General features: G+C 65.0%; 42 protein-coding genes and 1 other RNA gene. 16 read left to right on the top strand and 27 right to left on the bottom strand.

The features are described 5' to 3' along the window. Positions 1–314 precede the first annotated feature (314 nt). Positions 315–947: an acetate uptake transporter gene (locus QMB55_RS14130; RefSeq protein ID WP_497589365.1), complete on the bottom strand. Its 633-nt coding sequence runs from the start codon at positions 945–947 to the stop codon at positions 315–317. 332 nt (positions 948–1,279) lie between these two features. Between QMB55_RS14130 and QMB55_RS14125 the strand changes: the two genes are divergently transcribed. Further along, positions 1,280–1,645 carry a hypothetical protein gene (locus tag QMB55_RS14125; protein ID WP_497589364.1) on the top strand — a complete coding sequence of 122 codons (366 nt, stop codon included), beginning with the start codon at positions 1,280–1,282 and terminating at the stop codon, positions 1,643–1,645. An 84-nt stretch (positions 1,646–1,729) separates the two neighbouring features. Here the strand turns inward: QMB55_RS14125 and purM are convergent, their stop codons facing one another. Beyond that, complete coding sequence (purM, locus tag QMB55_RS14120) at positions 1,730–2,767, bottom strand: phosphoribosylformylglycinamidine cyclo-ligase (protein ID WP_497589363.1); 1,038 nt, start codon at positions 2,765–2,767, stop codon at positions 1,730–1,732. A gap of 136 nt (positions 2,768–2,903) precedes the next feature. On the opposite strand from purM, the gene hda reads away from it, so the two are divergent. From hda to QMB55_RS14070, 10 genes are all read left to right on the top strand, one after another. Continuing rightward, complete coding sequence (hda, locus tag QMB55_RS14115; protein WP_497589362.1) at positions 2,904–3,560, top strand: DnaA regulatory inactivator Hda; 657 nt, start codon at positions 2,904–2,906, stop codon at positions 3,558–3,560. Positions 3,561–3,609: 49 nt separating this feature from the next. Then, positions 3,610–4,275: a histidinol-phosphatase gene (locus QMB55_RS14110; RefSeq protein WP_497589360.1), complete on the top strand. Its 666-nt coding sequence runs from the start codon at positions 3,610–3,612 to the stop codon at positions 4,273–4,275. An 88-nt stretch (positions 4,276–4,363) separates the two neighbouring features. Further along, the gene (gene pcnB, locus QMB55_RS14105) at positions 4,364–5,704 is read left to right on the top strand and encodes a polynucleotide adenylyltransferase PcnB (RefSeq protein WP_497589359.1); all 1,341 of its coding nucleotides are present in this window, start codon (positions 4,364–4,366) and stop codon (positions 5,702–5,704) included. Positions 5,705–5,715: 11 nt separating this feature from the next. Then, positions 5,716–6,192 carry a 2-amino-4-hydroxy-6-hydroxymethyldihydropteridine diphosphokinase gene (gene folK, locus QMB55_RS14100; RefSeq protein WP_497589358.1) on the top strand — a complete coding sequence of 159 codons (477 nt, stop codon included), beginning with the start codon at positions 5,716–5,718 and terminating at the stop codon, positions 6,190–6,192. A gap of 49 nt (positions 6,193–6,241) precedes the next feature. Further along, positions 6,242–6,559, top strand: coding sequence for a DMT family protein (locus tag QMB55_RS14095; protein ID WP_497589368.1), 318 nt, complete (start codon positions 6,242–6,244; stop codon positions 6,557–6,559). Between the two features lie 62 nt (positions 6,560–6,621). Next, positions 6,622–7,434, top strand: coding sequence for a 3-methyl-2-oxobutanoate hydroxymethyltransferase (panB, locus tag QMB55_RS14090; RefSeq protein ID WP_497589357.1), 813 nt, complete (start codon positions 6,622–6,624; stop codon positions 7,432–7,434). A gap of 35 nt (positions 7,435–7,469) precedes the next feature. Further along, the gene (panC, locus tag QMB55_RS14085; protein ID WP_497589356.1) at positions 7,470–8,330 is read left to right on the top strand and encodes a pantoate--beta-alanine ligase; all 861 of its coding nucleotides are present in this window, start codon (positions 7,470–7,472) and stop codon (positions 8,328–8,330) included. 67 nt (positions 8,331–8,397) lie between these two features. Beyond that, entirely contained in the window at positions 8,398–8,778 is a 381-nt protein-coding gene (gene panD / locus QMB55_RS14080; RefSeq protein WP_497589355.1) for an aspartate 1-decarboxylase, read from the top strand. A gap of 288 nt (positions 8,779–9,066) precedes the next feature. After that, positions 9,067–10,149: a 3-phosphoserine/phosphohydroxythreonine transaminase gene (gene serC, locus QMB55_RS14075; RefSeq protein WP_497589354.1), complete on the top strand. Its 1,083-nt coding sequence runs from the start codon at positions 9,067–9,069 to the stop codon at positions 10,147–10,149. A gap of 115 nt (positions 10,150–10,264) precedes the next feature. After that, positions 10,265–11,434 carry a phosphoglycerate dehydrogenase gene (locus QMB55_RS14070; protein WP_497589353.1) on the top strand — a complete coding sequence of 390 codons (1,170 nt, stop codon included), beginning with the start codon at positions 10,265–10,267 and terminating at the stop codon, positions 11,432–11,434. A gap of 129 nt (positions 11,435–11,563) precedes the next feature. Here QMB55_RS14070 and QMB55_RS14065 read toward each other — a convergent pair whose 3' ends face one another. Both QMB55_RS14065 and QMB55_RS14060 read right to left on the bottom strand, forming a co-directional pair. Beyond that, positions 11,564–12,922, bottom strand: a complete 1,359-nt coding sequence (locus tag QMB55_RS14065; protein ID WP_497589352.1) for an NYN domain-containing protein — start codon at positions 12,920–12,922, stop codon at positions 11,564–11,566. A 116-nt stretch (positions 12,923–13,038) separates the two neighbouring features. Continuing rightward, the gene (locus tag QMB55_RS14060) at positions 13,039–14,103 is read right to left on the bottom strand and encodes an RNA methyltransferase (RefSeq protein ID WP_497589351.1); all 1,065 of its coding nucleotides are present in this window, start codon (positions 14,101–14,103) and stop codon (positions 13,039–13,041) included. A 175-nt stretch (positions 14,104–14,278) separates the two neighbouring features. Between QMB55_RS14060 and QMB55_RS14055 the strand changes: the two genes are divergently transcribed. From QMB55_RS14055 to QMB55_RS14045, 3 genes are all read left to right on the top strand, one after another. Continuing rightward, on the top strand, positions 14,279–15,325 hold the full coding sequence (locus tag QMB55_RS14055) for a GMP reductase (protein ID WP_497589350.1): 1,047 nt from the start codon (positions 14,279–14,281) through the stop codon (positions 15,323–15,325). A 165-nt stretch (positions 15,326–15,490) separates the two neighbouring features. Next, positions 15,491–16,189, top strand: a complete 699-nt coding sequence (locus QMB55_RS14050) for a Crp/Fnr family transcriptional regulator (protein WP_497589349.1) — start codon at positions 15,491–15,493, stop codon at positions 16,187–16,189. A 37-nt stretch (positions 16,190–16,226) separates the two neighbouring features. Then, positions 16,227–16,784, top strand: coding sequence for a SixA phosphatase family protein (locus tag QMB55_RS14045; protein ID WP_497589348.1), 558 nt, complete (start codon positions 16,227–16,229; stop codon positions 16,782–16,784). Between the two features lie 33 nt (positions 16,785–16,817). On the opposite strand, the gene QMB55_RS14040 is transcribed toward QMB55_RS14045, so the two are convergent. Beyond that, positions 16,818–17,351 carry a pilin gene (locus QMB55_RS14040; RefSeq protein ID WP_497589347.1) on the bottom strand — a complete coding sequence of 178 codons (534 nt, stop codon included), beginning with the start codon at positions 17,349–17,351 and terminating at the stop codon, positions 16,818–16,820. 293 nt (positions 17,352–17,644) lie between these two features. Here QMB55_RS14040 and tfpZ point away from each other — a divergent pair, with 293 nt between their 5' ends. Continuing rightward, positions 17,645–18,400 carry a TfpX/TfpZ family type IV pilin accessory protein gene (gene tfpZ, locus QMB55_RS14035; RefSeq protein WP_497589346.1) on the top strand — a complete coding sequence of 252 codons (756 nt, stop codon included), beginning with the start codon at positions 17,645–17,647 and terminating at the stop codon, positions 18,398–18,400. A gap of 116 nt (positions 18,401–18,516) precedes the next feature. Here the strand turns inward: tfpZ and argJ are convergent, their stop codons facing one another. The 3 genes from argJ to QMB55_RS14020 all read right to left on the bottom strand — a co-directional run bounded on the left by argJ (position 18,517) and on the right by QMB55_RS14020 (position 23,661). Continuing rightward, the gene (gene argJ / locus QMB55_RS14030; protein ID WP_497589345.1) at positions 18,517–19,755 is read right to left on the bottom strand and encodes a bifunctional glutamate N-acetyltransferase/amino-acid acetyltransferase ArgJ; all 1,239 of its coding nucleotides are present in this window, start codon (positions 19,753–19,755) and stop codon (positions 18,517–18,519) included. Positions 19,756–19,879: 124 nt separating this feature from the next. Further along, on the bottom strand, positions 19,880–22,609 hold the full coding sequence (gene secA, locus QMB55_RS14025; RefSeq protein ID WP_497589344.1) for a preprotein translocase subunit SecA: 2,730 nt from the start codon (positions 22,607–22,609) through the stop codon (positions 19,880–19,882). Between the two features lie 113 nt (positions 22,610–22,722). Continuing rightward, the gene (locus tag QMB55_RS14020; RefSeq protein ID WP_497589343.1) at positions 22,723–23,661 is read right to left on the bottom strand and encodes a M23 family metallopeptidase; all 939 of its coding nucleotides are present in this window, start codon (positions 23,659–23,661) and stop codon (positions 22,723–22,725) included. 25 nt (positions 23,662–23,686) lie between these two features. On the opposite strand from QMB55_RS14020, the gene QMB55_RS14015 reads away from it, so the two are divergent. Continuing rightward, positions 23,687–24,121, top strand: coding sequence for a DciA family protein (locus QMB55_RS14015; protein WP_497589342.1), 435 nt, complete (start codon positions 23,687–23,689; stop codon positions 24,119–24,121). Between the two features lie 3 nt (positions 24,122–24,124). Here the strand turns inward: QMB55_RS14015 and QMB55_RS14010 are convergent, their stop codons facing one another. The 19 genes from QMB55_RS14010 to rnpB all read right to left on the bottom strand — a co-directional run. Further along, positions 24,125–24,313 (bottom strand): hypothetical protein, encoded by a 189-nt coding sequence (locus QMB55_RS14010; protein ID WP_497589341.1) that lies wholly within the window; start codon positions 24,311–24,313, stop codon positions 24,125–24,127. 28 nt (positions 24,314–24,341) lie between these two features. Next, a complete protein-coding gene (gene lpxC, locus QMB55_RS14005) occupies positions 24,342–25,289 on the bottom strand; it encodes a UDP-3-O-acyl-N-acetylglucosamine deacetylase (protein WP_497589340.1) in 948 nt (315 codons plus the stop codon). 175 nt (positions 25,290–25,464) lie between these two features. Next, on the bottom strand, positions 25,465–26,655 hold the full coding sequence (gene ftsZ, locus QMB55_RS14000; protein ID WP_497589339.1) for a cell division protein FtsZ: 1,191 nt from the start codon (positions 26,653–26,655) through the stop codon (positions 25,465–25,467). 50 nt (positions 26,656–26,705) lie between these two features. Beyond that, positions 26,706–27,935, bottom strand: a complete 1,230-nt coding sequence (gene ftsA / locus QMB55_RS13995) for a cell division protein FtsA (RefSeq protein WP_497589338.1) — start codon at positions 27,933–27,935, stop codon at positions 26,706–26,708. Next, positions 27,932–28,690: a cell division protein FtsQ/DivIB gene (locus QMB55_RS13990; RefSeq protein WP_497589337.1), complete on the bottom strand. Its 759-nt coding sequence runs from the start codon at positions 28,688–28,690 to the stop codon at positions 27,932–27,934. The genes ftsA and QMB55_RS13990 overlap by 4 nt, the downstream gene beginning before the upstream one ends. Before the next feature lie 3 nt (positions 28,691–28,693). Next, complete coding sequence (locus QMB55_RS13985; RefSeq protein ID WP_497589336.1) at positions 28,694–29,602, bottom strand: D-alanine--D-alanine ligase; 909 nt, start codon at positions 29,600–29,602, stop codon at positions 28,694–28,696. Between the two features lie 15 nt (positions 29,603–29,617). Then, a complete protein-coding gene (gene murC, locus QMB55_RS13980) occupies positions 29,618–31,003 on the bottom strand; it encodes a UDP-N-acetylmuramate--L-alanine ligase (protein WP_497589335.1) in 1,386 nt (461 codons plus the stop codon). After that, complete coding sequence (gene murG, locus QMB55_RS13975) at positions 31,000–32,076, bottom strand: undecaprenyldiphospho-muramoylpentapeptide beta-N-acetylglucosaminyltransferase (RefSeq protein WP_497589334.1); 1,077 nt, start codon at positions 32,074–32,076, stop codon at positions 31,000–31,002. Before murG ends, murC begins: the two co-directional genes overlap by 4 nt. A 228-nt stretch (positions 32,077–32,304) precedes the next feature. Then, complete coding sequence (gene ftsW, locus QMB55_RS13970; RefSeq protein WP_497589333.1) at positions 32,305–33,465, bottom strand: putative lipid II flippase FtsW; 1,161 nt, start codon at positions 33,463–33,465, stop codon at positions 32,305–32,307. After that, positions 33,465–34,826, bottom strand: a complete 1,362-nt coding sequence (gene murD / locus QMB55_RS13965; RefSeq protein WP_497589332.1) for a UDP-N-acetylmuramoyl-L-alanine--D-glutamate ligase — start codon at positions 34,824–34,826, stop codon at positions 33,465–33,467. Before murD ends, ftsW begins: the two co-directional genes overlap by 1 nt. A gap of 2 nt (positions 34,827–34,828) precedes the next feature. After that, a complete protein-coding gene (mraY, locus tag QMB55_RS13960) occupies positions 34,829–35,917 on the bottom strand; it encodes a phospho-N-acetylmuramoyl-pentapeptide-transferase (RefSeq protein WP_497589331.1) in 1,089 nt (362 codons plus the stop codon). Then, on the bottom strand, positions 35,917–37,320 hold the full coding sequence (locus tag QMB55_RS13955) for a UDP-N-acetylmuramoyl-tripeptide--D-alanyl-D-alanine ligase (RefSeq protein WP_497589330.1): 1,404 nt from the start codon (positions 37,318–37,320) through the stop codon (positions 35,917–35,919). Before QMB55_RS13955 ends, mraY begins: the two co-directional genes overlap by 1 nt. After that, entirely contained in the window at positions 37,317–38,816 is a 1,500-nt protein-coding gene (locus tag QMB55_RS13950) for a UDP-N-acetylmuramoyl-L-alanyl-D-glutamate--2,6-diaminopimelate ligase (protein WP_497589329.1), read from the bottom strand. The genes QMB55_RS13955 and QMB55_RS13950 overlap by 4 nt, the downstream gene beginning before the upstream one ends. Beyond that, the gene (locus QMB55_RS13945) at positions 38,813–40,552 is read right to left on the bottom strand and encodes a peptidoglycan D,D-transpeptidase FtsI family protein (RefSeq protein WP_497589367.1); all 1,740 of its coding nucleotides are present in this window, start codon (positions 40,550–40,552) and stop codon (positions 38,813–38,815) included. The genes QMB55_RS13950 and QMB55_RS13945 overlap by 4 nt, the downstream gene beginning before the upstream one ends. Next, a complete protein-coding gene (ftsL, locus tag QMB55_RS13940; protein WP_497589328.1) occupies positions 40,552–40,827 on the bottom strand; it encodes a cell division protein FtsL in 276 nt (91 codons plus the stop codon). Before ftsL ends, QMB55_RS13945 begins: the two co-directional genes overlap by 1 nt. 2 nt (positions 40,828–40,829) lie before the next feature. After that, a complete protein-coding gene (rsmH, locus tag QMB55_RS13935) occupies positions 40,830–41,771 on the bottom strand; it encodes a 16S rRNA (cytosine(1402)-N(4))-methyltransferase RsmH (protein WP_497589327.1) in 942 nt (313 codons plus the stop codon). Beyond that, on the bottom strand, positions 41,768–42,214 hold the full coding sequence (gene mraZ / locus QMB55_RS13930) for a division/cell wall cluster transcriptional repressor MraZ (RefSeq protein WP_497589326.1): 447 nt from the start codon (positions 42,212–42,214) through the stop codon (positions 41,768–41,770). The genes rsmH and mraZ overlap by 4 nt, the downstream gene beginning before the upstream one ends. Before the next feature lie 320 nt (positions 42,215–42,534). After that, on the bottom strand, positions 42,535–44,019 hold the full coding sequence (locus tag QMB55_RS13925) for a DASS family sodium-coupled anion symporter (protein ID WP_497589325.1): 1,485 nt from the start codon (positions 44,017–44,019) through the stop codon (positions 42,535–42,537). 322 nt (positions 44,020–44,341) lie between these two features. Beyond that, an RNA gene (gene rnpB / locus QMB55_RS13920) (RNase P RNA component class A) lies at positions 44,342–44,532 on the bottom strand; the annotation flags it as partial.

Here is a 44,532-nt window from a genome sequence, read left to right as displayed (position 1 = left end):
CTCCCACCACCCCCACCCCACAAACAAAAAGCCCATGCCTTCAAAGACATGGGCTCTTACTGGGATTCAACCTCGGCACACACGGCCTCGGTGTTCGGCTTTTCGCCGTCAGGGTACTACGCGACAGTATTTGTAATGAGGTTGAGACAACGACCCATAAGCTCTCCCAACTGCGCGGCTGGCACCACCACTGCCCACCGGATTCGCCGCGAATCACGGCGCACACTCACTCTAGTCGTCGCATCGCCGAAAAGCCAGACAAAAAAGTGCCGGCGATTCCGCCGGCACTTTTAGGAATACGCGAAGACCACGCCTTACTTCGCGCCTTTGCGGATGAAGCCGAAGGGCGCGCCCAGCGGCAGAACGACACGGCCGAAGAAGCCATTAAGGAAGATCGCCCCCGCCGCATAGAAGCTCAGTAGCGAGATCAGCAACTCGGACAAAGCCGCCAAACCGGAGAAAAACGACGCGTTGATGCCCAGCAGCGAAAACGCCAGGGACGGAAACAGGACGTTGATCAACACCAGGATCACGGCAAAGACCTTATTGGTCTCAAACGAAGCAATCATGATGAAGAACGAGAAGATGCCGTAGCCGATACAGGCAAAGGCGAATTGGCGGGGGTCGGCCGCCGGATCGACCGGACCGAACCAGCCCTGAGCAATGGCCCAGTGGAAGGAAACCCCCATCCAGAACAAACCATAGACTCCCAGAACGATCGAGCCGAAATAGTTGTTCTTCTTGAAGTCGACGGTCGACGCCCAAAGTTGCGCCCCCGCCCCAAGGAAAAACGCCCATGGCAGAACAAAGGTCGTGCCGCTCGTCCATCCCATTTTCTGAGAGGCGGCGACCAGCGTGACGATGGCCAGGCCAAACACGCCGAGCGCCGTCGGGTCGGTCATAACGATCTTCGTTTCATTGGTAGCGGATGCTGGAACTGCAGACATGGGGTTTCCTTTGACTGATAGGCCTCCGCCAAGGCGGAGCAGAAGATGGACGCACGCCGACACCGAAGTACAGTGCGGTTAATTGTTTTACGCGAACGCTCGCAACAGCGGGCCAGGCAGCGCCTCGGCGGAATGATCCTCAGCGGGCACGAGCGCATCGCGGGGGCGCGATTCTAGCACGCCGCCCAAACGCGGCCGATCGCCACACAGCAGAACAAACGACACTTTTCTCGCGGAACAGCGTGACAAATCTCATGCCAAAGGATCAAGAAGCGAAGAATAATGCCGATAAATCAAATGCATCACAAAAACAAAACCGGGGGAGGAACGCCATGCGCATACCATTCGAAGCCCTGACCCAATTTTTGAACGGCCGCCCGCCCGATGCCAAACGAACCGAGCCCGTTGCCGCCTCGGCAGACCTCGGCGAAGCGCCGCAATTCAGCCTGCGCCACTGGACGCCCGGCGAGGAGCACGGCAGCCGCGACGGGCATAGCGCCGAGCGTGGCCCGGGCGAAGCGCCCACACCAAACAGCCCCTCCGCCGAGGCCCCCGCCCGGAAGGATCCCCCACTCGGTTTCGAGGAACGGCGCAAGGCCGACCGCCGCCAACAGAACATTCCGGTGCTGCTCGACACGCGCCTGTCTCCCTGCCGACGCGAAACCGACCGCCAGACGGCGATCAGCCTCAAAGCCTGAACCCCACCCCCACGACGCTCATTACCAATAGAAAAGGCGCCACACAGGCGCCTTTTCCAATTCTAAAACCAGGAACCGGAATGTTTAGATCACGATGGTCTGCGCTTCCCCTGCTGCGCGCGCCTCGATCCGCCCGATCTCAACCGCCGACTCACCGGCCTCCCGGAGCAATTGCAGGGCTTGGGCGGCGTCCGCCTGAGCGACGATGACCGCCATCCCGATGCCGCAGTTGAAGACCCGGTGCATTTCGCCCTCGGCCACTTGCCCTTCGCGCTGCAGCCAGTTGAAAAGTGCCGGACGCGTCCACCGCGATTGCTCGACCACGGCCTTGACGCCCTCAGGCAACACGCGCGGAATGTTCTCGGTCAAACCACCTCCCGTAATATGCGCCATGCCCTTGACCGGCAGCGCGGCCATCAGCGCCAGCAAAGGCTTCACGTAAATGCGGGTCGGCTCCATCAGCGCATCGGCCAGCGTCCGATCGCCGTCGAACGGCGCATCGAGGTCAGGGTTCGAGCGTGCAACGATCTTGCGGATCAGCGAATAGCCGTTCGAGTGCGCGCCCGAGGACGGCAAGCCGAGAACGACGTCGCCGGCCACAATTTCGCGCCCGGTGATGATTTTCGACTTTTCGACCACGCCGACGGCAAAACCCGCCAGATCGTATTCACCGTCCGGGTACATGCCCGGCATCTCGGCCGTCTCGCCGCCAATCAGGGCGCAACCGGCGTACTCACAGCCTTGCGCAATGCCTTTCACGACGTCGGCGGCAACGTCCACGTCGAGCTTGCCGCAGCCGAAATAATCGAGAAAGAACAGCGGCTCGGCGCCCTGCACCAACACGTCGTTGGCGCTCATCGCCACGAGGTCGATGCCGACGGTATCGTGCCGCTTGAGGTCGAACGCCAGCTTGAGCTTGGTGCCGACGCCGTCGGTACCCGAAACCAGAACCGGCTCCTGATAACGCTTGGGCACTTCGAACAAGGCCCCGAAGCCGCCCAGCCCGCTCAGCACGCCCTCGCGCATGGTTTTCTTGGCAAACGGTTTAATCCGTTCGACAAGTTCATCCCCGGCGTCAATATCCACGCCGGCATCACGGTAGGAAAGCGATTGCTGTGTCATCTTGTGTGTCGTCCCAAACGAGGCTTGCAAAAGCGGCTGGTGCTAAAATGCGCACCTTCATCCGCAGAAGAAGCCTGAATTTTAGCCGAAATCGACGTCACGCGTGCCGTCGGCACGGCGCCGAGCACCACTTTACATGCGTCAGCTCATCCTCGAACTCCTGCCCGAAGCCCCGCCCAGCCTCGATAATTTCGTCGCCGGCGGCAACGGCGAAGCATTAACCGCTCTGGCCCACTGGCTGTCTCCGGACAGCGGCGAGCCCTCGTTCGTCCTCTGGGGCGAAGCGGGCGCTGGCAAAAGCCACCTCCTGCGCGCCAGTGGCGCCGCCTACCACGACGCGGAAGCCGACCCGACACTCGCCGACATGGACGAGGAGCCTCTATTTCAAGCCGTCGACAACGTCGAGGCGCTGGCCCCGGAAGGGCAAATCGCCCTCTTCAACCGCTTCAACCGCCTGCGCGCCCGCGGCGGCCGACTGCTCACCGCGGCGGAGGCTCCACCGATGCAACTGGCGCTGCGCGAAGACCTGCGCACCCGCTTGGGCTCCGGCCTTATCTACCGTCTGCAGGCGCTCACCGACGACGAGCAACTGGCTGCGCTGAGCGCTCAGGCCGAAGCCCGCGGCATGGGCTTGCCGAGCGATGCACTGCACTACCTTGTCAGCCGTGCGCCGCGCGACATGCGCAGCCTGAGCGCGCTGCTCGTCGCGCTCGACCGCTATTCGCTCGAACATAAACGCGCGATCACCGTGCCGCTCCTGCGCGAAGTCCTGCTCGCCGGCCCCGAGGCCTGAGCCAGGCCTCGCCCCTCCGGATTCATCTTCACGCGAAAGCCCTACGCCCATGCAACTCGCCCTCTTCGATCTCGACAACACCCTGCTCGCCGGTGACAGCGACTACGAATGGACCCAGCACCTGATCAACAAAGGGGTTCTCGACCGCGACACTTTCGAGCGCCGCAACGCCGAGTTTTTCGAGCAGTACAAAGCCGGCACGCTGAACATCTTCGAATTCCTCGATTTCCAGCTGCAGTCGCTCTCCCGCCACCGGCGCGCTGACCTCGACGCCTGGCACGCCGAGTTCATGGCCGAGCGCATCCGCCCGATGATCGGCCGCAAGGCGCGCGACCTCGTCGCCCGCCACCAGGAGGCCGGCGACCTGTGCGCCCTGGTCACCGCGACCAACAGTTTCGTCACCGGCCCGATCGCCCGCGAATTCGGCATTCCGCACCTGATCGCCACGATTCCCGCACAGGAAGGTGGCGAATTCACCGGCAAGCCGCGCGGTACGCCCTCGTTCCGCGAGGGCAAAATCGAGCGCGTCGAGGCTTGGCTCGAAGCCATGGGCCTGTGGTGGAACGCCTTCGAGCACAGCTGGTTCTACAGCGACTCGCTCAACGACCTGCCCTTGCTCTCCAAAGTCAGCCACCCGATCGCCGTCGACCCGGACGCCACCCTGCGCGCCCACGCCGAGGCCCAGGGCTGGACCGTCCTCAACCTGCATCTTTGACATTCAAGATTAAGCGGCTGATTTACAGAGACATTTCGAGTACAATCTCGCCTTTTTCCGGAAATCCCGGTCGCTTTTTCACCGAAGGATGATTCGCAAACTCATCTCCCGCGTCTTTGGACGCAAACCGGGCCACGCCCGTCCCGCCACGCTCGAGGCCAGCCAGCACGGCATCCGCCGCGAAGACCTTAGCAACGGCAGCCGACGCACCGTCGAAACCCTCCAGCAACACGGCTATCAAGCCTTCGTCGTCGGCGGTGCCGTGCGCGACCTGCTGGCCGGCATTCCGCCCAAGGACTACGACGTCGCCACCAATGCCACGCCCGAGCAAGTGCGCCAGTGCTTCCGCCGCGCGCGCATCATCGGTCGCCGCTTCCAGATCGTGCATGTCATGATGGGAGCTGAGACCATCGAGGTCACCACCTTCCGAGGCCACCACGACCAGCACGACGACGAACGCCGCGCGCAGACCGACCAGAGCGGCCGCGTGTTGCGTGACAACGTCTTCGGCAGCCAGCAGGACGACGCTGCACGCCGCGACTTCACGATCAACGCGCTCTATTACGACCCGAGCAGCGGCCAGGTCATCGACTACCACCACGGGGTGGACGACATCCGCGCCAAGACCCTGCGCATGATCGGTGACCCGGCCAAGCGCTATCGCGAAGATCCGGTGCGCATGCTGCGCGCGGTTCGCCTTGCGGCCAAGCTCGACTATGCGATCGAGCCGGCGACGCGACGCCCGATCCAGGAGCTTGCCGACCTGATCGAAGGCGTCCCGCCCTCGCGTCTGTTCGACGAGATGCTCAAGCTGCTCACTTCCGGCTACGCCGTCGACTGCGTCCGTCGCTTGCGCGACGAAGGCCTGCATCATGGCCTGTTGCCGCTACTCGACGTCATCCTCGAACAGCCGCTCGGCGAGCGCTTCGTGATGCTCTCGCTGGCCAACACCGACAAGCGCATCCGCACCGGCAAACCGGTTTCCCCGGGCTTCCTCTTCGCCACCCTGCTCTGGCACGAAGTGCTCGCCAAGTGGCAGGCGCTCCAGGCCGGCGGCGAGCGCCCGATTCCGGCGCTTTACCTGGCGATGGACGACGTGCTCGAGGTGCAAGGCGAAAAGCTCGCTATCACCCGCCGCATCGCTGGCGACATCAAGGACATTTGGGCGCTGCAGCCGCGCTTCGAACAACGTTCGGGCAAGCGTCCGTACGCCCTGCTCGAACAAGCGCGCTTCCGCGCCGGCTACGACTTCCTGCTCCTGCGCGCCGAGTCGGGCGAAGTCGATCGAGAACTGGCCCAGTGGTGGACCGGCTTCATCGAACACGACGGCGACGCCCGCGCCGCCATGCTCCTGCCACAAAGCAGCGACGGCACCAAGAAACGCCGTCGCCGTCGACGCAAACCGGGTGGCGGCGACAGCGAAGCGTAGCAAACTCCGTCATGCACCTTGCCTACATCGCGCTCGGCGCCAATCTGGACGACCCGCTCGGCCAATTGCGCGCCGCGCTCGACACCCTCGCCGCCCTGCCCGGCAGCCGCCTGCTGCGCGCCTCGTCGTTCTACCGTACCGCGCCGGTTGGCGCTCCGGGCCAGCCCGACTACCTCAACGCCGTCGCCGCGCTGGAGACCACGCTCCCCCCGGAGGCCCTGCTCACCGCGCTGCTCGCCATCGAGCATGACTTCGGACGGCAGCGCGCGTACCGCAATGCGCCGCGTACCCTCGACCTCGACCTGCTGCTCTACGACGACCTCGTCATCGACCGCCCGCAGCTGCAGATTCCGCATCCGCGCCTGCATCTGCGCGCCTTCGTCGTCGTGCCGCTGGCCGAAATCGCGCCCGACCTGCGCCTTCCGGGCCGAGGCAGCCTCGCCGCCTGGCTGCCCGCCACCGCCATGCAACGCATCGTCAAGTTGTGAGCGCACCGTGGTCGCCGAATTAAAAATTCCCGCCCTCTGGCAAACCGTGATGCTGCTGTCGGCGGCGAACGTCTTCATGACGTTCGCCTGGTATTCACACCTCAAGCACCTCAACGACCGCCCATGGTGGATCGCGGCACTGATCGCCTGGGGCATCGCGCTGTTCGAATACCTGTTGCAGGTACCGGCCAACCGCATCGGCCACACCGAGCTCTCGCTCGCCCAGCTCAAGATTCTGCAGGAAGCGATCACCCTGACCGTGTTCGTTCCGTTCGTCGTTTTCTACATGCAGCAGCCACTCAAGCTTGACTATCTATGGGCGGCCCTGTGTATCCTAGGCGCCATCTATTTCGTCTTCCGCTCGTAGCGCGCAGCCCGACCGGGCGCCCCCGAGCACACCGGATTTTCATTCCTCTGCGAGACCCCACCGTGTCCTCCCAAACCCCGCAACGCCGCTTGAGCCTGCTCGACTTGGCCAAGATGCGCGCCGCCGGCGACAAGATCGCCATGCTCACCTGTTATGACGCCAGCTTCGCCGCCCTGTGCGACGCCCAAGGCGTCGACATCCTGCTCGTCGGCGACTCGCTCGGCATGGTCCTGCAAGGCCACGACTCGACGCTCCCCGTCAGCGTCGCCGACATGGCCTACCACACCGCCGCTGTCGCCCGCGGCAGCCAGCACGCCTACGTTGTCGCCGACATGCCCTTCGGCAGTTTTCAGGAAAGCCCGACGCACGCCTTCCGCAACGCCGCCGCGCTGCTCGCAGCCGGCGCCCAGATGGTCAAGCTCGAAGGCGGCGAAGCGATGGCCGAGACCACCCGCTTCCTCGTCCAGCGTGGCATTCCCGTCTGCGCCCACGTCGGCCTCACCCCACAATCAGTGCATCAGCTCGGTGGCTACCGCGTGCAGGGCAAGGACGACAGCGGCGCGGCGCAACTCCTCGCCGACGCCGAAGCCCAGCAGAACGCCGGCGCCAGCCTGATCGTTCTCGAAGCCATCCCCTCGCCGCTGGCCGCCGCGGTTACCGCCCGCCTGCACATTCCGACCATCGGCATTGGCGCCGGTGCCGAATGCTCCGGCCAGGTGCTGGTGCTGCACGACATGCTCGACGTCGCCCCCGGCCGCAAGCCACGCTTCGTCAAGAACTTCATGGCCGGACAAGCCTCGATCGGCGCCGCCATCGCCGCCTATGTCAACGAAGTGAAGGCCGGCACCTTCCCCGCCCCGGAGCACGGCTACTGAGCCGGCATACAGCAAAGAACGCCAGGAAGAACACCATGCTCATCCATTCCCGCATCGCCGACCTGCGTGCCGCCCTCCAGGGCCGCGGCCGGATCGTCTTTGTCCCCACCATGGGCAACCTGCACGCCGGCCACATCAGCCTGATGGAGCAGGCCCGCGCGCACGGCGACACCGTCGTCGCCAGCATCTTCGTCAACCGACTGCAATTCGGCCCCAACGAGGACTTCGACAAGTACCCGCGCACCTTCGCCGACGACTGCGCCAAGCTCGAGGCCGCTGGCGTCGACGTTCTCTTTGCCCCCGACGAACAGGAGTTTTACCCCGAGCCGCAGGCCTACCAGGTCGATCCGCCCGAAATTCAGAACCTGCTCGAAGGCGAGTTCCGCCCTGGTCATTTCCGCGGCGTCGCCACCGTCGTCCTCAAGCTCTTCAACATCGTCCAGCCGCAGGTCGCCGTATTCGGCAAGAAGGATTACCAGCAGCTGATGGTGCTGCGCAACATGACGCGCCAACTGGCGCTACCGATCGAAATCGTCGGCGGCGAGACGGTGCGCGCCGAAGACGGTCTGGCGCTCTCCTCGCGCAACGGCTACTTGACGCCCGAACAGCGCGCCGAGGCGCCGCGCCTCGCCCGTGCCCTGCGCGAACTGCGTACGGCCGTGCTGCTCGGCATCTACGACTTCGAGCGCCTCGAGCGCGTGGCGCGCGAGGAACTCGACGGCCACGGCTGGCAAACTGACTACGTCTCGGTACGCCGCCAGTCGGACCTGATGCCGCCGCAGCGGGGCGACCGCGCCCTCGTCGCCCTCGCCGCCAGCCGCCTGGGCAGCACGCGCCTGATCGACAACATCGAGATCGAGATCAAGACGCCCGGCGAGCGCGGGATTTCGGGTTGACACCCGGGCCTCAACGACTAGAATTTTCACCCTTCCCCGAAAGGGAAATAAGGAACCGAGTACCACCATGCAAAGAACGATGCTGAAATCCAAGCTGCACCGAGTGACGACCACGCACTCGGAGCTGCATTACGAAGGCTCTTGCGCCATCGACCTCGACCTGCTCGAAGCGGCCGACATCGTCGAGCACGAGCAGATCGACATCTGGAACGTCAATAACGGCGAGCGCTTCACGACCTACGCCATCCGCGCCGAACGCGGCTCGGGCATCATTTCCGTGAACGGCTCGGCCGCCCGTCGCGCCGCGCCCGGCGACCTCTTGATCATCGCCAGCTTCGCCCAGTACGACGAAGCCGAGCGCGCCACCTATGCGCCCAAGCTCGTCTACGCCGACGCCCAGAACCGCATCAAGCGCACCGGCGACGGCGTTCCCGAGCAGTCGGCCTAAGCGCGCCCCCTGCGCTCGACGTTCCGCGGCCTCCGCTGCCGCGCCCCAGCTGCGCGGCTCACGCGTTGCCGCTGGCCGCCCGCCTCTCCCGGCCTTCGCGCCGGACGAATTCTCTTCGCCGACACTTTGCGCGCACGCGCGCCGAGGTCGGCGCTCGTCCATAGCCGCCCCCACCCAATTTGGCTAGAATGTTCGTCGCCAGCGGCAGCGACGGCCCGATAACGATACGCCGCCCGACGTTTCCACCCTGCCCGCTTACGTCACGCTTTTCCTCACGAAAGGATCGCCATGGATCGCATCTTCAACTTCAGCGCAGGCCCCGCCACCCTCCCCCTGGAAGTGCTCGAAACCGCCCGCGACGAACTGACCAACTGGCATGGCAGTGGCATGTCGGTGATGGAAATGTCGCACCGCGGCAAGGAATACATGAGCATCCACGCCGAGGCCGAAGCCGACCTGCGCACGCTGCTCGGCATTCCCGCCAACTACAAAGTGCTCTTCCTGCAGGGCGGCGCCACGGCGCAATTCGACATGGTTCCGATGAACCTCCTGCGCGGCAAGGCCGCGGCGGACTACCTCAACACCGGCGAGTGGTCGAAAAAGGCGATCAAGGAGGCCAAGAAATTCGGCCAGGTGAACATCGTCGCCAGCTCCGAAGACAAGAACTTCAGCTACGCACCGGCGTTCTCGACCTGGACGCTCGACCCGAACGCGGCCTACGTGCACATCACCTCGAACGAGACCATCGGCGGCGTCGAGATTTTCGACACCCCGGACACCGGCAACGTGCCGCTCGTCGCCGACATGTCGTCGAACATCCTCTCGCGCCCGATCGACGTTTCCAAGTACGGTCTGATCTACGCCGGCGCGCAGAAGAACATCGGCCCGGCCGGCGTCACCGTGGTCATCGTCCGCGAAGACCTGCTCGGCCAGACCGTGCCCGGCACGCCGACCGTCTTCGACTACAAGGTGCAGGCCGAGGCCGAGTCGATGTACAACACCCCGCCGACCTACGGCATCTACATCGCCGGCCTCGTCTTCAAGCATCTGCTCGCCAAGGGCGGCCTCGTCGCCATGGAAGCGCAGAACCGCGCCAAGGCCAAGCTGATCTATGACCTGCTCGACGCCTCCAGCCTCTACCAGTCGCCGGTGGCGCTGGAAAACCGTTCGCTGATGAACATTCCGTTCACCTTGAAGGACGCCGCGCTCGACGAAGACTTCCTGAAGCAGGCAAAGGCCGCCGGCCTCGTCCAGCTCAAGGGACACAAATCGGTCGGCGGCATGCGCGCCTCGATCTACAACGCCATGCCCATCGAAGGCGTCCAGGCCCTCGTGGCCTTCATGCAGGACTTCGAAAAGTCGCACGCCTAAGACGCCACGCCTCGCTTCACCCGGCGGCGCCCTCGCGCGCCGCCGGTCGCTTTACCTGACTTGCCCGCTGTTGCTGTTTCGCACCGCTTCACCTCACGATTCCCAGGGAACCCGTATGACGCGCACGATCCAGACGCTCAACGCCATCTCGCGCAAAGGCCTCGCCCGCCTGCCCGAGGCGTATTCGGTCAGCAACGACGCCACCGCGCCAGACGCCATCCTCGTCCGCTCGCAGGCGATGCACGAACTGCCCATCCCCGAGAGCGTCCTGGCCATCGGCCGCGCCGGCGCCGGCACCAACAACATTCCAGTCAAGGCGATGAGCGAACGCGGCGTCGTCGTCTTCAACGCGCCCGGCGCCAACGCCAACGCGGTCAAGGAGCTGGTCATCGCCGGCATGCTCGTCGGCACGCGCAACCTCGCCCCGGCGCTGGCCTTCGTCAGCGGCCTGCGCGGCGACGACGAGGCGCTGCACAAACAGGTCGAAGCGGGCAAGAAAAATTACGTCGGGCACGAACTGCGCGGCAGCACGCTGGGCATCGTCGGCCTCGGCGCCATCGGCTCGCAGCTCGCCGAAGCGGCGATCGCGCTGGGCATGCAGGTCGTCGGCTACGACCCGGAAATCACCGTCGAAGCCGCCTGGCGCCTGCCTTCGCAAGTGCGCAAGGCGACCAGCGTCGACGACCTCGTCAAGCGCGCCGACTTCGTCAGCCTGCACGTCCCGCTCCTGCCGACGACCAAGGACCTCATCAATGCCGAGCGCATCGCGCTGATGAAAAAGGGCTGCGTGCTGCTCAACTTCGCACGCGAGGGCATCGTCAATGAGCGCGCCGCACTGGCCGGCCTGAACGACGGCCGCCTGCACGCCTACGTCTGCGACTTCCCCAGCCACCTGCTCAGTCAGCACCCGCGCTTCGTGGCGCTGCCGCACCTCGGCGCCTCGACCGAGGAGGCCGAGGAAAACTGCGCGATCATGGTCGCCGAGCAGGTCGCCGACTATCTTGAGCACGGCAACATCACGAACGCGGTGAACTTCCCCAACATCGCCATGCCGCGCGAATCGGCCTTCCGCCTGGCGATCGCCAACGCCAACGTGCCGAACATGCTGGGCCAGATCTCGACCACGCTGGCCGGCGCCGGGCTCAACATCCACAACATGGTGAACAAGTCGCGCGGCGACTACGCCTTCACTCTGGTCGACGTCGAAAGCGAAGTCCCGCCTGAGCTCATCGCCCGCCTGCAGGCGATCGACGGCGTGCTGCGGGTGCGCTACCTGCCGGCGTAAAAAGTCGCGAGCCGGAGAAAGGCTCAACCACGATAGATTCGCAGGCGCGCAGGAAAAATAATTCCCCGCGCCTGTTTCTCCCCGTCTTCTCCGTCGCGAAGCTTGGCGGTTACCGTCCTCGCCCGGGTTTCAGGACTCAACCGCTGGAGCCGCCTTGCGGGCGCGCGGCTTGCGCGCGGGCGACGTCTTCTCCACGGCGGGGGCGGCATCCGCCGCCGGCGCTGCGGGCTTCTTGGCCGCGGCTTTGCGTGGCGGTCGTGCCGAGACCGGCGCTTCGCTTTCGGCGACGGCCGCGGACGGCTCGATGGCGACCGGAGCGGCGCGTGCGGGGCCCGCACTAGGCTTCTCGGCACCCGCCTCCTTCTTCTCGTTCGCGGCCTTGCCGCGCCCGCGCCGAGCGCTCGGACGTCGTTTTTCGCCCTCGCCGGCCAACACCACGGGCACCTCGCTGGACGCCACCATCGGCGCGCTCTCCAGCGCCGCTGCAGGCCGCACGGGGCTTGGCTCCGGGGCCGGTGCATTCTGCGCCGTGCTCGCTTCGAGCGGCATCGGCGCGTTGTTCTCGCCGTGCGCGCCACGTCCCTTGCCGCGGCCGCCCCGACGATTGCGGCGACCGGCGCCGTTGTCCTCCACCGAGGCCTGGGCTCCGGCTTCGTGGCTGGCGCCCCCTTCGGGCTGCGCCGCAGGCGCCGTGCTGCGGAAGACATAGGCGCCGGATTTTTCGTCGCGGCCGACTTCGAACAGGCCACGCGTCTGCGCCGCGTCGAGCAGGTTGCCAAAGGCGCGGAAGCCGAAGTGGCTTTCGTTGAAATCGGGCCGCCGGCGTTTGATCGCCTCCTTGAGCATCGAGGCCCAGATGCGGCTGCTGTCGCCGCGTTCGACGACCAGCGCGTCGAAGGTCGACGCCGCCAGTTCGACGGCCTCGCTGCGCCTTGCCTCAAGTTCTTCGGAGGAACGCTTGGCGAACGGTGCGTCAGCCTTCGGGTCGCGCCGCACCGCACTGCGCTGGCTCTCGCGCACCAGGTCGTCGTAGAAGATGAACTCGTCGCAGTTGGCGATCAGGAGATCGGAAGTCGACTGCTTGATGCCGACGCCGATCACGTACTTGGCGTTCTCGCGCAGCTTGGAGACGAGCGGTGAGAAATCGGAATCGCCGCTGACGATGACGAAGGTATTGACGTGAGCTTTGGTGTAGCAAAGATCGAGCGCGTCGACGACCATGCGGATGTCGGCGGAATTCTTGCCCGACTGGCGCACGTGCGGAATCTCGATCAACTCGAAATTGGCCTCGTGCATCGCGGCCTTGAAGCCCTTGTAGCGCTCCCAGTCGCAATAGGCTTTCTTGACCACGATGCTGCCCTTGAGCAACAGGCGTTCGAGCACCGGCTTGATGTCGAACTTGTCGTACTTCGCGTCACGCACGCCGAGCGCGACGTTCTCGAAGTCGCAAAACATGGCCATGCTGACGGTATCGGGTGAGGGGGGCATAGGAAACTCCTGATGATGCCGGAAAGAGGGGCGCAGAACGCGCCACGGCTGGCCCGCAGTATATACCGCGGCCCGCGCCCCCGCCGGGAACGGAGGGCGAACCAGATGAATCCGTCTCAGTCCGCGCGCAGCACCCGACGCACCGCTGGCGTGCCATCGAGCGTGCGGGCGCGCAACTGACCGCAGCCGCCGTCGACGGCTTGCCCGGCTGAATCGCGCAGACAGGCGACGATGCCGTGCTGGCGCAAGGCCAGCACCAGCGCGGCCGCGCGCTCGGTGGAAACGCGCGAAAAACCGGCGCCATCAATGCCGCTTTCGGTGCCGCTCTCAATACGATTAAAGGCGATGAAATTCATCATCGCGTACTTGCCGGCGAGCAGCGCAGCGATACGCTCGGCTTCGGCGTCGCTGTCGTTCACCCCTTCGAGCAGCGTCCATTGGTACTGGATCGGATAGCCCGTTGCCCGCGCATAGCTTTCGCCCAGTTCGACAAGCTCGGCGGGCGAAAGGCGCGGCGCGCGCGGCAGCAGGCGGGCACGCAGTTCAGCATCAGTGGTGTGCAGCGAAATCGCCAGCGCCGGCTTGACCGCGCCTTGCGGCAAGCGCTCGAAGACACGCACGTCGCCGACCGTCGAGAAGACGAGGTTCTTGTGCCCGATGCCGCCGAGCGTGCCGAGCAATTCGATCGCCTCGAGCACGTTGTCGAGGTTGTGCGACGGCTCGCCCATGCCCATGAAGACGACCTTGCTCACCGCCCGCCGCGCCCGCGCCAGCACCACCTGAGCGACGATTTCGGCGCTGCCGAGCTGGCGCAAGAGCCCGGACTTCCCGGTCATGCAGAAGGTGCAGCCGACCGCGCAGCCGACCTGGGTCGACACGCAAACGCCTTGCCGCGGCAAAAGCACACTTTCTACGGCTTGGCCGTCGGCAAGGCCGACCAGCAGGCGTTGCGCTTCATGTTCGTCGGCCTGCGCGGTGCGCAGACCCGCCAGTGCAGCGAGCTGCGCGGCAAGTTCGGGCAAGGCCTCGCGCACCCGGCGCGGCAGGCTGTCTTCGGCGCGCAGGCGGCGGGCGCCGGCGTCGAGCGGGCGCGCCTGCAGCCAGGCGCGCAGGATGCGCTCGACGTGCGCCGGCTTTGCGCCCAGCGCGGCAAGCCGTTCTTTGATCTCGGAAATTTGCATAAGGCGCGCATGTTAGCACCGCCCCCGCCCCCTGCGCCGGGCCCGATTGCCTCAGACCGCAAAGGCGCTTCCCACGCCTCCGATTTTGCGCCACAATGAAGAGTTGCCCGCAATTTGCGATTCTGCGTTTTTGCGCGCCGCGTCACCCTACATTTCGGACAGAGAAGGAAGCTGCATGCGTATCGAACAGGAACTCAAGCTCGACTTCAAGGACGTGCTCATCCGCCCCAAGCGCTCGACGCTGACCTCGCGCTCGGAAGTCGACATCTCGCGCGAATTCGTTTTCCCGCACTCCAAGCGCAGCTACCAGGGCATCCCCATCATCGCCGCCAACATGGACGCCACGGGCACGATGGAGATGGCCCGCGCGCTCGCCAAACAACGGCTCTCGGTCGCCCTGCACAAGCATTACAGCGAAGCTGAACTGCTCGACTTCTTCGCCACCCAGCCCGAATCGCCGCCCACCTTCTACTCGATGGGCATCACCACGCCCGACCTCGAGAAGTTCCGGCGCGTCCATGACAAGGCCAACGGCTCGATCCAGAACGTCTGCGTCGACGTCGCCAACGGGTACACCAGCGCCTTCGTGCGCTTCATCGACAAGCTGCGCCACGCCTACCCTGAAGTCACGATCATGGCCGGCAACGTGGTCACCGGCGAGATGACCGAGCAACTGATTCTCGACGGCGTCGACATCGTCAAGGTCGGCATCGGCCCCGGCTCGGTCTGCACCACGCGGCGCATGGCCGGCGTCGGCTACCCGCAACTCTCGGCGATCATCGAATGCGCCGACGCCGCGCACGGCCTGCGCGGCCTGATCTGCGCCGACGGCGGCTGCACCTCGCCGGGCGACATCGCCAAGGCTTTCGGTGCCGGCGCCGACTTCGTCATGCTCGGCGGCATGCTCGCCGGCCACGACGAATGCGGCTCGGACATCGTCGAAGTCAACGGCGTGCGCAAGATGCGCTTCTACGGCATGAGCTCGCGCGAAGCGATGAACAAATACGCCGGCGGCGTCGCCGAGTACCGCGCCTCGGAAGGCAAGGAAGTGCTGCTCGACTACCGCGGCCCGGTGGACGCCACGCTGCAAGACATCCTCGGCGGCGTACGCTCGGCCTGCACCTACGTCGGCGCGCGCCAGCTCAAGGAACTCTCCAAGCGCACCACCTTCATCCGCGTCAGCCAGCAGCTCAACGAGGTCTTCGGCGCCGTAAAACCCTGACGCCCTGAGCAAGCCAGGCCGTTCGTCGTCTGCGCGCGACGGACGGCCTTTTTCTGCGACGGATCACGCGAAGCGAAAACCCACTCGCTGACTGCCGGCTTGCTGTGCCGGCCTGTGCGTGCGACGATCCGGCATGACGCTTAACTCGGCAGCCCAACGACCGCCATGCAGACTCGCACCAACTTCGACATCCCCGCCCTGCTCGCCCAGGTACCGCTGTTCAACAGCCTGGGCGACGACGAGCTCGCCCGCCTGGCGCGCGGCACGCGCGAGCTGACGGCCGCACGCGGCGAAATCCTCTTCCACAAGGGCGACGCGCCGAGCGGGTTCTACCTCGTTCTCGACGGCCAAGTCAAACTCGCGCTCACTTCGGCACGTGGCAACGAGAAGGTCGTCGACGTCATCGGTTCCGGCCAGACCTTCGGCGAAGCGGTGATGTTCATGGACGCGACGCACGTCGTCTTCGCCCAGGCGCTGGTCGAAACCCGACTGCTCCTGATCTCGCGCACCGTCCTCCTCGGCGAGCTGGAGAAAGACCCGCAACTCGCGCGCAAAATGCTCGCCGCGCTCTCGATGCGCCTGCACCACCTGATCGCCGACGTCGAAGCCTACTCGCTGCACTCCGGCCGTCAGCGCATCATCGGCTACCTGCTGCGCGAGCATGACGACACGGGCGAAGCCGCGGAATCCAACGAACTTGCCGTGCGCCTGCCGACCAGCAAAGGCGTCGTCGCCTCCCGCCTCAACCTCACCCAGGAACACTTCTCGCGCATCCTGCACGAGTTCTCGGACAGCGGGCTGATCATCGTCGAAGGCCGCACCATCCGCATCCCCGACGTCGCCCGCCTGCGCGCCTGCGACTGATTCCGCGACGAGTTTCTACCCCAACAAGGAGGCCCGCATGGAACTCCTGCTCTGGCGCCACGCCGAAGCCGAGGACGGATATCCCGACGCCGATCGCCGACTCACCCCACGCGGCGAGCAGCAAGCGCAACGCATGGCCGCCTGGATCAAGGGCCACGCCCCGAAAAACCTGCGCATCCTCGTCAGTCCCGCCACTCGCTGCCAGCAAACGGCTGCGGCGCTCGGACTACCGTTCGAAACCGATTCCCGCCTCTCGACCGCCGGCTCAGTCGCCGACCTGCTCGCCACCGCCGGCTGGCCCGACGCCAGCGCACACGACGCCGTCCTCATCGTCGGTCACCAGCCCACCCTCGGCCGCAGTGCAGCGCTGCTGCTCTCTGGGCGTGAAGACGAATGGGGGATCAAGAAGGGCGCGCTGCTGTGGTTCGGTACCTGTACTCAAAATGGAGTACCACAGACCGCTCTTCGAACCAGCCTGACGCAAGCCCTGGCTAAGAGCCATCCCAGGCGCTGCTCAGAGCAGGCATCGCAGAGAAAACGGCAGGATATCCAAACAAAAACCCCGCCGAAGCGGGGTTCCGATTCACCACGATGAGTTCCCCGTTATGCCGTGAACCCTTCTCTGCGATTACGGGAAGGCAGTGGCCTGGTCCGTACAACCAGCCGGACGGAATTTCGCCGGAACAGTGCTGAAGCAATGCCACTGAGCATCCACGCTACGCTCCCATACCAGCGTATTGGCGCCAGCCACGGCGAGTTGCGGGTTCGCGCTATTGCCAAAGGTGGCAGTAATTGTATTGGTGGCATTGGCCGCCAGCGTAGCGTTTGCTACTAGCGGATATCCCGTCCCAGGCAATGCCGCCGTACTACCCACACCTTGAGCAGCGCCAACCATCAGGGTAGACGCGGTCGCCGCCAAATCGCAGTCACCCGCCCCGACCGCAGCACCGCGAGGTGCGGACGAAATGATATTCACACGATTGTCGTTAAAGCAGGCGTCAATCGCATTCTTGAGCGCCCCGACTTCACCCATCGCCCGCGACACTTGGGACTTGGCGACATACGTCTGGTATTGGGGCAGTGCCACGGCAGCCAAAATGCCGATAATAGCCACGACGATCATCAGTTCGATCAGCGTGAAACCCTGTTGCAGCTTTCTCATTGCCTTCTCCTTTGATCAACAAAAACGCCAAAATGACGTCTTGGTTATCCTAAGCAAATCGTGTGCCACAGAACCATCCCAGCTCGTCCCTTTCCCAAAACAAAGTCACCAGCCGTTGGCACAAAAACCAACAGACTTAGCGCACCTCTGTCGCTTTACAAATCTGACGCTTTTTGTCACCCACGCTGCCAAAAACCGTCTCTCCTCGCCCAAAAGTTGAACTCGGAAACCACTTCCAGCGCCAGCCATTTCCAATAGATAATTCATCAGTCGTCCACAATTTTGATCCCGACATGAAGATTACCACCCGCAAACAAGCCTTCGCCCTCCATCTAATCGGCTCACTGTTTATTGCGGCAATGGCAGCCACGCTGGTTTTTCTGTTCTGGTACCCATGGTCACTATCCGCGGCCACAGGTGCGACTGACATTTTCCTGATGCTATTGTTGATTGATGTGATCACTGGCCCGTGTCTGACGCTCATAGTTTTCGATCGCGAAAAAAAAGAACTTAAGCGCGATTTAATTTTCGTGGTGCTGCTCCAACTCTCTGCGCTGGCCTATGGGATAAACGCCGTTTTTGTTGCGCGCCCCGTTTATTATGTTTTCACGGGAAATAACTTCGAGCTCACTTACGCAAACGACCTGAACGACGAACGCCTAGCAAATGCGCGCCTTGATCAGTTCAAAACCTTACCCCTCCTAGGCCCAGAAACCATCAGCGCCCGTCTCGACGAAGAAACACAAAATGAACGAACTGCGATACGCGCCATGCTCACCCGCAACCTCCCCATCCTGCCGCAATACTATCTTCCATACAACGAATTACTCCCCCAAATTCAAGAAAGCGCTCGACCACTTTCAGATCTCCGAGAAAGCAACGCTGACAAGCGCTCTGAAATCGACGAACTGCAAAAAAAACATGCTGAAAACATTAATGCAGTCGGCTTTGTCCCACTCAATGGCGCAGATGAAGACCTCGTCGCCATCGTAAGGAAAACCGATGGACACTTGCTTGATATCCGACGATTAAAATCAGAAAAAAAATAACCTCATTCAAGCCATTCCGGTTCTGAGGAGTGTTGCTACCGCCTAGCGCTCAGGCGTGCACCATGTAACAAAAAACCGGCCTGTCGGCCGGTTTTCTTTGAAGGCGTGAGAAGCCCTCAACTGCGATAGTCGGCGTTGATCTTCACGTAATCGTACGAAAAATCGCAGGTATAAACCGTCGCGTTGGCCCGGCCGCGGCCGAGATCAACGCGCACCGACAGTTCGGCGTTTTTCATGATCCGCGAACCATCCTCTTCGCGATAGCTGGCGGCACGCCCCCCCTTTTCGGCGACCAGCACTTCTTCGCCCGGGGTGCCGAGCCAGACGCGCAGGGTGTCAACGTTCAGATCGTCGATCCCGGCGTAGCCGATCGCGGCGAGGATGCGCCCAAGGTTGGGGTCGGAGGCGAAGAAGGCCGTCTTGACCAGCGGCGAGTGGCCGATGGCGTAGCCAACGCGCTTACACTCGGCACGGTCGCGCCCGCCTTCGATGATCAGGCGCATGAACTTGGTCGCGCCCTCGCCGTCGCGCACAATGGCTTGCGCCAGTTCGCAGGCGACTTCGATCACCGCTGCACGCAGTGCGGCGTAGCCGGCCGACTGCGCATCGCTGCACACCAGGCCGGACTGGCCGGTGGCCATGAGCACGAAGGAATCGTTGGTCGAGGTGTCACCGTCGATGGTGATGCAGTTGAACGATTCGTCGGCCGCTTCGCGCGCCAGTTCGCGCAGCAGCGGCTCTGCAATGCCGGCGTCGGTGGCGAGGAAGCCGAGCATGGTCGCCATGTTCGGCTTGATCATCCCGGCGCCCTTGCTGATGCCGGTAATCGTCACCGTTTTGCCTTCGATCACGACGCGGCGCGACGCGGCCTTGGCCACGGTGTCGGTGGTCATGATGCCGTGCGCGGCGGCGTGCCAGTGGTCGGCCTTGAGGTCGGCGATGCAGGCCGGCAAACCGGCGACGATGCGCCCGACGGGCAGGGGCTCGAGGATCACGCCAGTGGAGAACGGCAGCACTTGCGCATCAATGATGCCGAGCTGCTCGGCGACGGCGGCGCAGGTCTGTTCGGCGACGGCCAGCCCCGGAGCGCCGGTGCCGGCATTGGCGATGCCGGTATTGATCACCAAGGCGCGGATGCCGATCGGCAGGGCGAGGTGGCGGCGGCAGACCTGCACCGGCGCGGCGCAAAAACGGTTCTGGGTGAACACGCCAGCGACCGTGCTGCCGGCGTCGAGCGCGATCAGCGTGAGGTCGCGCCGATTGGCCTTGCGGATGCCCGCTTCAGCGACGCCGAGGCGCACGCCGGCAACGGGGAAGAGGGCTTCGGGGGCGGGAGTGGTGTAATTGACGGGCATTTTTTCTTCTCCTCCTAACGCCGCGCGGGCGTGGCAAGGTTGCGCAACACTTCTTGTTTGAGACAAAGGGCGCCGGCCGGAATCGCTCCCGGCGTGGCGCCCTCCGTAGGTGAGCAGGTACTCGCTAGCTCAGTTTACCGTGGCACTGCTTGTACTTCTTGCCCGAGCCGCAGGGGCACGGGTCGTTGCGGCCGATACGCGGCGCGGCGTGCATCGGGCGCACGGTGGGCGCGGCCGCTTCGCCGTCGGCCGGCGCCGCCGCGACTTCGCCCAGCCCGTCGTCGAAATCGGCGTGCTGGTACTGGACGTTGTGCACTTCGGAACGCGGCGCCGTTTCCTCGACTTCCTCGGCGCGCACCTGGACGGTGACCAGCAGGCGGACGACTTCCGCCCGCACGCTGTCGAGCAGGCGCTCGAAGAGCTCGAAGGCTTCGCGCTTGTATTCCTGCTTGGGGTTCTTCTGCGCGTAGCCGCGCAGGTGGATGCCTTGGCGCAACGCATCGAGCGCCGCGAGATGCTCCCGCCAGTGCGTGTCGAGAATCTGCAGCATGACGTTGCGCTCGAACTGACGGAAGGGCTCGGCGCCTACCAGTTCCACCTTTTCCGCGTATTGCGCGGCAGCAAGATCGACGATGCGCTGCAGGATGGCCTCGTCGCCCAGCGTCGGTTCGTTCTTGACCCACTCGACGATCGGCAGTTCAAGACGCAGTAGCGAAGCCAGCTCTTTCTCCAGCCCGGCCAGCTCCCACTGCTCTTCGACGGTCTCCGCCGGCACGTAGCGGCGGAAGATGTCGAGCAGCACGCCTTCGCGCATCGCGGTGATGGTTTCGGCGATGTCTTCGGTTTCGAGCAGCTCGTTGCGCTGCGCGTAGATGACCTTGCGCTGGTCGTTGGCGACGTCGTCGTACTCAAGCAGCTGTTTGCGGATGTCGAAGTTGCGGCCTTCGACCTTGCGCTGTGCCGATTCGAGCGAACGCGAAACGAGCGGGTGCTCGATCGGCTCGCCTTCCGGCATTTTCAGCTTCTCCATGATCATCTTCAGCCGGTCGCCGGCGAAGATGCGCAGGAGCGGATCGTCGAGCGACAGGTAGAAACGCGAGGAACCAGCATCGCCCTGACGGCCCGAACGGCCGCGCAGCTGGTTGTCGATGCGGCGCGACTCGTGGCGCTCGGAGCCGATGATGTGCAGGCCACCAGCGGCGACGACCTGCTCGTGCAGCACCTGCCACTCGGCGCGCAGGGCGGCAATCCGGGCCTCTTTGTCGGCTTCGCTCAGCGCCTCGTCGTCGCGAATCGCACCGATCTGCTTCTCGATGCTACCGCCGAGCACGATGTCGGTGCCGCGGCCGGCCATGTTGGTGGCGATGGTGATCATCCCGGGCCGGCCAGCCTGAACGACGATCTGCGCTTCCTTGGCGTGCTGCTTGGCGTTGAGCACCTGATGCGGCAGCTTCTCGCGATCGAGCAGTTGCGAGAGCAGCTCGGAGTTCTCGATCGAGGTCGTGCCGACCAGCACCGGCTGGCCGCGCTTCTGGCAGTCGCGAATGTCGGCGATGATCGCCGCGTGTTTCTCGTCGGCGGTGCGGTAGATCTGGTCATTGTGGTCGGCACGCACCATCGGCTTGTTGGTCGGGATGACCACCGTTTCCAGACCGTAGATCTGTTGGAATTCGTAGGCTTCGGTGTCGGCCGTGCCAGTCATGCCGGCGAGCTTGCCGTACATGCGGAAGTAATTCTGGAAGGTGATCGAAGCGAGCGTCTGGTTCTCGTTCTGGATCGCCACGCCTTCCTTCGCCTCGACCGCCTGGTGCAAACCGTCGGACCAGCGACGACCGGCCATCAGACGACCGGTGAATTCGTCGACGATCACCACTTCGCCGTTCTGCACCACGTACTGCTGGTCGCGGTGGAACAGGCTGTGCGCGCGCAGCGCGGCGTAGAGGTGGTGGATGAGCAGGATGTTGCTCGCGTCGTAGAGGCTGGAGCCCTCTTCCAGCAAGCCGGCGCGAGCGAGGATTTCCTCGGCGTGCTCGTAGCCTTCTTCGGAGAGCAGGACCTGGTGCGCTTTCTCGTCGACCCAGTAATCGCCCGGGCCGTTTTCTTCCTGGCAGCGCGTGAGCAGCGGCGCGACCTGATTCATGCGCACGTAAAGGTCGGTATGGTCTTCGGCCTGGCCGGAGATGATCAGCGGCGTGCGCGCCTCGTCGATCAGGATCGAGTCGACTTCGTCGACGATGGCGTAGGCCAGCTTGCGCTGCACGCGCTCGCCCGCCGAATAAACCATGTTGTCGCGCAGGTAGTCGAAACCGAATTCGTTGTTGGTGCCGTAGGTGATGTCGGCAGCGTAGGCGACCTGCTTTTCATCGTGCGGCATCTGCGACAGGTTCACGCCGACCGAAAGGCCGAGGAAGCGATGCAGGCGCCCCATCCACTCGGCGTCGCGTTGGGCGAGGTAGTCGTTGACCGTGACGATATGCACGCCGTTGCCGGCCAGCGCATTGAGGTAGGACGGCAGCGTCGCGACCAGGGTCTTGCCCTCGCCGGTCCGCATTTCGGCGATCTTGCCGTGGTGCAGGACCATGCCGCCGATCAGTTGGACGTCAAAGTGGCGCATGCCGAGCACACGCTTGCCGGCCTCGCGCACCACGGCGAAGGCTTCGGGCAGGAGGTCGTCGAGCGACTGCCCTTGGCTCAGGCGATTGCGGAACTCGTCGGTCTTGGCGCGCAACGCATCGTCGGAAAGCGCGGCGATTTCGCCTTCAAGCGCGTTGATCCGGCGCACGACCGCGGAATACTGCTTGATCAGCCGGTCGTTGCGGCTGCCGAATATCTTTTTGAGAAGCCCGGAAATCATTGAGAACCTTGGCTGAGGCGCATAAAAGAAAGGGATTCTATCATGCACCCCGGCATAAGGGCGGCGGGCGCCCTGACGCCAGCATCCGAAGACTGCGCCTGGCGCTGCCCCGCCTAGCGCCGCGGGCGCAAGGTTTGCGTGAGCTCGGCGTACTGCCCGTCCATCTTCAGGAAACGCGCCGGGTTCTGAGCGGCGCCTTTGAACAGCACCTCGAAATGCAGGTGCGGCCCGGTCGAGCGGCCGCTGTTGCCGCTGGCCGCAATCACCTGCCCGCGGCGCACGAGCTGCCCGGCCCTGACATCGAATTTCGAGAGGTGGGCGTAGCGCGAAACGAAGTCGTTGCCATGGTCGACCTCGACCATGTAGCCGAACTGTGGATGGAACTCGGCCACCCGCACCACCCCGCCCGCTGAAGCGAAGACAGGCGTACCGACGTCGGCGACAAAATCGATCCCTTCGTGCAAGGCGCTAACCCCTGCGATCGGATCAACGCGACGACCGAAGGTCGAACCGATGTAAGCGTCGCGGATCGGCATCTGGGTCGGCAACAGCACGTTCTTGATGCGTTTTTCCATGAGCTGCGACTCGAGCGCGTTGAGCGCCTCGGAGCGCAACTCGACTTCCAGAGACAGGCGTTCGATCTCACGCTGCAGCGCCTCGGGCTGCAAGGGCGCGCTCGGCGCCACCAGAGGGCCGCCCGCCCCGGGCTTGGGCGCCTCGCTCTTGGCGGCGGGAATGCCGGAGAGCTTGGACACCCGATCACCGATAGCATCGAGGCGCAGGATGTGCGCCTGCATTTCGCCGAGCTTGACAGCCATGCTAGAGATGTTGTCGCGCACGTAGTCCTCATGCTTGCGCTCACGCTCCTCCTGTACCGCGGCAACCACGTGCGCGGCGTACGGCAGGTTGAACCGCAAGCCCAGCCAGGAGAAGAACAACGCCCCCAAGGCAATCAGCAGCAGACAGACGGCAAGCACCGCCAGCACACGCTTGGGCGTGATGCTCACCGTTCTGGCGGTTGCCAGGCGATTGGAGACCAGAATAATATGCACGGTTAGCCCCTCCCCATCGTTCCCGATGCACAAATCGCTCGAAAACTATCTCGCCGCCGACGACGGTGCCGGCAAGCTCGTGGCGCACGCCAGCTTGCTGTTCAAGCTGGCGCAGATTTATCAGTCGATCGCGCCGGTGCATTTGCGCCAGGCCAGTCGGCTGGCCAATTACAAATCCGGCATCGTTGTTGTGCACGCCGCAAGCGGCGCAGTTGCGGCGAAGCTTCGCCAGATGGCTCCCACCTTGGCTGATGCTTTTTCACGGCGGGGAATCGAGTGTACTGAGGTGCAGATCAAAGTGCAAGCGCCCGAAACCCCGCAAGCATTTGCCGCGCCTTCGGTCAAACCGCTGGCGCCCGGAGCCTGCGACGCCCTCGGAAGCCTGCGTGACCGACTGCCGCCCGATGCGCCGCTGCGCCAGGCGATCGCCCACCTGCTTGAGCGCGCAGCCAAGCGCTGAGCCCTACACGGGAATGACCGCCACACGCTCGAGAATAAGCAAGGCGAAGAGCAGGAAGGCAACGATCAGGGCGTAGCGAAACAGGCGCCCGGCAAAGCGCAGGTACTTCTCGTTGCCGGTCAGCAGATAGGAAACGAAGCCGCCGATCACGGCGACGAGGACCAGCACACCGAGCAGCCGCAGGATCCACATACGCTGCGTCGCCGCGCGCCCTGCGCGCTCAGAAGGACGGCGCCGGCGCGGCCAACCAGCGCGCCACGCCATGCGGCGCTTCGGCCACGTCGGCGAAGGTGACGAACTCCCAGGCGTCGGGCTGGGCAAGCAGTTCGCGCGCCAACAGGTTGTTCAGGGCATGCCCCGACTTGTGCGCCGAAAAATGCGTCAGCAAGGGGTAACCGAGCAGGTAAAGGTCGCCGATCGCGTCGAGCACTTTATGCTTGACGAATTCATCGGCGTAGCGCAAGCCATCGGCATTGAGCACGCGGAATTCATCGAGAACGACCGCGTTATCAAGACCACCTCCCTGGGCCAGCCCGTTCTCGCGCAGCCACTCGACTTCCTGCATAAAACCGAACGTCCGCGCGCGCGCCACTTCCCGCACGTAGGAGTGCTCGGCGAAGTCGACGCTGACTTCCTGCCCGGTACGGTCAATGGCCGGGTGATTGAAGAGGATGGAGAAGCTCAGGCGGTAACCGTCGTAAGGCGTGAATCGCGCCCACTTCTCGCCGCCGCGGTCCGCTTCGCGAACCTCGATCGGGCGTTTGACGCGGATGAATTTCTTGGCCGCATTCTGTTCCTCGATCCCTGCGGACTGGATGAGAAACACGAAAGGCGCCGCCGAGCCATCGAGGATGGGCACCTCGGCCGCATCGAGGTCGACGTGTGCGTTGTCGATGCCCAGGCCGGCAAAGGCGGACATCAGGTGTTCGATCGTTCCCACCTTGGCGCGTACGGAGCCAATCTCGCGCTCGAGGCAGGAGCACATGCGGGTGTCGCCGACCGTTGTGGCCGACGCTTTCAGGTCCACCACCGGGTCGAGATCGACGCGATGGAAAACGATACCGGTGTCGGGAGCCGCCGGGCGCAGCGTCATGTTGACCTTGACGCCAGAATGCAGGCCGACGCCCGAGGCGCGGATCACGGACTTGAGGGTGCGCTGTTTGAGCATGTGCTTGAAAAAACGGGGAATCGGCGGATTGTAGCACAGACCGCCGACTCCCTTGACGAAGTAAGGAAGAGCCTAGCTGTCGCCCTCCCCGTGCCTCGAACCATGCCTGCGCTGGCCCCTCGCGAGGCCGGCAACATCAGGCGCGATGACACGCGACAGGCGACGAAACGCCACCTCAGTCAGCCTGCTTGCGCAGGAAGGCCGGGATGTCGTAGCGATCGACGCCGCTGTTGGCCAACGCCTCGACCTGCGAGCTGCGCTGGCTACGGCCATTGCGCACGATCGCCGGCACGTCGAGGTGGCTGTAGTCGACGCCCTGTACGCCCGGACCGGCGATGAACGCGCCGTCGGTCCCGGTGGCCTGGACGACCGGGGTGTTGATCACCTCGAAGGGCTGGCGGCGCGCCTGCGTCTGACCGAGGCCGGTGGCGACGACGGTGACGCGAATCTCATCGCCCATCGACTCGTCGTAAACCGCGCCGAAGATGATGTGCGCGTCCTCGGCAGCGAATTCGCGCACCGTGCTCATCACCTCGTTCACTTCCTTCATCTTCAGGCTGCGCGTCGCGGTGATATTGACCAGCACGCCCTTGGCACCCGAGAGATTAATGCCCTCGAGCAGCGGCGAGGCCACGGCCTGCTCGGCGGCAATGCGCGCGCGGTCGACGCCGGCGGCGTTGGCCGAGCCCATCATCGCCATCCCCATCTCGCTCATCACCGTGCGCACGTCTTCGAAGTCGACGTTGACCAGCCCCGGGAAGTTGATGATCTCGGCGATGCCGCCGACAGCGTTGCGCAGCACGTTGTCCGCGGCCTTGAAGGCCTCGTCCATCGACACGTCGTCGCCGAGCACGTCCATCAACTTGTCGTTGAGGATGACGATCAGCGAATCGACGTTCTGCTGCAGTTCGGTGATCCCGGCTTCAGCGATCTTCGCGCGCTTGCCTTCGAAGCCGAAAGGCTTGGTCACCACAGCCACGGTCAGGATGCCCATTTCGCGCGCCACTTCGGCCACGATCGGGCCGGCACCGGTGCCGGTGCCGCCGCCCATGCCGGCGGTGATGAACACCATGTGCGCGCCGCGCAACGATTCGGCGATCTGCTCGCGCTCCTCCATCGCCGCGCTACGCCCAGCTTCGGGCTTGGCGCCGGCGCCGAGGCCGGACTTGCCCAGGCGCAACTTCTTGTGCGCGACGCTGCGCGCCAGCGCTTGGGCATCGGTGTTGGCGGCGATGAACTCGACGCCCATGACGCCCTCGCGGATCATGTGATCGACGGCATTGCCGCCGGCGCCGCCGACGCCAATGACCTTGATCACGGTACCCGAGTCGCCGCTCACTTCTTCTTTGTCGATGATTGCAAACATGGCTCTCCTCCGCAAAAAAACAAGCTACTACTACTTCGTCAAAAACCTGCTCAGAAATTCTTCTCGAACCAGGACTTCATCCGGCCGAAGACCTGCTTCACGTCGCGCTTCTCGCGCACCTTGAGGCCGCGCTTCCGCTGCGTTTGCGCTTCGAGCAGCAGGCCGCAAGCGGTGGCGAAACGCGGGTGCTGGACGACATCGGCCAGCGCCCCGGTGTATTTCGGAATCCCCAGCCGCACCGGCATGTGGAAAACCTCTTCGCCGAGTTCGATCATTCCCGGCATCACCGACGAGCCGCCGGTGAGCACGATGCCCGAGGACAGCACTTGGTCGAAGCCCGAACGGCGCAACTCGGCCTGCACGAGCTCGAACAACTCCTCGACGCGCGGCTGGATCACGTCGGCCAGCGCACGGCGCGACAGCTTGCGCGAGGGGCGGTCGTCGACCCCGGCCACGTCGATCACGTCTTCCGGATCGGCAAGATCGGCGAGCGCGCACCCGAACTTGCACTTGATGTCCTCGGCCTCGCGCGTCGGCGTGCGCAAGGCCATGGCGATGTCGTTGGTGATCTGGTCGCCGGCGATCGGAATCACCGAGGTGTGACGGATCGCCCCCTGCGTCCATACCGCGAGGTCGGTCGTGCCGCCGCCGATATCGACGAGGCAGACGCCCAAATCCTTCTCGTCCTCGGAGAGCACCGCGTAGCTGGAGGCCAGCGGTTGCAGGACGAGGTCATTCACTTCCAGACCGCAGCGGCGCACGCACTTGACGATGTTCTGCGCCGCCGAGATGGCGCCGGTGACGATGTGCACCCGCACCTCGAGGCGCATGCCGCTCATCCCGATCGGCTCGCGGATACCGTCCTGGCCGTCGATCACGAATTCCTGGGTGAGGATGTGCAGGATTTCCTGCTCGGCCGGGATCGGCATGGCGCGCGCCGTTTCGACGACGCGCTCGACGTCGGCCGGCAGCACTTCCTTGTCCTTGATCGCCACCATGCCATCCGAGTTGAAGCTCTTGATGTGGCTGCCAGCGATTCCGGTATAGACGTCCTTCACCTTGCAGTCGGCCATCAGCTCGACTTCCTGGATGACGCGCGAGATGGTCGCCACCGTGTCCTCGATGTTGACCACCACACCCTTCTTCAGCCCGCGCGAGTCCTGCGAGCCCATGCCGATGACGTTGAGCCGCCCCTCCGGGCTCACCTCGGCAACGAGGGCAACGATCTTGGTCGTGCCGATGTCGAGGCCGACGACGATTTCCTTGTTATCCCTGCTCATGGCTTCCCTTTTTTCTCACTCCCCGGCGTTGCAGCCGCGAGGTGCAACGCAAACCCGTTCGGATACCGCATATCCACCACCGTCGGTTTCTGCCGCCCGGCGCCCAGCACGCTCGGGTAGTACTCGACGAACCGTTCCAGCCGCAGGCGCACCGGCGACTTGGCCTGCTCGCGCCCCAGCTCGACCAGCATTCCGTCGTCCAGACGCAACTGCACGGCCAAGCGCGGCGAGATGGTCAAGGACTGCGGCGTACGCCCCAGCGGACGCAGGATCTCCACCGCCTGCCGGTAGTACCCGAGCATTTCTACCGACAGCCCGGCCGGCCCGGTCAGCACCGGCATCGGCGTCGCCGGCAAGGTCTGCAGGCTGGCGGTAAACACTTCGCCGTGCGTATTGACGAGCTGCCCCGTCGCCTGCCCCCAGAACGCCGCCGGCACATGTTCCTCGAGGCTGACCTCGAGCCGGCCCGGCCACTGCCGGCGCACTTCCGCCTTGCGCACCCAGGGCAGCTGCTCCAGCGCATGGCGCAGGGCTTCCAGATTGACGCTGAAGAAATTGCCGCTCAGGCGTCCGGAAAGCGCGCGCTCGAACTCGGCCCGCTTCACCGCGTGCAGCTCGTGCGCCACCACCACTTCCCGCAAGGGGAAGAACTGCATGCGCGCGGCCCACACCGCACCGGCGAAGAGCAAGCCCGCCGCGCCCGCCACGAAGAGCAGGTCGGAGACTTCCTTCATCAAATGCGGTTTGTTCCACATCGATCATCCCAGTTCGGCCAGCGACAACACCCGGACCACGAGGTCCTCGTACGACATTCCCGCCGCGCGTGCGGCCATCGGCACCAGCGAATGGCTGGTCATGCCTGGTGAGGTGTTGGCCTCGAGCAAGTAAGCACGCCCGTCCTCGTCCATCAGAAAATCGATCCGCGCCCAGCCGCGGCAGCCGAGGACGCGGAACCCCTCAAGCGCCATGGCCCGCAGCTCCGCTTCGCGCTCGGGCGTGAAGTCGCACGGGCAGCGGTACTGCGTGTCGTCGCGCAGGTACTTGGCCTCGTAGTCGTAGAACTCGGTCGCCGGCTCGATCTTGACCACCGGCAGCGCCGTGTCGCCGACGATGGCGCAGGTGTATTCACCGCCCAGCACCGCCTTTTCGGCCAGCACCAGACGGTCATACTTGGCTGCTTCGCGGTAGGCCGCGGCCAGCTCGCCCGGCGCGCGCACTTTGACGACGCCGATCGACGAACCTTCACAGGCCGGCTTGACGAAGAGCGGCAGCCCCAACTCGCGCTCGACCGCGGCGAAATCGCTGTCCTCGCCCAGCAGCACAAACTCCGGGATCGGCAAGCCCGCCGCGCGCCACAGGAGCTTGGTGCGCCACTTGTCCATGCCCAGCGCCGATGCCATCACTCCGCTACCGGTGTAGGGCACGCCCATCAGCTCGAGGACGCCCTGGATCGTGCCGTCCTCACCGCCGCGGCCATGCAGGGCGACAAACACGCGGTCGAAGGCGGAAAGTTCGCCAAACGTACGCTCGGCCGGATCGAACGCCTGTGCATCGACACCGCGCGCCTGCAACGCCGCCAGCACACCGCCGCCGCTCATCAGCGAGACTTCGCGTTCTGCCGAAGTGCCTCCCAGAAGCACCGCCACCTTGCCAAAATCAGACATCATCACTTCCTTCGGACTTCAGTTAACCAATTTCCCAGGCACCCCGCCGATCGAGCCGGCCCCCATGGTGATCACCACGTCGCCGTCGCGCGCCACATCGCGGATGGCCTGCGGCACGTCGTCGATGCGTTCGACGAAAACCGGTTCGACCTTGCCGGCCACGCGCAGCGCGCGCGCCAGCGAACGCCCGTCGGCGGCCACGATGGGCGGCTCGCCGGCGGCATAGACTTCGGCCAACACCAACCCGTCGACGCTGTTGAGCACGGCGACGAAATCCTCGAAACAATCGCGCGTGCGGGTGTAGCGATGCGGCTGAAAGGCCAGCAGCAAGCGCCGCCCGGGGAAGGCACCGCGCGCTGCCGCAATCGTGGCGCGCATCTCGGCCGGGTGATGCCCGTAGTCGTCAATCAGGGTGAAGCTTCCGCCCGCGCTCAAGGCCACTTCGCCATAGCGCTGGAAGCGTCGGCCGACGCCGCGAAACTCGGCCAGCGCCTTGGCGATGGCCTCATCCGACACGCCGACTTCGGTCGCCACGGCGATCGCGGCCAGGGCATTGAGCACGTTATGCAAACCGGGCAGATTGAGCGTGACCGGAAAACGGCTGACGCTGCCATTGACCCGCACGCAGTCGAACTGCATGCGCCCGTCGCAGGCCACGATGTTCTCGGCGCGCACGTTGGCGCCGGCATCGAGCCCGTAGGTCACGATCTGCTTGCTGACTTGCGGCAGGATAGCGCGCACATTGGCGTCGTCGGCGCAGAGCACGGCGACGCCGTAGAACGGCAAGCGCTGCAGGAAGTCGACGAAGGCCTGCTTCAGGCGCTCGAAATCATGCCCGTAGGTCTCCATGTGGTCGGCATCGATGTTCGTCACCACCGAGATCACCGGCGAGAGGAAGAGGAAGGAAGCGTCCGACTCGTCGGCCTCGGCGACCAGAAAATCGCCCGTCCCCAGGCGCGCGTTGGCGCCGGCGGCATTGAGCCGGCCACCGATGACGAAGGTCGGGTCAAGCCCGCCCTCGGCGAGAATCGAAGCCACCAGGCTGGTCGTCGTCGTCTTGCCGTGCGTACCGGCGATGGCGACTCCCTGCTTCAAGCGCATCAATTCCGCCAGCATCTGCGCACGCGGCACGATCGGCACTTTGCGCGCCCGCGCCGCGACGACCTCGGGATTCTCGGCCTTGACCGCCGTCGAAACGACGACCGCGTCGGCGTCGGCGACGTTCGCCTCGGCATGACCGACGTGGATGCGCACGCCGAGCCCGGCCAGACGGCGCGTCGTCGCGTTGTCAGCGAGGTCAGAGCCGCTCACCGAATACCCCAGATTGGCGAGCACTTCGGCGATGCCGCTCATGCCCGAACCACCGATGCCGACGAAATGAATGTGTTTGACCTTGTGTTTCATTGGTCACGCTCCTTGCATAGTTCTTCACAGATCCGGGCCACGTCCTGCGCAGCCTGCGGTTTGGCCAGCGCGCGCGCCCGTTCTGCCATTTGCAACAACTGACCGCGGGTGTAGTTGCGGATCAGGCTGACCGCCTCGGCGGTCGTATCTTTTTGCGGCAACAGAATCGCGCCGCCGGCCGAAGCCAGGAAACGCGCGTTGCCCGTCTGGTGGTCGTCCACCGCGTGCGGGAACGGCACCAGGATGCTCGCCACCCCGGCTGCCGCGAGCTCGGCCACGGTCAGCGCGCCGGAACGACAGATCACCAGGTCGGCCCAGGCGTAGGCGCCGGCCATGTCGTCGATGAAGGCGACGCTGTTGGCATGCACCTCGGCGGCCTGGTAGTTGCCCTGCAGCGTAGCCAGGTGCTTTTCGCCCGCCTGATGCACGACCTGTGGTCGCTGCTCAGCATCGATCAGGCGCAACCCCTGCGGCACCGCCGCGTTGATCGCCGCCGCGCCGAGGCTGCCCCCGAGCACCAGCAGGTGCAAGGGATCGCCTTCGCCACGCGAAGCAAAGCGCTCGGCCGGCGCCGGCAAGTCGGCAATTTCCGGACGCACCGGGTTGCCCACCCATTCGCCTTTCGGCAAAACGTCCGGGAAGCCGGTGGCGATGCGGTCGGCGACCTTGGCCAGCACCCGGTTGGCCAGGCCGGCGACCGAATTCTGTTCGTGGATCACCAGCGGGCAACCGGCGAGCACCGCCATCATTCCGCCCGGGAAGCTGATGTAACCGCCCATGCCCAACACCACGTCGGGTCTGATCCGGCGGATTTCCCGCCAGGCCTGCCAGAAGCCCGAAAGCAAGGCGACCGGCAACAATAGTTTGCGTAGCAGCCCTTTGCCGCGCAGCGCACCGAACTTAACCCAGGCCATCTCGTAGCCGCGTGCGGGCACCAGCTTGGCTTCCATGCTGTCCGGATTGCCCATCCAGACGACCTTCCAGCCGCGCTCGCGGAGGAGATCGGCGACGGCCAGCCCGGGAAAAACGTGCCCACCCGTGCCGCCGGCCATGACCAGAAGCGTTTTACCCATCGATGGTCTCCATTACGCAGCACGAGGGCACGTTTTCGGCGCAGGCGAATGCCCGCGCAGCGGACGTTACGCCGTAGCCAAAAACGCCTCCGCCCGCTCCAGCCCTCATGCGATGCGAATTCAGCGATGACAGCGCTCGATTTTGGCTCCGGCCGGGCTGCGCCCTTAACGCGCTCCGCGCGTTAGCCTTCGCCGGAACAGGGAATTGATGAACTCGCTTCATCGCCATCACAATTTCCCTCCGCGCATCAATTGCCTGTTCTCCCAATCCACACGCAGGAGGATGGCGAGGGCGACGCTGTTGCAGAGGATGCCGGAACCGCCGTAGCTCATGAACGGCAGGGTCAGCCCCTTGGTCGGCAGGAGGCCCATGTTCACCCCCATGTTGATGAAGCCCTGAACGCCGATCCAGATGCCGACGCCCTGAGCGACGAGGGCCGGGTACAGCCGGTCGAGCGAGACGGCCTGACGGCCGACGACGAAAGCACGCTGCACCACCAGACCGAAGAGGACGACCACGCCGACGACGCCGACAAAGCCGAGTTCCTCGGCGATCACCGCAAGCAGGAAATCGGTGTGCGCTTCGGGCAGGTAGAACAGTTTTTCGACGCTGGCGCCGAGGCCGACGCCGAAGAACTCGCCGCGCCCGAAAGCGATCAGCGCGTGCGAGAGTTGGTAACCGCGCCCGAAGGCGTCCGACCACGGGTCCATGAAGCCAAAAATACGATCGCGCCGGTACGGCGAGACGACGATCATCACTGCGAAAGCAACGAGCAGCACCACGATCAGCACGGCGAACAGTCGGGCACGCATGCCGCCGAGGAAGAGAATGCCGATGGCGATCGAGATGATCACCACGAAGGCGCCGAAATCCGGCTCCTTGAGCAGCAGCACGCCGACCACCACCATGGCGCAGGCCATCGGCAGAAAAGCTTTCTTGAGGTCCTGCATGTGCGGCATCTTGCGCACCGTGTAGTCGGCGGCGTAGAGCACGGCGAAGAGCTTCATCAATTCCGACGGCTGCAGGTTGATCGGCCCGAGCGAGAACCAGCGGCGGGCGCCGTTCACGTCGCGTCCGATGCCCGGCACCAGCACCAGCATCAGCATCACGCAACCGGCGACGAACAGCCACGGCGCCAGCTGCTGCCAGGCACTGAGCGGCACCTGGAAGGCAATGCCGGCGGCGACCAGGCCGACGGCCAGAAAAACCGCGTGCCGCAGCAGGTAGTGCGCGGGGTTGTGGCTGGCCATGCGGCTCGCCTCGGCGATCGCGATCGACGAGGAATAGACCATCACCATGCCCAGCAGGAGCAGGAAAAGCCCGCTCCAGAGCAAGGTCAGATCGACCTCGGAAGGCAGGCGCCGCGGCATGTCCAGGTTCGGCAGCATCAGGCTGACCTCTCCTGCAGGGCGCGCACGGCGGCGACGAAGACTTCGGCGCGGTGCGCGTAATTGCGGAACATGTCGAAGCTGGCGCAGGCCGGCGAGAGCAGCACAGCGTCGCCCGGCCGGGTTACCGTCGCGCACCAGTCCACCGCCTCTTCGAGGTCGCGGCAGGGATGACAAGGCAGACCGCTGGCGGCGACCGCGGCCCCGATCTGCGGCGCATCGCGCCCGATCAGCGCCACCGCACGCCCGTGATCGGCCAGCGCTGACGCCAGCGGGGTGAAATCCTGGCCCTTGCCTTCGCCGCCGAGGATCACCGCCACCGGCCGGCCGAGGCCGACGATCGCGGCCAGCGTGGCGCCGACATTGGTGCCTTTCGAGTCGTCGTAATAGCGTACGCCGCCGATTTCTGCGACGAACTCGACCCGATGCGCGAGACCGGTGAACGTTTTGAGGCCAGCGACCGCGGCTTGTGGCGCCAGCCCCACGGCCTCGCACAGGGCCAGCGCGGCGAGCGCGTTGGCGGCGTTGTGCAGGCCGACAAGCTTGAGTTCGGAGAGGGCGACCAGGCGCTCCGTACCGCGCACCAGCACGCCGTCGACCAGGCCGAAATCGTCGGTGCCGGACGGCGCCTGCAGGCCGAAGCTGACGCTATCGGGAGTGATCCAGGCCGCATTGTGCGGGTCATCGCGGTTGATCACGCGCCGCCGGGCGCCGTTGAAGACGCGCGCCTTGGCGGCGGCGTAAGCGGCCATGTCCAAGTGGCGGTCAAGGTGGTCTTCGCTGACGTTGAGCACCACTGCGGCGCTGGCGCCGAGGTCTTGCGTCGTTTCGAGCTGGAAGCTGGAGAGTTCGAGCACCCACACCGCAGGCATCGCTCCGGCATCCTGCGCGGCCATCAGCGCATCGAGCGCCGAGGGCGAGATGTTGCCGCAGGCCACAGCAGCCATGCCTGCAGCATTGAGCAGATGGGCAGTCAGCGCAGTGGTGGTGGTCTTGCCGTTGCTGCCGGTGATCGCCAGCAACTGCGCCGGCTGCGGCAAGGCGCGCACGCCATGCACGAACAGCTCGATCTCGGAGACCAGCGGCACACCGCGCGCCACTGCAGCCTGAACCGCCGGCGTGTCGACCGGTACGCCGGGCGAAATGGCGATCAGGTCGAGGTCGGCAAACGCTTCCGCGGCAAAGCTGCCGGCAAACAACTCGGCTTCCGGCACCGCCGCACGCAGCACGTCGACATTGGGCGGCGTCGCCCGGCTGTCGACGACGCGCACGCCGGCGCCCTGGCGCGAAAGCCAGCGCGCCATCGCCAGCCCGGATTCACCGAGGCCGACGACGAGGACGCGTTTGCCGGAGAGGTTCATGATCAGCGGATCTTCAGCGTGGACAGACCGACCAGCACCAGCATGATGGTGATGATCCAGAAGCGGACGACGACCTGGGTTTCCTTCCAGCCGCCGAGTTCGAAGTGGTGATGCAGCGGCGCCATGCGGAAGATGCGCTTGCCGCCGGTGAAGCGGTAATAGAGCACCTGCATCGCCACCGACAACGTCTCGGCGACGAAAACGCCGCCCATGATGGCAAGGACGATTTCCTGGCGCACGATTACCGCCACGGTGCCAAGCGCGCCGCCCAGGGCCAATGCGCCGACGTCGCCCATGAAGACTTCCGCCGGGTAAGCGTTGAACCACAGAAAGCCGAGGCCAGCCCCGGCCATCGCCCCGAGAAAGACGGCCAGCTCGCCGGCGCCGGGAATGTAGGGCATCAGCAGGTAGCGGGCGAAGACCGCGTTACCAGCCACGTAGGCGAAGATCGCCAGCGCGCCGGCGATCATCACCGTCGGCATGATCGCCAGGCCGTCAAGGCCGTCGGTCAGATTCACCGCGTTGCTGGTGCCAACGATGACGAGGTAGGTCAGGATCACGAAACCGATCGCCCCGAGTGGATAACTCACGGTCTTGAAGAAGGGCACGATCAGTTCCATCTGCGCCGGGACGCTGGCCGTCAGCGCAAGGTAGACGGCGACGACCAAGCCGATCACCGACTGCCAGAAATACTTCCAGCGGCTCGCCAAACCGCGCGGGTCACGATAGACGACCTTCTTCCAGTCGTCGTACCAGCCGATGGCGCCAAAGCCCAGGGTGACGATCAGCAACACCCAGATGTAACGGTTGCTGAGGTCGCCCCAGAGCAGCGTGGTGACGGCGATCGAGATCAGGATCAAGGCCCCGCCCATGGTCGGCGTCCCCGATTTGACGAGGTGCGTCTGCGGCCCTTCCTGGCGCACCGCCTGGCCGATCTTCTTGGCCGCCAGCCAGCGGATGACGCGCGGCCCGGCGACGAAGGAGATGATCAGCGCGGTCATCGCCGCCAGCACCGCGCGCAGCGTGATGTAGTTGAAGACGTTGAAACCCCGGATGTCCTGGGCCAACCATTGAGCAAGTTCGAGCAACATTATTTCTGACCTCCGGCCGAGCCCGCGTCCGTCACGACGGCCTCGACGATTCTTTCCATGCGCATGAAGCGCGATCCTTTGACGAGCACGGTCGTCTCCGGCTGCATTTCGGCTTTCAGCGCCTCAACGAGCTCGTCCAGGCGGGCGAAATGCTGGCCGCCGCTGCCGAAATTGCGCGCCGCCAGTGCGCTCGCTTCACCGAAGGCGAAGAGCCGGTCGATGCCCTGGCTCTTGGCGTAGCCGCCCACCTCGTCGTGGAACTGGCCGCTCATCTCGCCGATCTCGCCCATGTCGCCGAGCACCAGCAGCTTGCGCCCGACCGTCGCGGCCAACACGTCGATCCCGGCGCGCACCGAATCCGGGTTGGCGTTGTAGGTGTCGTCGAGGACGACCGCCCCGCCATGCCCCGCACGCCGCTGCAAGCGCCCTTTGACGCCCGTGAAGGCCGCCAGCCCCGCCGCCACCGTGGCCAGCGGAATTCCGGCCGCCAGCGCTGCGGCCGCCGCACCCAGCGCATTGCGCGCGTTGTGCGCGCCCGGCAGGGCCAGCGACACCTCGGCCGATTCCTCTCCGTAGCGCAAGGTCAGCCGGTTCTCCAGCCCGTGCGCGCGGTGCTCGCCACGCAGCGGTGCCCCGCCCGCGAAGGTAAAGCACAGCGTCCGCCGGTCGCCGGCTTGCGCCTGCCAGAGGTCGCACCAAGCGTCGTCGGCACAAAAAACGGCAACCCCGTCGTCGCGCAGCCCGGCAAAGAGCGTGCCCTTTTCGCGCGCGATGGCCTCGACGCTGCCCATTCCTTCCAGGTGCGCACGCTGAGCGTTGGTCACCAGCGCCACGCTCGGCCGGGCGATTCCGGCCAGATAGGCGATCTCGCCGGTGTGGTTCATCCCCAGCTCGACGATCGCGGCACGGTGTTCGCGGCCCAGACCCAGCAGCGTGAGCGGCAAGCCGATGTCGTTGTTCAGGTTGCCGCGCGTGGCCAGCACTGCGTCACCGAAAGCGGCGGCGAGAATGCTGGCCAGCATTTCCTTGCTCGTGGTCTTGCCGTTGCTGCCGGTCACCGCCAGCAGCGGCAGGTCGAAGCGCGCGCGCCAGGCGGCGGCCAGCGCCCCCAGCGCCAGGCGGGTGTCAGCCACAGCCAACAGCGGCAGACCGCTCGCCGCGACGGCAGCCACGGCCGGCTGGCTCAGGGCATCCTCGGCGACCAGCGCGGCGACGGCGCCGCGCTCGCGCGCCGTGGCGAGGAATTCGTGCGCGTCGTATTTTACCCCGCGCAGGGCGATGAACAGCTCACCGGCACGCACGCTGCGCGTGTCGGTCGAGACGCCGATGAAGGCGGCATTGTCGCCGACGAGGCGTCCTTGCACGGCCGCGGCGGCCCCTTTGAGGTCGAGCTGGATGGTCATGCCTGCGTCTCCCGGCGCGCGGCGAGCGCGGCCGCAGCCTCGCCCAGATCAGAGAAGGGCCGGCGCTCGCCGGCGATTTCCTGGTACGGCTCGTGCCCCTTGCCGGCGAGCAGGATGACCTCGGCCGGCGCAGCGGAAAGGATGGTCGCCCGGATCGCCGCGGCGCGGTCGGCCATCACCTCGGCTCCAGGCGCCCCGACGGCAACCTGCGCCAGGATGGCTTGCGGGTCTTCGCTGCGCGGGTTGTCGCTGGTAAGTACGACACGATCCGCAAGGCGTGCAGCGATCGCGCCCATCTGCGGCCGCTTGCCCGGGTCGCGGTCACCGCCGCAGCCGAAGAGCACGGTCAGTCCGGCGCCGCGCACGCGTGCCACGCCGCGCAGGGCGGCCAATGCGTTCTCGAGCGCGTCCGGGGTGTGGGCGTAATCGACGACGACCAGCGGCTCGTTCACGCCACCGATTTTTTCCAGCCGTCCCGGCGGCGACGGCAGCGCTTCCAAGCGCGTGGCGATTTCGCTCGCCTTGAGCCCCGCGTCGTAGAGCACGGCAGCGACAGCGAGCAGATTGGAGAGGTTGTAGCGCCCGAGCAAGCCGGTCTCGACCTCCGCCCGCCCGTTGGGCAGGATCAAGCTAAAGCTCAAGCCGGTCGGCGCCTCTTTGACGTTCTCGGCAGCGATGATGACCACCCCCGTGGCCGACGTCGAGCCGGCCTCGTACTGGGTGTAGCCGATCACGCGCGGCGCAGCGCACTCGGCCGCGAGCTGGCGGCCGAAGGGATCGTCGAGATTGAGCACCGCGAGACGCAGGCGCGGCCAGGCGAACAGTTTGGCCTTGGCGGCGGCATAGGCCTCCATCGTGCCGTGGTAGTCGAGATGATCGCGAGTCAGGTTGGTGAAGATGGCGACATCGACACGCGCCCCGTCGAGCCGACGCTCTTCGATGCCCACCGAACTGGCTTCGATAGCACAGGCCTGCGCGCCTGCATCGGCGAAGCGCTTGAGGTAGCGCGCCAGCACCGGCGCCTGCGGCGTCGTCAGGACGCCGTCTTCGAGCGCATCGACGAAGCCCGCGCCGAGCGTGCCGATCGTCGCGCACGCGCGCGGATGGGCGCGCCCGAGCCACTGACTGATCGTCGTCTTGCCGTTGGTGCCGGTCAGTGCAATCAGCGACAGGCGTTCGCACGGCCAGCCGTAGACGGCGTGCGACAGCGGCCCGGCGAGGCGCCGCAGCTCAGGTTCGGCGGCCTGTACGACGCGCCATTGCGGGTTCCAGGCAAAATCGTCGTCCGGTGCCCAGAGCACGGCGACGGCACCGCGCGCGATGGCGTCGGCAATGAAGCGGCGACCATCGGCACGCGCGCCGGGATAGGCAAGGAACAGGTCGCCCGGCTGGACCGAACGGCTGTCGTCGGCAACGCCGCGCGGCTCGACGCCTTGCGCGGCAAGCGCGGCGAGCACCGTCTGCGCCCGTGCCGTCATTTCGAATGCGGTGCTCACAGCCGCCCCCTCGTATTCGCGCCCTCGGCGACGCGCAAGGTATTGTCGTGCGGCACACCCATGGTGCGCAGCGCGCTGCCCATCACGTTCGCAAACACTGGTCCGGCGACCGAACCGCCGTAGTGTTTACCGGCCGTCGGTTCGTCGATCATCACGGCGATGACGAGGCGCGGATCGGACGCCGGCGCAAAACCGACGAAGGACGAAACATATTTCTTGGCGTACTGGCCGCCTTCGAGCTTGTGCGCAGTGCCGGTCTTGCCGGCAACGCGATAGCCGGGGATCTGTGCCTGCGGCGCGGTACCGCCGGGTTGCGCCGCCATTTCGAGCATGGCGCGCACTTCGCGCGCCGTCTGCTGGGTGAAGATCTGCGTTGCGGCAAGCGGCCCGCCATCATGCCGCAGCAGGGTAAGCGGAATCAGGTCGCCGTCGCGCGCGAAGACCATGTACGAACGGACGAGCTGCATCAGCGATACCGAAATGCCGTGCCCGTAGGACATCGTCGCCTGTTCGATCGGCAGCCAGGTCTTCCAGGGGCGCAGGCGCCCGCCGACTTCGCCCGGAAAACCAAGGCGCGGCGGCTGTCCAAAACCGACCGCATCGAACATCTCCCACATCTGCTGTGCCGGCATCATCGCGGCGATCTTCGCCACGCCGATGTTCGAAGATTTCTGGATGATCTGGGCGACCGAAAGCGTTCCGTGATCCTTGGTGTCGGAAATCGTCGCCTTGCCGATGGTCAGCTTGCCGGCGCAGTTGATCAGGGTGTCGTAGCGCACCTTGCCGGCGTCGAGCGCCAACGCGACGCCGAAGGGCTTGAGCGTCGATCCCGGCTCGAAGGTGTCGGTCACCGCCCGGTTGCGCAGCTGCGCACCGGACAGGCGCTCGCGGTTGTTCGGGTTGTAGGTCGGCCAGTTGGCGAGGGCGAGGATCTCGCCGGTCTTCACGTCGGCGACCACCACGCCGCCCGCTTTGGCCTTATTTTCGGCCACGGCTTGCTTGAGCGCGCTGTAGGCGAGGTACTGGATCTTGCCGTCGAGCGAAAGGCGGATGTCCTTGCCGTCTTGCGGCGGACGAATCGAGCCGACGTCCTCGACGATCTGCCCGCGCCGGTCGCGGATCACGCTGCGCGAGCCCGGATGCCCCAGGAGTTGCCCCTGAAAGGCCAATTCGACGCCTTCCAAGCCCTTGTCGTCCACGCCGGTGAAGCCGACCACGTGCGCGGTCATTTCTCCGCTCGGGTAGAAGCGGCGGTATTCCTTGTCCTGGCCGATGCCGGGCAGCTTGAGCGCAGCGATGCGTTCGCCGATGTCGGGCGGCAACTGGCGCTGCAGGAAGACGAAGTTCTTCTCGCTGCCCAGACGGCGGTTGAGTTCCTTGACGTCCATCTCGAGCAGGGCCGCGAGCTGACGCACCTGTGGTCCATTCAGACGGGCCTCGGAAGGCACCGCCCAGACCGACTTCATCGGCGTGGAGATGGCCAATACGTCGCCGTGACGGTCGGCGATCTTGCCGCGCGAAGCCGAAATCTGCAGGTCACGCCGGTAGCGCGATTCGCCCTTCTCTTGCAGGAAATCGTTGTTCAGCACCTGCAGGTAGAAGGCGCGACCGATCAGAACGAAGAAACAGCCCATGAACACCAGCGCGACCAGACGCGAGCGCCAGGCCGGCAGGCGCAGCTGCAGCACCGGACTTTCGGTGAACTTGTGCCCGCGCGGGCCGCCTTTGAATTTCATCACGGCGCGTCGCTCCCACTTCGCGCCGTCTGCACGCGGGCGGCCTCGGGCGCACGCATGCGGAGCTTTTCGCGCGCAATCTTCTCGATGCGCGGCGAGGTCGCCCAGGTCGACAGTTCGATCTGCAGCTGGCCGTACTCGACGTCGAGCTGCTTGGCCCGCTCCTGCTCACCCTCAAGCGCCTGAAAGAGCTTGCGCGCCTTGTGCTGCGAGGTGACCGTCCCGAGCGCGCAAACAACGAGCCCGAGGAGCAGGAAGAGATTGAGACGGAGCATGGCTAGACGCCCTCTCCACCGGCTTTTTCGGCCACCCGCATGACGGCGCTGCGCGCGCGCGGGTTGGCGGCGACTTCTTCGGCGCCGGCCTTGACCGCCTTACCGACGAGGCGCAACGGTGCCGGCGGCAAATCGGCACTGCGCAGCGGCAGGTGCTTGGGCAGGCGGTCGGCAGTCGATTCGTCACGCATGAAGCGCTTGACGATGCGGTCTTCGAGCGAGTGGAAACTGATCACCACCAGCCGTCCGCCAGGAGCCAGCAGCGAACAGGCCTGCGGCAGGACTAGCGCGAGCTGCTCGAGCTCTTGATTGACGTGAATCCGTAGAGCCTGAAAGGTACGCGTCGCCGGATCCTGGCCGGGCTCGCGGGTCCGCACGGCTTCGCGTACGAGCGCGGCGAGCTGCCCCGTGGTTGCAAGAGGCCGCTCGCCCCGAGCAGCCACAACCTTCTTTGCAATCTGGAAAGCAAACCGTTCTTCGCCATAGTTTCTGATGACCTCCGTGATTTCTTTTATCTCAGCCCGGGCCAGGAACTCGGCCGCCGTCTCGCCTTGCGTGGTGTCCATGCGCATGTCAAGCGGCGCATCGAAGCGGAAGCTGAAGCCGCGCTCACCCTCGTCGAGCTGCGGCGACGAGACACCGATGTCGAGCAAAACGCCGTCGACCTGCGCGAAGCCGGCCGCACGGGCCACTTCGGCCAATTCGCCGAACGCCGCATGGCGAATGGAAAAGCGGGGATCGCGCAGCGACTCGGCGGCGGCGATCGCCTGCGGGTCGCGGTCGAGCGCCAGCAGGCGGCCTTGCGGACCGAGGCGCTCGAGGATCGCGCGGCTGTGCCCGCCACGCCCGAACGTGGCGTCGACGTAAGCGCCGGAAGCCTTGATTTCCAGCGCCGCCACGGCTTCTTCAAGAAGGACCGTGCGATGCGGCGTATGCGAACTCACAGCGCCAGGTCCTCGAGTCCGGGCGGCAATTGCGCGTCGCCCATGGCAGAGAAGATGTCCTGCTGCTGTTGCCAGCCGGCCTCGGACCAGATTTCGAAATGGCTGCCCTGGCCGACCATGTAGACCGTCTTTTCGAGCTGCGCGAACTGGCGCAGCTCGGGGGCAATCAAGAGACGCCCGGCGGCGTCCGGCGCTTCCTCGCGGGCATTACCGACCAGCAGGCGCTTGATCGCCGCCGAGTGCGCATTGAGGCTGGAAGCCGCGAGCACCTTGTCGCGGATCGGCGCCCAGGCGGGCGCGGGGTAGAGGAGCAAGCAGCGGTGCGGGTGCGCGGTGAGCACGAGTTCGCCGCCCGAGGCCTGGACGAGCGCTTCCCGGTGACGCGCCGGAATGGCGAGTCGACCCTTGACGTCCAGACTGAGCGCGGTCGCACCCTGAAACATTTGCTCTGCCCCTCGGTTTTGTTGTGGGAGGAAGGACCAGCTTCCCACTTTTCACCACTATCTCCCACTTTACGGCATTGATTTGGGCAAAGCAAGCGCTTTTATTCGACTTTTTCCAATCAGGACAATGACTTACAGCGCATTCCAAAGAAGTTTATTCGAAAAAATTTCCTTTGAAAAACAATGAAAAAAAAAGATTAGTTAAAGTGCTTTATTACCAAATAGACGGCCATTTCCGAAAAAACGACGATAAAAAAGCCGCCCTCGACGAGGGCGGCTTTCGTGACCCGCGACCACGGGCAGGGTCAAGAGCGTGCCGTTTAGCCGACGTAGCCGAGCCAGCGCCAGTAGGTTGCGCCCATCAGCAGGATCAGCAGGTAGGCGGCGATGGTCAGCGGCACCCCGGTACGCACGAAGTCGCGGACTTCGAAGGTTCCTGTGCCGTAGGCGATCATGTTTTGCGGCGCATTGACCGGCAGGATGAAGCCGAAGCTGATCACGTACTGCAGGATCATGGTCATGCCAACAACGTTGATCCCCGGCGTCTTGATGTTCTGCAGCACGGCGATGACGATCGGGATCATCGCCGCAGCCAGACCGGTGGCACTGGCGAAGCCGAGGTGGATGATGATCAGGAAGGCCGCCAGAATCGCCAGCACGCCGATCGCCGATGCCGTCTCGAGGCCGAAGATGGCGACGATGTAGTTGGCGAGCCAGGCGCCGGCCTTGGTCGACAGGATCGCCGAACCGAGACTGATGCCGATGCCGAAGAGGAGCAGCGTGCCCCACGGAATGCGCTTCTCGCAATCTTCCCAGTTCATGATCCCGATGCCCGGCAGGAACATCAGCATGATGGCGACGATGGTCGTCGTCGAGGTGTCGAGGTTATGCACGATCTTTTCGGTCGCCCAGAAGAACAGCAGCGCGACCGAGATCAGCATCAGCTTCTTCTCTTCCGGGCGCATCGGGCCGAGGGCTGCCAGTTCCTTGACGATGGTGTCCTGGCCGCCGCTGAACTCGACCTGCTCGGCCGGCATCATCCGGGTCAGCACGTAGTAGAGGATCACCGACATCACCGCGGCGAACGGTGCCGCAGCGATGAACCACTCCAGCCAGGAAATGGTGACGCCCAACTGCTTCTCGATGAAGCCGATGGCGACCATGTTCTGTGCCGCGGCGGTCTTCACACCGACGTTCCACAGGCTGTCGGCCTGCGCCACGGCGATCATCAGCGCGCCGGCGAAACGGCTCTTGAGCGGCACCTTGAGCGCGATGATGACGCCCATGACGATGGGCACCATACAGGCGACGCGCGCGGTCGTGCTCGGGATGAAGAAGCTAAGCAGGAAGCCAAGGAAGATGACGCCCATCAGGATGCGGTTGGAACGCGCCCCGACCTTGGACATCACCACCAAGGCGATGCGCTTGTCGAGGCCGGTCTTGGTCATCGCCGCCGACAGGAACAGCGCTGCGCCAACCAGCGCCCAGGCGGTGTTGCTGAAACCAGCAAGCGCCATGCTCAAGGCGCGGCTGGTGCCGAGCAACTTGCTCGGGTCGGCGACGCCGGGCGCGAAGCCGAGCAGCAGCGTCATCAGCACCGTGATGATGAACGCGCTGACCGGGTACGAGACGGCTTCGGTCATCCAGATGATGACCGCGAAGACCAGAATGCCGATCATGTACTGGCCGGCGACCGGCAGCCCGGCCTGCGCCGGCATCAGCGCGATCAACGCCAATGCCGCGAGCGCCACGAACAGTCCGTAGCGCTTGAATACTGAAACTTGTTGTTCTGTTGTCGATGCCATCAAACCTCTCCGTAAAGAAACAAAAAGCGAATGGCGCTCGGTCGGTTCGCATGGCACCCCCGGCCCTGCCAACGCGACGTTGCCCTCCAGACAGGGCCGCGTCAGACGCCGGCCCCGCGCCGCAATGCATTGCGGTCGAAATTTTGTATTTTGGTGCACACAAAAGCGCAGTCGTTTTAACGCAGGTGCAAGTCGGCGTCAATGGGGGATTCCCGCAAAGCCGCGAAAAATCTCGCTTCCAGGGCAGCGAAGAGACAGGCGTGCGCATGCCTGCGCCATCACGCGCATCGCAAATCGAGGGAAAAAGAGGGAAAAAAATGAAGGGGGAAGCCGGTCGATAAGCCGGGTTCTGTCGTGGGCAACCATTCCTCTAGGCGTACCGTTACCAGCACGCTCAAGCAGCCTACCCGGAAGCAGCGCGAGCCACGCCTAATGCTTCCCTATTTGGCCTTGCTTCGGATGGGGTTTGCCGTGCCGTCCGTGTTACCACGTCCGCGGTGAGCTCTTACCTCG

This window comes from Propionivibrio sp., from assembly GCF_041441355.1.
GTDB lineage: Bacteria > Pseudomonadota > Gammaproteobacteria > Burkholderiales > Rhodocyclaceae > Propionivibrio.
This window is presented reverse-complemented; position numbering and strand designations above follow the sequence as displayed.

Excerpts from the sequence above, each read along its gene's own strand:
- QMB55_RS14065 (WP_497589352.1), bottom strand. The coding sequence starts at position 12,922 with ATGCCCCCCTCACCCGATACCGTCAGCATGGCCATGTTTTGCGACTTC.
- QMB55_RS13945 (WP_497589367.1), bottom strand. The coding sequence starts at position 40,552 with ATGAAATTCAAAGGCGGCCCGCGCGGGCACAAGTTCACCGAAAGTCCG.
- folK (WP_497589358.1), top strand. The coding sequence starts at position 5,716 with ATGCACCTTGCCTACATCGCGCTCGGCGCCAATCTGGACGACCCGCTC.
- QMB55_RS14045 (WP_497589348.1), top strand. The coding sequence starts at position 16,227 with ATGGAACTCCTGCTCTGGCGCCACGCCGAAGCCGAGGACGGATATCCC.
- purM (WP_497589363.1), bottom strand. The coding sequence starts at position 2,767 with ATGACACAGCAATCGCTTTCCTACCGTGATGCCGGCGTGGATATTGAC.
- panD (WP_497589355.1), top strand. The coding sequence starts at position 8,398 with ATGCAAAGAACGATGCTGAAATCCAAGCTGCACCGAGTGACGACCACG.
- secA (WP_497589344.1), bottom strand. The coding sequence starts at position 22,609 with ATGATTTCCGGGCTTCTCAAAAAGATATTCGGCAGCCGCAACGACCGG.
- QMB55_RS14070 (WP_497589353.1), top strand. The coding sequence starts at position 10,265 with ATGACGCGCACGATCCAGACGCTCAACGCCATCTCGCGCAAAGGCCTC.
- QMB55_RS13985 (WP_497589336.1), bottom strand. The coding sequence starts at position 29,602 with ATGATGTCTGATTTTGGCAAGGTGGCGGTGCTTCTGGGAGGCACTTCG.
- ftsA (WP_497589338.1), bottom strand. The coding sequence starts at position 27,935 with ATGAGCAGGGATAACAAGGAAATCGTCGTCGGCCTCGACATCGGCACG.
- argJ (WP_497589345.1), bottom strand. The coding sequence starts at position 19,755 with ATGCCCGTCAATTACACCACTCCCGCCCCCGAAGCCCTCTTCCCCGTT.
- hda (WP_497589362.1), top strand. The coding sequence starts at position 2,904 with ATGCGTCAGCTCATCCTCGAACTCCTGCCCGAAGCCCCGCCCAGCCTC.
- QMB55_RS14130 (WP_497589365.1), bottom strand. The coding sequence starts at position 947 with ATGTCTGCAGTTCCAGCATCCGCTACCAATGAAACGAAGATCGTTATG.
- pcnB (WP_497589359.1), top strand. The coding sequence starts at position 4,364 with ATGATTCGCAAACTCATCTCCCGCGTCTTTGGACGCAAACCGGGCCAC.
- ftsL (WP_497589328.1), bottom strand. The coding sequence starts at position 40,827 with ATGCTCCGTCTCAATCTCTTCCTGCTCCTCGGGCTCGTTGTTTGCGCG.
- QMB55_RS14060 (WP_497589351.1), bottom strand. The coding sequence starts at position 14,103 with ATGCAAATTTCCGAGATCAAAGAACGGCTTGCCGCGCTGGGCGCAAAG.
- QMB55_RS13955 (WP_497589330.1), bottom strand. The coding sequence starts at position 37,320 with ATGACCATCCAGCTCGACCTCAAAGGGGCCGCCGCGGCCGTGCAAGGA.
- serC (WP_497589354.1), top strand. The coding sequence starts at position 9,067 with ATGGATCGCATCTTCAACTTCAGCGCAGGCCCCGCCACCCTCCCCCTG.
- QMB55_RS14055 (WP_497589350.1), top strand. The coding sequence starts at position 14,279 with ATGCGTATCGAACAGGAACTCAAGCTCGACTTCAAGGACGTGCTCATC.
- murD (WP_497589332.1), bottom strand. The coding sequence starts at position 34,826 with ATGAACCTCTCCGGCAAACGCGTCCTCGTCGTCGGCCTCGGTGAATCC.
- QMB55_RS13925 (WP_497589325.1), bottom strand. The coding sequence starts at position 44,019 with ATGGCATCGACAACAGAACAACAAGTTTCAGTATTCAAGCGCTACGGA.
- murG (WP_497589334.1), bottom strand. The coding sequence starts at position 32,076 with ATGGGTAAAACGCTTCTGGTCATGGCCGGCGGCACGGGTGGGCACGTT.
- ftsW (WP_497589333.1), bottom strand. The coding sequence starts at position 33,465 with ATGCTGCCGAACCTGGACATGCCGCGGCGCCTGCCTTCCGAGGTCGAT.
- murC (WP_497589335.1), bottom strand. The coding sequence starts at position 31,003 with ATGAAACACAAGGTCAAACACATTCATTTCGTCGGCATCGGTGGTTCG.
- QMB55_RS13990 (WP_497589337.1), bottom strand. The coding sequence starts at position 28,690 with ATGTGGAACAAACCGCATTTGATGAAGGAAGTCTCCGACCTGCTCTTC.
- panC (WP_497589356.1), top strand. The coding sequence starts at position 7,470 with ATGCTCATCCATTCCCGCATCGCCGACCTGCGTGCCGCCCTCCAGGGC.
- QMB55_RS14040 (WP_497589347.1), bottom strand. The coding sequence starts at position 17,351 with ATGAGAAAGCTGCAACAGGGTTTCACGCTGATCGAACTGATGATCGTC.
- lpxC (WP_497589340.1), bottom strand. The coding sequence starts at position 25,289 with ATGCTCAAACAGCGCACCCTCAAGTCCGTGATCCGCGCCTCGGGCGTC.
- ftsZ (WP_497589339.1), bottom strand. The coding sequence starts at position 26,655 with ATGTTTGCAATCATCGACAAAGAAGAAGTGAGCGGCGACTCGGGTACC.
- QMB55_RS14050 (WP_497589349.1), top strand. The coding sequence starts at position 15,491 with ATGCAGACTCGCACCAACTTCGACATCCCCGCCCTGCTCGCCCAGGTA.
- mraZ (WP_497589326.1), bottom strand. The coding sequence starts at position 42,214 with ATGTTTCAGGGTGCGACCGCGCTCAGTCTGGACGTCAAGGGTCGACTC.
- mraY (WP_497589331.1), bottom strand. The coding sequence starts at position 35,917 with ATGTTGCTCGAACTTGCTCAATGGTTGGCCCAGGACATCCGGGGTTTC.
- QMB55_RS14015 (WP_497589342.1), top strand. The coding sequence starts at position 23,687 with ATGCACAAATCGCTCGAAAACTATCTCGCCGCCGACGACGGTGCCGGC.
- QMB55_RS14125 (WP_497589364.1), top strand. The coding sequence starts at position 1,280 with ATGCGCATACCATTCGAAGCCCTGACCCAATTTTTGAACGGCCGCCCG.
- QMB55_RS14110 (WP_497589360.1), top strand. The coding sequence starts at position 3,610 with ATGCAACTCGCCCTCTTCGATCTCGACAACACCCTGCTCGCCGGTGAC.
- QMB55_RS14010 (WP_497589341.1), bottom strand. The coding sequence starts at position 24,313 with ATGTGGATCCTGCGGCTGCTCGGTGTGCTGGTCCTCGTCGCCGTGATC.
- QMB55_RS14095 (WP_497589368.1), top strand. The coding sequence starts at position 6,242 with ATGCTGCTGTCGGCGGCGAACGTCTTCATGACGTTCGCCTGGTATTCA.
- tfpZ (WP_497589346.1), top strand. The coding sequence starts at position 17,645 with ATGAAGATTACCACCCGCAAACAAGCCTTCGCCCTCCATCTAATCGGC.